This is a genomic window from Mesorhizobium sp. CO1-1-7 (assembly GCF_020164885.1).
GTDB classification, from domain to species: Bacteria; Pseudomonadota; Alphaproteobacteria; order Rhizobiales; family Rhizobiaceae; genus Mesorhizobium; species Mesorhizobium australicum.
In genome coordinates, this window is record NZ_JAIUHA010000012.1 from 1 (window position 1) to 54,939 (window position 54,939).

Here is a 54,939-nt window from a genome sequence, read left to right on the forward strand (position 1 = left end):
GCCGGTCCTCCGGCGGACAAGAAAACTGTCACCCATGCTATCGGTCCATTCTGTTACCTATCTATCCGGTTCGGACAAGTGTCCCCTCTCCCCGTCACTATACGGGGAGAGGATGCCGGCAGGCAGGTGAGGGGCAGCGCCCGCGCCCGGTAGTTCCTCAATACCCCAGCGCCATCCCGTCCTTGCGCGGATCGGATGCCCCCGTCAGCGTTCCCTTTTCCCAGTCGATCAGCACCGCCTGGCCGCCGCCGAGCGGATGGTGCGGCTCGGTGATGGCGTGGCCGCGCCGCCGCAGGCCTTCGACCGCCTCGGCGGGCACGTTGCGCTCCGCCTCCACCATACCGTCATTGTAGAACACGCGCGGCGCGTCGAGCGCTTGCTGCGGGTCCATGCCGAAATCGATCATGTTGGTCAGAAGATGGACATGGCCGAAGGGCTGGTAGCCGCCGCCCATGACGCCGAACGGCATCACCACGCGGCCGTTTTTGGTCGCCATGCCGGGCATGATCGTGTGCATCGGCCGCTTGCTGGGCGCGATGGCGTTGGGGTGGGCCGGATCGAGGCGGAAGCTCGAGCCGCGGTTCTGCAGCACGACGCCGGTCTTGGGGCCGACAACGCCGCTGCCGAAGGAATAATAGGTCGAGTTGATGAAGGAGACCGCGTTGCGGTCGCGGTCGACGACCGAGATATAGACCGTGTCGCTGCCCGGCAGCTGCACGTCGGGCAAATGGGTCATGGCGCGCTCGCGGTCGATCTCGGCGCGCAGCCGGTCGGCATAGGCGGCCGAGAGAAGCTGCCTCACCGGCACCGGGACATGGTCCTGGTCGCCGACGAAACGGTCGCGGTCGCGATAGGCCAGCCGCCCGGCCTCGATCTCCAGGTGCAGGCGCTCGGCGCCGTTAGGGTCGAGCCCACCGAGCTTGAAGCCCGACAGCACGTTCAGCATCAAAAGCGCCGTCAGCCCCTGGTTGTTCGGCGGCATCTGGTGGATCTCGTGGCCGCCATAGCTGACGCTCACCGGCGCCACATAGTCGCCCCTGGTCGCGGCGAAATCGTCCGCCGTGTGCAGCCCGCCCAGCTCCTTGAGCCGGCGCACCATGTCGTCGGCGATCGCGCCTTCGTAGAACCCGGCGCGGCCCTGTTTGGCGATCACCCGGAGAGTGGCGGCCAACGCGGGCTGCTTGTGCACGTCGCCGGCCTTCGGCGCCATGCCGCCCGGCAGGAAGATGCGCGCGGCATGCTCGTCGGCGGAAAGATCGGTTTCGGGTTCGGCCCAGTCGAAGGCGACGCGGTCGTGCACGACATAGCCGTTCTCGGCATAGTGGATCGCCGGCGCCAGCACTTCGGCCAAGCCCTTGCTGCCATGGTCCTCCAGCAGCCGGCACCAGGCGTCGATGGCGCCCGGCACGGTCACCGCATGCGGCCCCTGTTTGGGAAGCTCGCTAAACCCCTTGTCGCGATACCAGTTGACGGTCGCGGCCGCCGGCGCACGCCCCGAGCCGTTGAAAGCCAGCACTTCGCTTTGCCCCTTGGGGCAGTAGAGGACAAAGCAATCGCCGCCTATCCCCGTCGATTGCGGCTCGACCACGCCCTGCACGGCGGCGGCGCAGATGGCGGCATCCATGGCATTGCCGCCGGCGCGCAGCATCTCGATGGCCGCAAGCGTCGAGAGCGGATGCGATGTCGCGGCAATCGCTTCCGTGGCACGAACCGGCGAGCGGCCGGGAAACTGGAAATCACGCATCTGGTCTGGATATCCCCGGTATCTTGAAAAAATGGGTCACTTGAAGCGAATGGGTCCGACGGAATCAATGCCGGCGGCCGAAGATCTGCGCCAGTGACAACAGCGCGACAGATAGCACGATCAGGCAAGTCGAGATGGCGGCGATGGTCGGGTCGATCTGGTCGCGCAGCGCGTTGAACATGCGGCGCGTCAGTGTCGTGGTCTCCCCGCCCGAGATGAACAGCGAGACGACAACTTCGTCGAAGGAGGTGATGAAGGCAAACAGCGCGCCCGAGACGATCGAGAAGCGGATCTGCGGCATCGTCACCTGCCAGAAGGCAGCGACGCGTCCCGCGCCCAGGCTGCGCGCCACCCGCTCCTGGTTCATGTCGTAGGAGCGCAGGCCCGACAGCACCGTCAGCACCACCAGCGGCAGCGCCTGTACCGTATGCGCGATGACCAGGCCGGTCAGCGTGTTGTTGAGGCCGATGCGCGCATAGAGGAAGAAGGTGCCGATGCCGACCAGGATCACCGGGATGATCAGCGACGCCGTGAGCAGCGCGTTGATCGCGCCGTTGAAGCGCAGCGTGCCCCGGTTGATCGCATAGGCGGCGGCAGTGCCGAGCGGCGTCGCCACCAGCGCGGTCATGACCGCGACGTTCACCGACACGATGGTGGCGTCGCGCCATTCCAGCGACTGGAAATAGCTCTGGTACCAACGAAGCGACCATTGCCGCGGCGGAAATTGCAGCAGCGTCGAATCCGAGAACGACATGATGACGATGATGACCGACGGCGCGATCAGGAACAGCAGCACGAGGCCGCCGAAGGCGTAGAGCCACAGCCGTTGCCGATGCGAGATCGGCAATCCGATATCTTCACTCATCGCGAACTCCATACGCCGGTGGCCCGCGCGCCGAGCAGCCACTGGAACAGGCCGAGAAGCGCCAGCGTGACCACCAGCAGCACCACGCCGAGTGCCGCACCGGCGCCCCAGTTGGAATAGAGGCTGGTGGTCTGCTCCATGCGCATCGCCCACATCACCACCTTGCCGCCACCCATCAGCGCCGGCGTCACGAAGAAACCGAGGCACAGCACGAAGACGATGACCACGCCGGAGGCGAGGCCCGGCACCGACAGCGGAAAGAAGATCTGCCGGAAGGTGGCGGCCGGGCCGGCGCCGAGGTTCATGCCGGCGCGCAGGCAGTCGGTGTCGATCGTCTTCATCGAGGCATAGAGCGGCAAAACCAGAAACGGCAGCAATATGTGCGTCATGCCGATGACGACGCCCGAAAAATTGTTGGCCAGCGACAGCGGCTGGCTGATCACGCCGAGATCGATGAGCCAGCTGTTGATCAGGCCCTTGCGCTGCAGGATCACCAGCCAGGCATAGGTGCGCACCAGCACCGACGTCCAGAACGGCAGGATGACGAAGATCAGGCAGATCGATGCGGCCCGGCGCGGCAGCTGCGACAACATGTAGGCCAGGGGATAGCCTGTTAGCACGCAGGCGCCGGTGACGATGAAGGCGACCTCGAAGGTGGTGATGAAGGTCCTGATGTAGGAGGCCTGCTCGAAGAAACGCGCATAGTTGGCGGCGCTCAAGGCGCCGGTCTCGTCGAACAGCGACAGCCAGAACAGCCAGCCGATCGGCACGATGATGATCGCGCAGACAAGGAACAGGCTCGGCGCCAGCAGCGCCAGCAGCCGCAATGACTCGCGCCGCGCATCGGCGCGCAGGGCCTGCGCGTTCAGGTCCTGCCCTGCCGGGCGGGCGGTCTCCGTCACGAAGGCGGACTGCGCGCTCATCCCTCGGCCGCCACCAGGATCGTGTCCTTGGCATCGAGGCCGAGCGTGATCGGCTGGCCCGGCGCCGGCAGCCTTGCCAGCACGTCGCTGCGGCAATAGTCGCGCAGCGTCAGCTGGCGGCCGTCGCGCAGGCTGGCATAGCAGACGAAACTGTCGCCCTGGTAGATGATGTCGCTGACCGTCGCATCGAGCACATTGACGCCGGTCGACGGGTCGGATGCCGTGACCAGCCGCAGCTTCTCCGGCCGCACCACCATCAGATGCGGACCGGCCGGCGGCGTCGGTGCGCCGGTCTGGATCAGCCTGTCCTCATACCAGACCGAGCCATTGCGGCTTTCGACCGGGATGAAGTTCGATTCGCCGATGAAGCCGGCTACGAATTGCGTCTTCGGCGCGGCATAAAGCGTTTCGGGCCTGTCGAGCTGTTCGATGCGGCCACCGTTCATCACCGCGATACGGTCCGACATGGTGATGGCTTCGCGCTGGTCGTGCGTGACATAGACCGTGGTCATGCCGAGACGGCGATGAAGCGCACGCAATTCGATCTGCATATGCTCGCGCAGGCCCTTGTCGAGCGCCGACAGCGGTTCGTCCATCAAGACGATGCGCGGCTCGAAGACGATGGCGCGCGCCAGGGCCACGCGCTGGCGCTGGCCGCCGGAAAGCTGGTCCACCCGGCGCTCGCCCAGGCCATGCAGCTTCACCAGCTCCAGCGCCTTCTCCACCCGCTGCGCTGTCTCTGTCACACCGACGCCGCGCTGCTTCAGCGGAAAGGCGATGTTGTGGAAGACGTTCATATGCGGAAACAGCGCATAGTTCTGGAACACCATGCCGATATTGCGCCGGTGCGGCGGCGTGGTGATGATCTCGTCGCCGCCGACCTTGATCGATCCGCCATTGGCTCGCACGAAACCGGCCAGGATCATCAGCAGCGTCGTCTTCCCCGAGCCCGAAGGCCCAAGCAGCGTCAGGAACTCGCCGGCCTCGACATCGAGGTTCAGGTCGCGCAGCACCGGCACGCTGCCAAATCGTTTCTCGATCGCGCGCATGCCGATCGGCAGCGCGGATGGTGCAATGGACAAGATCGTTATCTCCGAAGCAGAGACTGAAGGAGCGGGGCGGCGCTGATGCCGTCCCGCAAGGTCGGGATTCCGGCCTATTGCTGGATCAGATTGTTGAACTTCTCCGTCGCCTCGACGAGGTTGTCGCGCCAGAATGCGGCATCCTGCAACACCTGCTTCTTGACGTTTTCGGGCGCCGAATTGATGTCCTTGATCCGCTCCGGCGGGATCTTGCCGGTTTCGAAGGCCTTCTCGTTCACCGGTCCATTGTCGACATAGAGCGGCAGATTGGCCTGCAGTTGCGGGCTGACGAACATGGCCAGCGCCTTCATCGCCGCGTCCTTGTTCTTGGCGCCCTTGGGAATGACCATGCAATCGGCGGTGAGCACGCCCTGGTCGAAGGAGAAGCTGACCGGCGCGCCTTCCTTCTTCAAAGTGCCCGCGCGGCCGTTCCAGATGCTCGCCATGTCGACTTCGCCATCCTTCACCAGTTGCATGGCCTGGGCGCCGGAGGTCCACCAGGCGTCGACATGGCCACGGATCTTGTCGACCGATTTCAGCGCGCCGTCGATGTCGACGGGATAGACCTTGTCGATCGGCAGGCCGGAGGCAAGTGCTGCGACGCTCAGCGTCTCCGTCGCCTGGCTGCTGCTCAGCGCACGCCGTCCCGGAAACTTTTCCACGTTCCAGAAGTCGGCCCATGTCTTCGGGCCCTTGTCGCCGAAAACGTCGGTCCGGTAGATCAGCACGACGGACGTGTAGGAAATGCCGACCCAGTCGTCATGCACCAGCTTGGGGTTGATGCCGCTCTTGTCGATGATGCCGTAATCCAGCTTTTCGAACAGCCCTTCCTTCGAGCCGCGCGCGCATTCGTCGGCGCCGAGTTCGGTGATGTCCCATTTCACCGCATTGCCGGTCACCTGCAGGCGTACGTCATCGAGGCCGTTGGTCGTGTCTTCCTTGATGGTGATGCCGAGCGCATCGGCGGTCGGCTTGAAGAAGGCCTTGGTCTGTGCCTCCTGATAGGTGCCGCCCCATGAGGCGACGGTGATCGTGTCGGCGGCGACCGCGGGCACTGCCACGGAGGCAATGAGCCCGGCTATCGCTAGAGTTCTAAAGCTGGTGGTCCTGTTCATTTCGGTTCTCCGACCGGTGTTCCCATTTGTTTTTGATTTGGCATGCGATTTTGTATACAATTTGGAATGTAGCCGAGAGATCGGTGTTGTCAACTGCGACGGGCGCGATCGGTTGGACGGTAGGGACGGCGCCGCGGGGCGTGGCAAATTACGCCGACTGCGACTACAAACGAGGCGATGTCCGGCTAAAGCGGCCGGAGAACTGGAAACGGAACTTGGCCAAGGAACCAAAAAACACGCTGCGCGACTCGGTCTATTCCGCGCTCAAGGCGATGATCGTGACCGGCCAGATTCCGCCGGGTTCACGCGTCACCGAAAGCGACATCGCGGCGAAACTCAATGTCAGCCGCACCCCCGTGCGCGAAGCCTTCAACCGCCTGGAGCGCGACGGGCTGGTCACCGGCCGGCCGCGCCAGGGCTATGCCGTCACCGAGTTCGACATCAACATGTTCCGCGAGGCCTTCGCCATCCGCGAACTGCTCGACGGTCATGCGACGGAATTGGCGGCGGCCGCCGCGGCCGAGAAGGACAAGGCGCGGCTACGCGCCATGCTGGCCGAATGCGAGCGGCTGGCCGCCATTCCCGACCGCACGACGCGGGAAAAATTCCAGGAACTGGAGGTCGGCATCGATCTCCACCGCGTCATTGCCGAGATCAGCGGCAATGTCATGCTGCATGGCATGCTGTGCGGCATCCTCGACAAGTGCCAGCACTATGTCTGGACCGAACTCTTGTGGCTCGATGAATGGAAGATCGCCCGCGACGAACACGCCGAGATCGTCGAGGCGATCTGCGCAAATGATATCAGCCGCGCCGGCGCGCTGGCCCGCGCGCATGTGCGCGGTTCGCGCGAGAACGTGCTGCGCCTGCTGCAGGCGAAATCGGATTATCAGACCTTCCTGGCCAAGGCGTCCTGAGCGGACAGCCATTCGTCCTACTAGGTTAAGCCGCCCTTTCCGAGCGTGGCCACCGCGTCGACGATCCGGGTGAAGCTCGCGCGGGCGCGGCCAACGGTATGCCGAGCCCTGAGATAGCCGTGCACCAGGCCGGGCTCCTCGAACCAGGTGGCGCGCCCGCCTGCCGCGACGATGCGATCGCGATAAGCCTCGCCATCGGATGACAGCGGGTCGCACTGGGCGGTGATCAGCATGGTCGGCGGCAGATTGGCGAAATCGGCATCGGCCAGCGGATACAGCGTGATGTCACCGGTCTGGTCCACGCCGCCGGTACGGACGTATTTGTAGAATTCAAGGTCGCGCACCGTCAGCATCGGCGCTTCGGCATGCGTCACATAGGAGCCGCGCGCGCGATCGCCACCGAGACCGGGATAGATCAGCACCTGGCCGATCGGCTTTTTCGCGTGGCCACGTGTCGCGTGCGCAACGGCGGCGCAAAGATTGCCGCCAGCGCTGTCGCCGCACAGCAAGACCGGGCGGTCGTAGGTCCCGGCGGCCCATTCGAAAGCGCTCATCGCGTCGTCGAAAGCGGCCGGATGCAGATGCTCCGGCGCCAGCCGGTAGTCGACCGAGACCACCTCATAACCGGTGCGGCCGCAAAGCTCGGCGCAGACGTCGTCATGGCTGTCCAGCCCGCCGAGGATGAAGCCCCCGCCATGGAAGTAGAGCACCATGGCGGCATGGTCCGGCTTTGCGTTGCGGTAGATGCGGATCGGTATGTTGTCGACAGGTGTGGTGATGGCGGTCGTCTCGACCGTCACACCCTGCGGGTAGCCGGCAAAGAACTCGCTGCACATGCGATCGTAGATCTCGCGCTGCTGCACGATCGTGTAATCGATCGTGTCGGGCGGATAATAGGAATTCGTCCGCTCGATGAAGGCCCAGGTCTCGGCGTCGATGAGTTTGCTGTAGTCGGTCATGCTGCTTGGACCGACTTCGAAGATCGAGCCCAGGCACCCCCCTCTGGCCTGCCGGCCATCTCCCCCGCAAGGGGGGAGATTGGCAGCTTCGCCTGCGGTGCTTTTGTCGCAGCGCTGGCGATTGGCGAAGGCGGAAACGTCATCCGATCTCCCCCCTTGCGGGGGAGATGGCCGGCAGGCCAGAGGGGGGTGTGACGGAACATCATCGTCGGCGAGCTATCTCCCCTTCCAAACCGGCTCCCGCTTCTCCGCAAAGGCGCGGAAACCCTCCATGCCGTCCTCCGACCCATAGAGCGCATCGACCGTCGGCAACTGCCGGCGCGTCACCTTGTTCATCGCCTCCTGGAAGGTCAGCGATTCCGCCACCCGCGCGGTCTCCTTGATCGCTGCGAACACCAGCGGCGGGCCGCTGGCGAGCAGCCGGGCGATCTCCCAGACGCGGTCCTCGAGCTTTTCCTTGGGCAGCACCTCGTTGACCAGGCCCCAGCGATGCGCCTCGGCGACATCCATCCAGCGGCCGGTGAGCAAAAGGTCCATGGCGACATGATAGGGGATGCGCTTCGGCAGCTTGATCGTCGCCGCGTCGGCCAGCGTGCCGGCGCGGATTTCGGGCAGCGCGAAGGAGGAATGATCGGAGGCGTAGATGAGATCGCAGGACAGCGCCAGCTCGAAGCCGCCGCCCACCGCCATGCCGTTGACGCAGGCGATGACCGGCTTGTTCAGGTCGCGCAGTTCCTGCAGACCGGCGAAACCGCCGACGCCATAGTCGCCGTCGACCGCGTCGCCGCTCGCGGCGGCCTTCAGGTCCCAGCCGGCGCTGAAGAACTTGTCGCCGGCGGTCTTGACGATGGCGACGCGCAGGTCGGGATCGTCGCGGAACGCCTTGAAGGTTTCACCCATCAGCCGCGAGGTTTTCAGGTCGATGGCATTGGCCTTGGGGCGGTCGAGCGTGACCTCGAGGATCAAGCCTTCGCGGCGGGTCGAAATGACGTCAGACATTCTTGTTTTCTCCCAGCACCAGCAATGCATCGGCGATCCAGGCGCCCTTGCCCTCGGAGCAGACGATCAGTGGATTGATGTCGAGTTCCTCGATCTCGCCGGCATTCTCCTGCACGAAACCGGCAATGCCCGCGATGGCGTCGATGGCGGCCGCGAGATCGGCCTTCGGCCGGCCGCGATAGCCCTCGAGCAGCGGGAACAGTTTCAGGCCGCGCAGTGCGGCCTCGATGTCGTCGCGCGTTGCCGGCAGCATCAGCGTGACGCTGTCGCGCAGCAATTCGACCAGCACGCCGCCAGTGCCCAGCGTCATCACGGCGCCGAACATCGGATCGCGGGTGAAGCCGACGATCAGTTCGGCGACGCCGTCGCGCACCATGCGCTCGACATAGAGCCCGGTGCCGAGCGGCAACAGGTCATGCGCCGCGGTGCTGACCGATTCGGCGTCCTTGAGGTTCAGCCTGACGGCGCCCACCTCGGATTTGTGGGTGACGCCAAGCGCCTTCAGGGCGACGGGGAAGCCGAGCGCCATGGACGAGATCACCGCTTCGACCGCATTGCCGGCGCGTTCGCCTTTTGGCACTGGAAGCCCGGCCTTGATCAGCCGCGCCTTGGCTTGCGCCTCGTCGGGCGTAACATGATCGCCACCGGCCGCGCCCGACGCCGATGTATCCACCGGCTGCGCCTGCGGCTCGCGCCAGGCCCAGCCGATGAAGGCCGCCGCCTGGGCGGCGTCCATCGCTTCGGAAATGCCGAAAAGCGGCACCATGCCGCGCGCCATCAGCTCGGCGGTGTATTCCTCCGGCAGGTTCTCCGGCAGCGAGGAGACGATGGCGCCACGCGCCTTGTTGGTCTTCAGCGCCGATTCGAAAGCGCGCAGCGTCGCCCACCAGTCGGTCACCGAGCAGCGATCGGGACGCGGGAAGTCGAGCACCAGCATGTTGAGGTCGAAGCCGCCCGACACCATGGCGGTGAAGGTGGCGGTCATCGCCGGCTCGTTGTTCCAGATGAAGGTGTGATAGTCCAGGGGATTGGCCACCGCGACCAGCGGCCCTAGCGTCGATTTGACATGGGCGCGATGGGTGTCGTTCAGGACCGGGAAGTTGACCCATCGGCCTTCGGCGCTGTCGGCCATGACCGATGCCTCGCCGCCCGAACAGCTCATCGACGACAAGGTATAGCCAGGCAGCGGGCCGGTGATGTGCAGCAGCTTCAGCGCCTCGATGAAGGAGGGGATGGAATCGACGCGAGCGATGCCAAGCCGCTTCAGGAAGGCGCCGGAAGCAGCGTCCGAGCCGGCAAGCGAAGCGGTGTGCGAGACGGTTGCCTGCCGCGCCTGTTCGGAGCGGCCGACCTTCATGGCGATGATCGGCTTCTTGAGCTCACGTGCCCTTGCCGCCAGGCGCTCGAAGCCGGCTACCGAATCGAACGCCTCGATGTGCAGGCCAAGCGCGGTGACGCGCTCGTCCTCGATCAGGCCGAGCGCCATTTCGGACAGGCCGGTCTGCGCCTGGTTGCCGGCGGTCATCAGGAAGGCGATCGGTAGGCCGCGCTTCTGCATCGTCATGTTGATGGCGATGTTGGACGACTGGGTGATGATGGCGACACCCTTGCCGCCGCCTTCCAGCCTGATGCCGCCATGCTGGTCTGGCCACAAAAGCGCGCCGTCCGCATAATTGATCAGGCCGTAGCAGTTCGGTCCGATGATCGGCATCTGGCCGGCGGCGGCCACCAGTTCGGCCTGCAGCCTTTCGCCGTCCTCGTCATAGGCCTCGGTCTCGAGGAAGCCGGCGGCAAAGCAGACGGCGCCGCCGGCGCCGCGTTCGGCCAGCGCCTTGACCACCTCGATGGTGAGGTGCCGGTTGACGCCGACAAAGGCGGCGTCCGGCGCGCCGGGCAAATCGGCGATGGATCGGTAGGCCTTGCGTCCGGCCACTTCGTCCTTGGTTGGGTGCACCGGCCAGATCTCGCCGGCAAAGCCCATCTTGATCGATTGCGCGACGACGGCGGCGGCCTGCACGCCGCCGAACACGGCGATCGATTTGGGGCGCAGGAGGCGTTCAAGTTTATGCATCGATCAAGCCCCGAACGGGCGCAGCAGCGCCCGCGAAATAATATGTCGCTGAATCTCCGACGTGCCTTCCCAGATGCGTTCGACGCGGGCGTCGCGCCAGATGCGCTCCAGCGGCAGATCGTCCATCAGCCCCATGCCACCATGGATCTGGATGGCCTCGTCGGCAACGAAGGCGAGCATTTCGGTGGCCTTCAGCTTGGCCATGGCCATGTCCTGGTCGGTGACGGTTCCCTGATCGTACTTCCAGCCGGCTTCGAACACCATCAGGTCGGCGGCCTTGAGTTCCGTCGCCATGTCGGCGAGCTTGAACGACACGCCCTGGAATTTGCCGATCTGCTGGCCGAACTGCTGGCGCTGCGCGGCATATTCGACCGCATGGCCGAGCGCTCGCTCGGCACGGCCGAGGCAGGTGGCGCCGACCTGCAGCCGCGTGGCGCCGAGCCAGGAATTGGCGACGTCGAAGCCCTTGTGCACCTCGCCCAGAACCTGGGATGCCGGCAGGCGGCAATCGTCGAATTCGAGGATGGCGTTGGTGTAGCCGCGATGCGAGACATTGCGATAGCCGTCGCGCACCGTGAATCCCTTGGTGCCCTTGTCGACGAAGAAGGCGGTGATCTTCTTGCGCTTTCCGCGCGGTGAATCCTCTTCGCCCGAGGCCATGAAGACGATGGCGAAATCGGCGAGATCGGCGTGGGAGATAAAATGCTTGGTGCCGTTCAGCACCCAGTCGTCGCCGTCCTGCACGGCGGTCGCCTTCATGCCGCGCAGGTCGGAGCCGGCGCCCGGCTCGGTCATCGCCAGGCAGTCCCATTTCTCGCCGCGGATGCAGGGGAAAAGATATTTTTCGCGCTGCTCCGGCGTGCCGGCGAGCAGGATGTTGGAGGGGCGCGCCACGCAGGTCCAATGCAGTGCGTAATTGGCGCGGCCCAGTTCCTTCTCGTAGAGCAGCCAGGTCACCGTATCGAGCCCCGCGCCGCCGACATCGGCAGGCATGTTAGCGGCATAGAGGCCCGCCTCGATCGCCTTCGCCTTGATCTCCTCGATCAGCTCGCGGCGCAGCACGCCAGTGCGCTCGACCTCGCGCTCGTGCGGATAAAGCTCATTCTCGACGAAGGCGCGCGTCGTCTCGACAATGAGTTTCTGCTCTTCCGAAAGACCGAAATCCATGGTCTCAGCCCTTCTTCTTTTTCTTCGGCTTTTCGGCTTTCTTCACTGGCTTGGCGGCCCTGGCCCTTTCCGCTGCCTTTGAGGCCACGGGCTTCTTCGCCGCCAGCTTGGCGAGCTGTCTTGTGTAATCCTTGTGCAGCGCGCCGGCGCCCCAGCCCTTGCCCTTGTTCTGCTTCGACAGCGCATCCATGATCGCGACCAGATTGTCGTCGCGGATCTTTTCCAGTTCGCGGATCGACAGGCCGTGCGCCTGGTCGTCAGACTGGGTGGCGATCAGGTCGACCAGTTCGTCGTTGAACTCCGGCACGTCCATCAGTTTGGTCCACGGCCATTTCAGGCAGGGCCCGAACTGCGCCATGAAGTGGCGCATGCCGGCCTCGCCGCCGGCAACGCGATAGACCTGGAACATGCCCATCTGCGCCCAGCGCAGGCCGAAGCCGTAGCGCATGATGTCGTCGAGTTCCTCGACCGTGCAGATCCCGTCCTTGATCAGCCACAGTGCCTCGCGCCAGGCGGCTTCGAGCAGGCGGTCGCCGACGAAAGCCTCGATCTCCTTGCGGATGACGACCGGCTTCATGCCGATCGAGGCATAGATCTCCTTGGCGACTTCGATGGCTTCGGGGAAGGTCTGGTCGCCGCCGACGATCTCGACCAGCGGCAGCAGATAGACCGGGTTGAACGGATGGCCGACGACCAGCCGTTCCGGGTGCCTCTTCATCGCCACCTGCATGTCGGTCGGCTTGATGCCCGAGGTCGAGGAGCCGACGATGGCGTTGGCCGGCGCGTGGGTGTCGATCTCGGCCAGCACCTTGTGCTTTAGGTCGAGCCGTTCCGGCACGCTTTCCTGGACGAAGTCGGCATCCGCGACCGCCTCGGCGATCGTCTTGGCGAAGGTCAGCTTGCCCTCTTTGGGCAGGCCGCCCGGCACCATCTGCCTATAGGCGCGGCGCGCGCCCTTCATCACTTCCGAGACCTTGCGCGAAGCTTCGGGATCGGGATCGAAGATCGACACGTCGATGCCGTTGAGCAGGAGCCGCGCCACCCAGCCGGCGCCGATGACCCCGCCGCCGATGGCGGCCGCCTTGTTGATGATGCTCATTGAGAGGCTCCGGTTCTTGTCCTGGCGGTTTCGGGATCGGCGAGAGGCACGCGCTCGCCGGCGCGGATGACCGAGGGGTCGTAGGCTTTGCGGGCGAAGACTTCGAGCACGAACGGCCGGAAGAAGTCGATCGGCAGTGTCTCATAGTCAGGGTCGAAGCTCGACTGGTCCCAGCGTTCGCAAAACTGGTCGCAATCGTCGAAATAGGCATGACCGGCGAAGCGGTCGCGCGCATGGCGATTGCCGCCGAGATGGTGGGCGTAATAGAGGCGCTGGAAGTCGCCATGCTTCTCCACCACCCAGGTGCATTGCTCGCGCACGAAAGGTTTCAGGATCGAAGCGGCGTATTCGTCGTGATTGTAGGGCGCGTAGATGTCGCCGATGTCGTGCAGAAGCGCACAGGCTATCCAGTCGGTGTCGGCGCCGTCGCGCCAGGCCCGCGTCGCCGCCTGCAGCGAATGACCCAGCCGCGTGATCTTGTAGCCGGACAGGCCTTCGTCGAGCTGCACCAGCGCGTCGAGCAGCCGCTCGCCGGTCCTGGCCGCGTAGTCGATCTCGTGCGCGGTCAGGAACTCGTAGTCTTGCCTGTCGCCATCCTTCATGGCGGTGAATTTTACAGTAGCCATATCGACCCTCCCTGCGAATAATTTATGCCGCGATCGGCGCTCGCTTGGTCAGGTTGAGCTTCTTGCGCACTTCTTCCGGCCCCAGGATCCGGGCGCCGAGATTGGTGACGATCGAGGCGGCACGCTCGACCAATTGCGCATTGGTCGCCAGCACGCCCTTGTCGAGCCACAGATTGTCCTCGAGGCCGACGCGGACATTGCCGCCGGCGAGCACGGCGGCAGCGGCGTAGGCCATCTGGTTGCGGCCGATGGCGAAAGCCGACCAGTTCCATGTCGACGGCACGTTGTTGACCATCGCCATGAAGGTATTGAGATCGTCGGGCGCCCCCCACGGCACGCCCATGCAGAGCTGCACCAGCGCGTCCGGATCGAGCACCTTTTCCTCGACCAGTTGCTTGGCGAACCAGAGATGTCCGGTGTCGAAGGCCTCGATTTCCGGCTTGACGCCGAGCGCCGTCATCATGCCGCCCATGGCGCGCAGCATGCCGGGCGTGTTGGTCATGACATAGTCGGCCTCGGCGAAATTCATGGTGCCGCAGTCGAGCGTGCAGATTTCCGGCAGGCACTGGCGCACATGTTCCATGCGGTTGGTGGCGCCGCCCATGTCGGTGCCTTTTTCGTTGAGCGGCAGCGGCGCTTCGGGCGAGCCGAACACCATGTCTCCGCCCATACCGGCGGTGAGGTTCAGGATGACGTCGACATCCGCCGCGCGGATGCGCTCGGTCACCTCGCGGTAGAGATGCACGTCGCGCCTGGGCTTGCCGGTTTCGGGGTCGCGCACATGGCAATGGACGATGGCAGCGCCGGCCTTGGCCGCGTCGATCGCCGAATCGGCGATCTGCTTGGGCGAGCGCGGTACGTGGGGTGAGCGATCCTGCGAGCCGCCGGACCCGGTCACGGCACAGGTAATGAAAACCTCACGGTTCATCGCGAGCGGCATCGAAACTCTCCTCCCATTCGAAACAGCCACTACCATCGCTCGACTTGATCAAAGCTGCTTTGCGTTTTACGAAGGCCACATGATCAAAAGCGAAAAATCTGTCTTTCGCGCCGAACGTGAGACCCTCAAGGTAACGTTCCTGGTGTTTTCCGGCTCCTCGATCATGTGCGTCGCCTCCGCCGTCGACCCGCTGCGGGCCGCCAATCGCATTTCCGGCGAAACCCTGTTCGATTTCAAGCTGGTCTCGGTGACAGGCGAGGCGCCGGTTACCACCTGCGGCCTGCCGGTGGCGGTCAGCGGCCGTTTCGACGCCAAGGAGACGACCGACGTTCTCGTCGTCGTCGCCGGTTTTGGCACCCAGAATTACGCGACGTCGGCTCTGCTTTCAGGCTTGCGGAGGGCGGCGCGGGCGGCCCGCGCGTGCGGCGGCGTCGAGGCCGGCACCTGGCTGGTGGCGCGCGCCGGCCTGCTGGAGGGCCGCAGCGCCACCACCCATTGGGAAGACATGGAGGATTTTTCGTCGGCTTTTCCCGGCGTCGATGTCCGGCCGGACCGCTATGTCATCGACGGGCCGGTGTTCACCTCGGGCGGCGCCTCGCCGACCTTCGACCTGATGCTGCACTTGATTCGCACGCGGCTCGGCATGGCGGTGGCGCTCGATGTCGCCAGCGTCTTCATCTACGACCAGGCGCGTGCCGCGACTGATGCCCAGCCGCTGGTCTCGCTCGGCCGGCTCGACGGCTACGATCCGCGGCTGGCGCAAGCGATCCGCTTGATGGAAGCGCATGTCGACCAGCCGCTGACCATCGACGCGGTGGCCAAGCGCGCCGGGGTGACGGCGCGCACCCTGGAAAGCATCTTTCGCAAGTCGATCGGCGAGACGCCGGGCGCCTACTATCTCAGGCTGCGCCTGGGCGCCGCGCGCCGGCTCGTTGTCGACACGCGGATCGCCATGGCGGATATCGCCGGGCGGACGGGGTTCTCGTCTGCTGCGGCCTTTTCGAGAGCATTTTCAAGGGCTTTTGGCGAAGCCCCTGTCAGGCTTCGCCGAGGTTGAATCCAGGCGGCTCAGGCGGCGTTTTGCCGGTCGCTGCCGCCATCGATCTGCGAGCGCATCTGTCTGGCCAGATGGGTCTCGAAACGGCTGGCAACAGCACGATCCCATTCGTTGGACCGGCGCGCGCCATCCCTGGGATGCGGCATTGCCATCAGCCGGTCGATGATCGATCCGGCCTCGCCAGGTGAGAGCAGGGCGTCGATTTCACGTTCGTTCTGCATATCGGTTCGCCTCCTTCTTCCTCTCCCGCCACGAGCCATACCTATACGAGATTCGTGACGGCAGTTTGAAGGCAAGAGCGAGGTCATTGAGAGGCGGCAAGGGGCAAAACCTTGTCGTCGATTTCAGCATGGCGCGCAGAAAGTTTCCGCGCGCCAAGCTTTCGAATCGCATAGTGCGCCGGCTTGGATTGCCGACGGTCAGGCAGCGTCAGACGTAGCGGTTGACGATGTTTTCGAGCAGTTCCTGGCGGCCGGAGCGCGGTTGCGGCTCGATCTTCTTCTTCACCACGCGCTCGGCGATCTCTTCCAGCGTCCGCTTGCCTGACAGCATCGCCTTGGCCTCGGCGCTGTTCCAGCCGGCATAGCGCTCGGCGAGCGGACCCGACAGCGCCTTGTCCTCTACCATCTTCGCTGCCGCCTTGAGGCCGCGCGCGCAGGAATCCATGCCGCCGATATGGCCGATCAGCAGGTCCTGCGGGTCGAGCGACTGGCGGCGCAGCTTGGCGTCGAAATTGGTGCCGCCGGTCTTGAAACCGCCGGCCTGGAGCACCTGGTAATATGCCAGCGCCATTTCCGGCACGTTGTTGGGGAACTGGTCGGTGTCCCAGCCCGACTGGTAGTCGTTGCGGTTCATGTCGATCGAGCCGAAGACGCCGAGTGCATTGGCCAGCGCCAGTTCGTGCTCGAAGGAGTGGCCTGCCAGGATGGCGTGGCCCTGCTCGATGTTGAGCTTGACCTCCTTCTCCAGGCCGAAGCGCTTGAGGAAGCCGTAGACGGTCGCGACGTCGTAGTCATACTGGTGTTTTGTCGGCTCCTGCGGCTTCGGCTCGATCAGGATCGTGCCCTTGAAGCCGATCTTGTGCTTGTAGTCGACGACGAGGTTCAGGAAACGGCCAGCCTGTTCCTGCTCGCGGGCAAGGTCGGTGTTGAGCAGCGTCTCATAACCCTCGCGCCCGCCCCACAGCACGTAATTCTCGCCCTTCAGCCGCTTGGTGACGTCGATGCACCTCTTTACCGTCGCCGCCGCGTAGGCGAACACATCCGGATCGGGATTGGTCGCCGCGCCCGACATGAAGCGGCGGTTGGAGAACAGGTTCGCCGTGCCCCACAAAAGCTTGACGCCGGTCTGCTTCATCTTGCCGGCGAAATAATCGGCGATCTCATCGAGGCGGGCCGCACTTTCGGAAAAATCCTTGCCCTCGGGCCGTACATCGGCGTCGTGAAAGCAGAAATAGGGAGCGCCGAGCAGCGAGAACATCTCGAAGGCGACATCCGCCTTCAGCTTCGCCAATTCCATCGTGTCGACGCCGCCAGCCTTGGGGAACCAGGGACGGTCGAAGGTCTGGCCGCCGAACGGGTCGCCGCCCGGCCAGGCGAAGGAATGCCAGTAGGCGACGGCAAAGCGCAGATGGTCTTCCAGCCGCTTGCCGGCCACCACTTCGTCGGGATTGTAGAAACGGTAGGCCAGCGGATTGGTCGAATCCGGTCCTTCATATTTGATTGTCTGGATATCGCCGAAAAAGCCGCTGCTCATGGTTCTCTTCCTCTCCAAGATAGGTTTGCCCGATTACCTCAGGCGTAATTGGTTTCACGCCGGCGCTGGTCGAAAACGGTCCTGTCAAAACCGTCAAACGAAGGAGACAGACCATGACCGACCTCAACGCGATCGCCCTGAACTACATCACCGCCTGGAACGAAAGCGATGCCGACCGCCGGGCGGCCTTGCTCAAGGCTGTCTTCACCGAGGACGTCAGCTATCGTGATCCGCTCATGCAGGGCGACGGCCATGAAGGCGTCGCGGCGCTGATCGGCGGCGTCCAGCAGCGCTTTGCCGGCTTCCGCTTCTCGCTGAAGGGCACGCCGGACGGCTTTGCCGACAAGATCCGCTTCTCCTGGAATCTCGGGCCCGAGGGCACTGCTTCCGTCATCGAAGGCACCGACATCGGCATCATCGAGAACGGCCGCCTGAAGAGCGTCACCGGCTTCCTCGACAAGGTGCCGGCGCAGTGAGGTCTTGCTGGCAAGTTGAGTGGCTCCCACGCTTACAGTAGTTGCTTGTCCAATCTGTAGAGGGGACCGATTGGCGAAGTCGGCGCCGCCCCTCATCGCCCTGCCGGGCACTTCTCCCCGTATAGTGACGGGGAGAAGGGGGCCGGCGGCAATCTCGACGCCTTTCCTGCGACGTTGGTGATTGGCGAAACCAGCAATGACAGCGCCCCTCTCCCCGTCTCTATACGGGGAGAGGATGCCGGCAGGCAGGTGAGGGGCAGCGCCAGCGCCCGGACGAAAGGAATGGGACAAGCGCCAACTCACGCGGTTACGGCCTTGATCGCCGGATAGAGCGCGCGGTAGCGGTGATAGGCATCGGCGAAGGCGCCGCCAAGAGCTGCATCCGGCTCGATCGTGGCATCTGTCCTCGGCGCGGAGCACACGGCCAGCGGATCGGCGCCGGTCGCGGCGATCAGGCCAAGTCTGGCCGCTCCAAACGCAGCGCCGAAATCGCCATCAGCCGGAATATCCACCGGCAATTGCAGCGCGGTGGCGATCGCCTTCAGCCAGTAGCGCGAGCGCGAGCCGCCGCCGATCGCGGTCACGCGCGTCAAGGTCGTGCCGGCGGTTTTCAATGCCTCCAGGCTGTCGCGGAAGGCAAAGGCGACGCCTTCGAGCACGGCCTGTGTCAGCACTGCGCGGCCCGATTCATGCGCCAGGCCTGTGAACGAACCGCGAATGGCGGAATCATTGTGTGGCGTCCGCTCGCCCGAGAGATAGGGCAGGAAGGATACGCCGGTCGGCGCCTTCAGCGTCTCGCCGAGTTCCGATGTCAGTTCGCCCGCGCCCTTGCCCGTGATCTCCGACAGCCAGTTGAGCGAATCGGTTGCCGACAGGATGACGCCCATCTGGTGCCAGGTGTTGGGCAGCGCATGGCAGAAGGTGTGCACCGCGCTGGCCGGGTTGGGCAGATAGGCGGCGTTGGCGGCAAACAGCACACCCGATGTGCCGAGCGAGACAAAAGCGTGGCCGGCGCCGACCGTGCCCATGCCGCAGGCGGAAGCCGCATTGTCGCCGGCCCCGCCAGCCACCGGAGTGCCGGCCGCGATGCCCCACCGCGACGCGAGTTCGGCGCGCAGGGCGCCGGCCTTTTCCGTGCCCTCGACCAGCGACGGCATCTGCTTTTCCTCAAGCGAGGTCGCAGCGAGCAACTCGGAAGACCAGCGCCGCTTGCCGACATCGAGCCAGGATGTGCCGGCCGAATCCGACATTTCCGACATGTAGTCGCCGGTCAGCCAGAGCCGCAGGAAATCCTTGGGCAAAAGCACCCTTGCCACCTTGGCGAAGACAGCGGGTTCGTTGTTCTTCACCCAGGCGAGCTTGGGCGCGGTGAAGCCGGGAAAGACGATGTTGCCGGTGAGCGCGCGGAAGCGCGGATCGGCGTCCAGTGCCGCCGCCTCGACATGGCTGCGCGTATCGTTCCACAGGATGCAGGGGCGCAACACCTGATCGGCCGCATCGAGCAAGGTCGCGCCATGCATCTGGCCCGACAGGCCGATGCCCTTGACTGCCGCGAACTGCCCGGGATGTGCCGCCTTCAGGTCGGCGATCGCATCTTCGCAGGCGCGTATCCAGTGCAGGGGATCCTGCTCGGACCAGCCCGGATGAGGGCGAGAAACATCAAGCGTGCCATGGCCGGAGCCGATGACGCCCTGTCCGGCATCGATCAGCAGCGCCTTGACGCCCGATGTGCCCAGGTCGAGGCCGAGATACATGGTTTCCTCCCACGTTCTTATTTTTTTCGGAACCCGAAAAATATGTTTGAGCCAGTTTTTAAGGCAAGATCCGCTCCGGGTCAATTCTCTGACAAATCGGCGGCACGTCTCGAAAACAGCGCCGACAGCGGACTGTCCGGGCGTACGGCCGAACGCTCCGTCGTCAGCGCCCTGGCCAGTGCACCGTCGCCGGCACGCAGGGCGGCTTCTATCAGCGTCAGATCGATGACGTTGCGCTGCGCGTGGCTGCCGCCAAATCGATGGGCGATGGCCCGGATCGGCCGGATCAGTCGGATGGTTTCGGCGTAGTTGCCCTCTCCGAACGCCTTGATCGCAAGCGTCAGGGGATGGCCGACATCCCGCGTGAAAGCGGCATTGTCGTCACCGCCCCGCATCGCTTCGCGCTGTGCCTCCAGCAAGGTCCGGGCCGGAGCATCGAGCCCGGCGCCGACAAAGGCCATCATCGCGTGGGCGTCGTTGAAGGCGTAGATGGAGGCAGCGGCCTTGGGCACCCAATTGGCGGCCAGCGCCGTCCAGCGGTCGCCGACATCGACGCCGCCGAGATGAAGCCGCCACAGGATCGCCGATGCATCGACCATGTTGAGCGCCAGCGTCGATCTGCTGCCATAGATCGGCCCGTCATAGAGCGCCAGCACCTCGCCGGTCTCGCCGAGATCGTAGTGGAACAGCGCCAGGTGCCACCAATTGTGGACCTGGAGGAAGCTCTCCTTCGTCCAGGCTTCGGGATCGGTACGCATCCAGGCGATGCCGTCCCTTTGCCGGCTTTGCATCTCCATCACATGCGCGACCGCATGTTGCGCCCAGCCATCGCGCGGTTCGATCTCGACCGCCGTACGGCCGAGCCTTTCGGCCTGCGCATACTCAGCCATCTCTTCGAGCCCGAAGGCCTGCATGCCGAGAATGGCGTGATACCCCGGCATGTCCGCCTGCCATGACGGCAGGGCGCGGGCGATGCGGTCGCGCAGCATGCGGGCGTTGCCGGTGAAGAAATCGACCTGGTGTCCGACCTGGAGCGCCACGGCGTCGAGCGGAAAATCGATCGCTATGTCCCGCAGAATGCCGGAGGCCTGATGCCAGCGCCCGTTGGCGAGGTGGCCGAGGGCCGAGACATGCGCCCGCTCACGCGTTGTCGCGGCAAGCGGCAGCGCCGCCTCGTGGCAGATCCTGGCCACGGCCGTCGCCTCCGGTTCGGTGGCAAGGCCGAAAAGGTAGCCCTTGAAGACATGCGCCATGACAAAACCGGGGTCCTGCGCGATGGCGCGATCGACGGATTTCACGGGATCGCCAATGAAACACTGCAATTCGCGCACGGCCTGGCCGTAGGGCGCGAATCCAGCTTCCGTCGCGCCCGAAAATGCCAGGCCAAATGCGTCCCTGATGGCCATGCGAGAGTCCCCGGTCGAGGCCCGATGGGCATGATGCCCACGGTCCAGCGTGATCTTAAAGCATAGGCCACGGCTACGCCATTTCACGAGTCGCGCCGCGGCATGTCAGACATTTTTGCAGTTCATCAACCATGGGAGACAGAATAGGCTTTGTAAAACTGGACGAATTGTGGCTTGATTGCGGCGCGGGTAAGGGGCTTGAAATCGCGATCTGAGAGGGGACGCGATGCGGCATTTTGAAATACAGGTTCCGAACAGCGGTTCGGAGCACATTGGCAGGGCTGTTTCTTTGCTGCAGCGAAAGCCCAGGCGGATCAATGCTGGGTTTATTAGCTTACTTGCAACTACGACCCTTATGTTGCTGCCGAACTCCGCGGCCCTGGCGGCATGCCTGCTGGTTCCGTCTCCGGGCAATGACGTCTTCACTTGCGATAGTGGCGATTCGGGCGGCAGCCTCAACGACACCATCGGCAACAACACGCTGAACTTTCCCGCCGGCGGCACCGGCCAGGTGAGCGGTAACGTCACCTTCGGCCCGGGCACGGACCGCATCAACATGCAGTCAGGCACCATCACCGGCACGGTCGATCAGGGCGACGGCACGGATTTCTTCACCATCGGCGGCGGCACCGTCGCCGGCAATGTCCAGCAGGGCGCCGGCATCGACGACTTCAACATGAGCGGCGGCCAGGTCGGTTCGCTGAACCAGGGCGACGGGCTGGACACCTTCACCATGACCGGCGGGCGCATCGTCGATTTCTTCGACGACGGCGACCGTGCCGTGATCACCGACGGCCGCATCGGCCGCGTCAACATGAAGCTCGACAAGAACTATTTCAACATGTCGGGCGGCATCATCGACCGCAACCTGGTCACCGGCTTCGACCAGGACACCATCATTCTCTCCGGCGGCACGATCGGCGGCAACATCAGCGTCAGCGGCGGCAACGACAGCGTGACGATCACGGGCGGCACCGTCGGCGGCGATGTGCTGATGAGCTTCGGCGCGGACAATTTCGTGTGGAATGGCGGCGGCATCATCTATGGCGCCGTCGACCTCGGCGGCGACAACGATACGGCAAAGCTGAGCAACCTGACCAAAGCCAATCTGGGCGGCGCCGACGCGCTGAATGGCGGTCTCGGCACCGATACGCTGACCTTCGATAACGTCAAGCTCGACGGCATCAGCCGGATCCAGAACTGGGAGACCGTCGACGCCACCAACGACACCCAGCTCACGCTGGACGGCAATCTCGTGCTTGGAGACAGCGGCACCGGCACGGGATCGCTCAATGTCGATGCCGCGAGCACGCTCTATGGCGGCGGCTTCAACGCATCGATCCAGGCCTTTACGTCGGGCCAGCTTGCGGACGTCGTCAATGCAGGCCGCATCGACCTGACCAATGGCAGTACCGGCGCGACGGACCGGCTGATGATTTCGGGCAATTACACCGGGCTCGGCGGCCTGCTGCTCATCCAGACCGAGCTCGGCGATGATTCGTCGGCGTCGGACAGGCTGGTGCTTTCGGGCGGCACGGCTTCCGGCTCGACCGGCATCGCGGTGGTCAATGTCGGCGGCGCGGGGGCCGAAACGATGCAGGACGGCATCATGGTCGTCCAGGCGGTCAACGGCGCCACCTCCACCTCAAGCGCCTTCGCGCTCGACGTGCCGGTCGCGGCAGGCGCCTTCGAATATTATCTGTTCAAGGGTGGCGTCACCGCAGGCAGCGCGGAGAACTGGTATCTGCGCTCGTCGCTGATAACGCCGACATCGCCGGCCGCGGCGCCGCCGGCGGCAGAACCAACACCCGCGCCGGAACCGGTGCCGCCCGAGACCGAACCTCCGCCGCCGCCATCCGCGCTGCCGCCGGTGCCGGCGCCGACCGAGGGCGATATCAACACTCCGCCGGCCGACCCGACGCCGCCCGTGCAGGCTAGCGATCCGGTGCCCGTGCCGCCGCCACTGCCGCCGCCGGCGCCGGCGGCTGATCCACCGCCACCGCCCCCGCCGGTCCCGACCGCCGTGCCCGATCTTCCGATGCCCGCGGCAGGGGAGGAAATCCTGCTCTATCGCGTCGAGGTGCCGGTCTATTCCGCGGTGCCGCCTGTGGCCGAGCATCTGGCGATGACGACACTTGGCACCTTCCATGAGCGGCGCGGCGAACAGAGCCTGTTGTCGAACACGGAGCTGTCGCCGGTCTGGGGCCGCATCTACGGCCAGGACGCGAAGATGGGCTGGTCGGGAACGGTGTCGCCGTCCTTCGACGGCACCTTGTTCGGCCTGCAGGCGGGCTTCGACGTCTTCGGACGCGAAACCGCGTCGGGCGGGATCGATCGCGCCGGCCTGTTCGTCGCCTATGCCAGCATGAAGGGCGATGTGCGCGGCCAGGCGCTGGGGCAGAATGATCTGTCCGTCGGCGGCATCGATCTCAGCGGCACCAGCGTCGGCGGTTACTGGACCCGCATCGGCCAAGGCGGCTGGTACCTCGACGGCGTCCTCATGGCCACCTTCTTCGGCGGCGACGCGACGTCGTCGCGCGATGTCGGCATCGACATTGGCGGAACAGGTGTCACCGCCTCGCTGGAGGGCGGCTATCGCATTGCGCTGGCGCAGGGCTGGACGCTCGAACCGCAGGCGCAACTGATCTGGCAGCATCTGTCGCTCGACGATGCCAAGGATCGTTTCTCGTCGGTTTCCTTCGATAGCGAGGGCAGCGTCACCGGCCGGATCGGGGCTCGGCTGCAGGGCGAGTCCGCTGTCAATGGCATAGCGCTGCAGCCCTACCTCAAGGCCAATATCTGGCATGATTTTGGCGGCACCGATCGTGTCAGCTTCGACACCACCGACATCTCGACGGAGGGCAGGTCAACCTCGTTCGAGTTCGGCGGCGGTATTGTCGCCAAGGTGACCGACAAGGTCAGCATCTTCGCCACCGGCGACTACACCACCAATCTCGGCGGCGACAAACGCCGCATCCTCGAGGGCAATCTGGGCTTCAGCGTTAAATGGTGAGGCCCTCCGGGCCTCACCCGCGTCAGGACATCAATTGCCGGGAACGCATCGCCACCGTGGCGATGCCGGCGCCGACCAGGAGCGTGCCGCCGGTGCGGTTGAAGATGCGGATCGCCTTGGGATTGCGCACCACGTTGCGGGCGCGTGCCGCGATCACCGCGTAACCGAAGGCGTTGGCGAAGGCGAGCGCCAGGAAGGTCGTCTCGAAGATCAGCATCTGCGTCCGGAAGTCGGCGTGCCGGTCGAGGAACTGCGGCAGGAAGGCGACGAAGAAGGTGATGCTTTTCGGGTTGAGCGCGGTGACCAGCCAGGCATGCGCCATCATCTTGGCCGACGACACCGCGTCGGTGCGTGGTTCAGCCTTCAGCGTGCCGCCGGCGCGGAACAGTTTCACGCCGAGATAAATCAGATAGCCGGCGCCGATCAGTTTCAGGATGGTGAAAACACCAGCCGAAGCGGCAAGCAGCGCGCCGATGCCCAGCATCGACAAGGTCATGGCGGTGAAGTCGCCGAGCGCCACGCCGACGGCCATCGGCAAAGCGGTGCGCCAGCCCTGGCCCAGCGCATAGGAGACGACCAGAAGGATTGTCGGGCCCGGGATGATGAGGAGGATGGTCGACGCGGCAGTGAAGGCGGCCCAGTTTTCGAAGGACATGCTCGTCTCCCTTGAGCTCAAAGAAGAGGATAAATCCTTGGCTCCCGAAGAATGTAAAGGGGCCGAATCCTTGTTTTTGCGTATTCCGGCCGGGCAACCGGCACGACTCTTACGGCACCGCGACGTCAATTGCGCCAGCGGCAAAAAGCTTGATGACGGTTTCAACGTCTTGCAGATGTTTAATGGCGACCGCGCGGGAGGGCGGAGCGGCGCCTCGGCAAGGCGCAAACGCAAGCAGCGCAAGGCATTCACGCTTTATCAACCATGAATGATGAAAATGCCCACTATCCGGCCGGACCGTGCTTCCCGCCGACAGCGTAGGGTTTGGTATATGCGTGAGTTGCCGCAAGGTCCGACGCCGCCACGAAACGGCGACGCAGTCGAAACCGATCTTCTTCTTTCCCGCCGCGCCGTCCTGTCCGGGGCGGGCGCTTTGGCATTGCTCGGCGTCGCCGGCTGCTCGACCTCGGGTGGTGGCGATCTGCCGGCGCTGCAGCTCGACGATACGGTCACCGGTTCGGTGCCGATCCGGCCCTCGATCAGCGTCGACAAGAACATCACCAGCCCCGACGTCATGTATGCCTCCTTGACGGATAACGGCTTCAACGTGCCCGAGGTGCCCTATCTCAAGGTCAAGCCGGAGTTCCGTCGCCAGATCGTCGTCGATACGACCGGCGAGGCGCCCGGCACCATCGTCGTGCATCTCAAGGAACGCATGCTCTATCTCGTCCAGCCGGGTGGCGACGCCATCCGCTACGGCGTCGGCATCGGCAAGGACGGTTTCCGCTGGTCCGGCCGCGCCAACATCCAGTACGGCAGGGAGTGGCCGACCTGGACGCCGCCGCCCGAAATGATCCAGCGCAAGCCGGAACTGGTGAAGTGGCAGGGCGGCCAGCCCGGCGGCCTGACCAATCCCCTCGGGGCGCGTGCGCTCTACATCTACCAGGACGGCAAGGACACCGGCTACCGCATCCATGGCTCGCCGGAATGGTGGAGCATCGGCCAGGCGATGTCGTCGGGCTGCGTGCGCTTGATCAACCAGGACATTATCGACCTCTACAGCCGGGTTTCGAAGAAAAACCCCGTCGTCGTCATGTGATCGTCCAGCCCTCCGTTTCTCCCGTTGCGCGATGCGGCAAGACAGGCCAAGGTGACCTGAAAACCATCGCCTAGAGCCGGATGATTTCAGGTCCGTTCGATCTGAAATCCGAATCCGCCTCTTTCGGCGTCATGCTCCAGGGAGACATCAAGCATGGCCGGAACTTTCGTTATCGCGCAGGGCGGCGGCCCGACCGCCGTCATCAACCAGACAGTCGTGGGCGCCACGCTGGAGATCCGCAGGCGCCATCCCGGCGCCAAGGTGCTGGGCTCCCTGCACGGCGTGCGCGGCATCCGTGACGGCAACTATGTCGACCTCTCCGCGATCCCGGAGGACCGGCTGCGGCTGATCGCCGGAACGCCGAGCGCCGCCCTCGGGTCGACGCGCGACAAGCCGGATGCCGCCTATTGCGAGGTCATCCTGAAGGGCCTGCAGAAGGCGGGCGCCGACGCTTTCATCTATATCGGCGGCAACGACACCTCGGGCACGCAGCAGATCCTGACCGATGCCGCCGGCGGCAAGATCGCTTTCGTCCATGCGCCGAAGACCATCGACAACGATCTCGAGGAAAACGACCATACGCCGGGCTTCATGTCCGCGGCCGAATTCGTCGCTGGCGCCTTCCTGTCCGTCGATCTCGATTTCCGCGCACTTCCCGGCATCTATGTCGGCATCGTCATGGGCCGCCATGCCGGCTTCCTGACCGCGGCGTCGGCGGCCTGGCAGCTCGATTCCGACAGCGGCCCGCATCTGGTCTACGTCCCGGAGCGGCCGTTCTCCGCCGCCGGTTTCATCGACGACGTGCGCGCCACCCTCGACCGCCACAAGCGCTGCATCGTCGCCGTGTCGGAAGGCGTCAGCACCGCCGACGGCAAGGCACTGGTCGAAAGCCTGGTGCCGGCGGACAAGCTCGAGCGCGACCAGCACGGCAACGTGAAACTCTCGGGCAGCGACCTGCCGGCGGCGCTCGAACGGGCATTGGCCGAGGGGCTGCCGGGCAAGCGTGCCCGCGTCGACGCACTCGGCTACATGCCGCGCGGTTATGTCGGCTCCATCAGCCCGGTCGATGCGCAGGAGGCCTTCGATGCCGGCGCCTTTGCCGTCGGCGTCGCCGAACAGGGCGGCGGCTCGGTGGCGTTGCAATATGATGGCAGCAAGATAGTGCTGAAGAAGGTGCCGCTGAAGAACGTCGCCGGCAAGACCCGTCACATGCCCGACGATTTCATGAAGCCCGACGCCAACCAGCTGTCCGAGGCCGGCATGGCCTATCTCAAGCGGCTGGTGCCGGAAAAATACAAGGTCGGAAAGCCGTTCGTCTGATGCCGGGTTCGCTTGATGCCCGGCTCACACTTGATGCCCAGGCTCATCCTGATGGATAACTGGTTCTCCAGGCGCATCGTCGACGGCAGGACGACGATGCTGACCGAGCCGTTCGTGCACGACTATGTGCGCGCCAATATCTGGCATTTCACCGGCCGCGACGCCGACCTTCTGGTCGACACCGGGATGGGCATCTGTCCGCTGGCGCCGGAGATAAAGACGGCCGAAGGCAAGCCGCTTCTGGTCGTCGCCACCCATATTCACCTCGACCATGTCGGCTCGCTGCACGAATTTCCGCTGCGGGCCGGGCCAAGGATGAGCGCAGCGCAATTCGAGAGCATGGATGAGGCCGCGACTTACGCCTACATGTTCCACGATCTCGAGGGCGCCGTTTCGAAATTGCCGGCGCCTGGCTGGAAGTCGGCCGACTATGCGATAGCGCCGGCACCGTTGACGCGTATGCTCGACGAAGGCGACGTGGTCGATCTAGGCGACCGCCGGTTTCGGGTGCTGCATCTCCCCGGACATTCGCCGGATTCGATCGCGCTTTTCGATGAGACCGACGGCCTGTTTTTCAGCGGCGACGCCATCTATGACGACACGCTGATCGACGATTTGCCGGATTCCGACCGGGAGGCCTATCGCAACACGATGCGCCGGCTGCTCGACCTGCCGATCAGGATCGGCCATGGCGGCCACGGCCCGAGCTTCGACGGCGGGCGCATGCGCGAAATCGCGTCGGCCTATCTGCGATCCGTAAGCGCACTCTGAATTAAATCTTCGTAAGGTCGGGCTAAAACCCTAAATCGCGCAGATCGGCGCCCTAGATAGTTGTTGTCGATCCGGCCGGCTGCCATGCGTGGCGAGGCAGGCAACCCGGGCCGTCGGCACGCTGACGGGCACTTCTCCCAGGAAGACCCACGGCGCGGATCAACCCCTCGCCCGGACAGAACGACCATGTCAAACCTGAGCATTCTTCGTAGGCATCGCATCGCCGCCCTGCTGGGCGCCGCGCTGCTGGTTTCTCCCTTTGTCGTCTCATTCGCCGACAGCGCGAACGGCGTCGGCACGGGCAACACGGTTGCAACGACGCAGACCCCCGTTGCCGGGACCACGGCCCCGAGCGGTTCGTTGGCGCCGATCGTGGCCACGACCAAGCCGGCCGTCGTGACCGTGACCACGGTCATGAAAGGACAGCCGGAAGCCATGAACGAAGCGTCGCCCTTCGATGGCGCCTCGCCCTTCGACGATTATTTCCGCCAGTTCTTCGGCGATCAGGGCATGCCCGCTCCCAAGACGCCTCCGCAACAGCGGTTGCCGCGGGCCGAAGCGCTCGGTTCGGGCTTCATCGTCGGTGCCGACGGCACCATCGTCACCAACAACCATGTCGTCGACGGCGCTTCCTCGATAAAGGTCACGCTCGACGACGGCACGGAGCTCCCGGCCAAGCTGGTCGGTCACGATGCCAAGAACGACCTCGCCGTGCTGAAGATCAACGCCGGCAAGTCGTTGCCAACCGTGAAGTGGGGCGACTCCGACAAGCTCATGACAGGCGACCAGGTGCTGGCGATCGGCAATCCGTTCGGCATCGGCACCACGGTAACAGCCGGTATCGTCTCGGCGCGTGGCCGCGACCTGCATAGCGGGCCGTTCGACGATTTCATCCAGATCGACGCGCCGATCAATCACGGCAATTCCGGCGGCCCGCTGGTGGACGTCAATGGCAATGTCGTCGGCATCAACACGGCGATCTATTCGCCCAATGGCGGCAGCGTCGGTGTCGGTTTCGCCATTCCGTCGGACCAGGCCGAGAAGGTGGTCGCCAAGCTGATGAAGGGCGGCAACATCGAATACGGCTATCTCGGCGTCGAGATCCAGCCCGTCACCCCGGATGTGGCAAGCGCCATCGGGCTGGACCGTCCCAGCGGTGCCTTGGTCTCGCAGGTCAATGACGGCTCGCCCGCGGCCAAGGCCGGCGTAGAGACCGGCGACGTCATCACCGGCTTCGCTGGCCAGGACGTCAAGGATCCCAAGGACCTGTCACGAGCCGTCGCCGACGTCGCGCCGGGTGCCAAGGAGAGACTGGATGTCTGGCGCAAGGGCAAGGCCATGCAGATCTCGGTGGAGGTCGGGCGCAACAGCGACGATGTGAAAACGGCATCGACGGATGACTCGAGCGCGCCGGGCACCGGGCAGGGTTCCCGCGTGCCGGCCGTCGGCCTCGGCTTGATGGATATCACGCCGGACATCCGCCAGCAGATGAACCTCCCCGAGAACGAGCACGGCGCGGTGGTTGCGAGCGTCAATCCCGACAAGCCGGCAGCGACTGCCGGCATCCAGCCGGGAGATGTCATCGTCGCCGTCAACCAGGCTCCGGTGAAGAGCGCCAGGCAGGTGACCCAAGCGATTGCCCAAGCCGGCAAATCCGGACGCAAATCGGTGCTGCTTCTGGTGGAGCGCGGCGACACCCAGATCTATGTCGCCGTGCCGTTCGCCAATGGCTGACACATAAACAGCGGCGGGGCGGGCTTGTGGAGCGCCCGCCACGCCCAGTCTATCGGCTACAACTTGCGCAGCGCCACCTCCTCGATCAGGTGGTCGGCGCCCTTGCGCAGGATCAAGTCGGCGCGGGCACGCGTCGGCAGGATGTTTTCGCGCAGGTTCTTCAGGTTGATGTTGGTCCACAGGCCCTCGGCGATCGCCTTGGCCGCATCCTCCGACAGCTGCGAATAGCGGTGGAAGAAGGAGTCCGGATCGCGGAAGGCGGTTTCGCGCAGCCGCATGAAGCGGGAAATATACCAATTGTGGATCAGCTTCTCGTCGGCATCGATGTAGATGGCGAAGTCGAAGAAGTCCGACAGGAAGGGCACGATCTTGCCGTCCTGCGGCAGCTTGCCCGGCTGCAGCACGTTGATGCCTTCGAAGATCAGGATGTCGGGCCGGTCGATGGTCACGAACTCGCCGGGGATGACGTCATAGGTAAGGTGCGAATAGACCGGCGCGCGGACATCGGGCAACGCCGACTTGATGCCTGAGAGGAAACGCAGCAGCGCGCCGACATCGTAGCTGTCGGGGAAACCCTTGCGCTCCATCAGGTTTTCGCGGCGCAGCACCTCGTTGGGCAGCAGGAAGCCGTCCGTGGTGATGAGGTCGACCTTGGGGCTCGACGGCCATCGCGCCAGCAATTCCTTCAGCACGCGCGCCGTGGTCGATTTGCCGACCGCGACAGAACCGGCAATGCCGATGATGAACGGCGTCTTGGCCACGTCGGCGGCGTTGAAGAAGGCCTGGCGCTGCCGGAACAGAAGCTGGCTCGCCTCGACATGCGCCGACAAAAGCCGCGACAAGGACAGATAGATGCGCTTGACCTCTTCGAGGTCGACCGGGTCGTTGAGCGAACGCAGGCGGCGGAACTCGTCCTCGCTCAGCGTCAGCGGCGTATCGGCTCGGAACCGCGACCATTGCTCGGCTGAGAAGAAGCGAAACGGAGAATATTTCTCGGTTGGCGCGAGCTGATCCATCGAGATACCTGCCCTTCCTCCCGATCAGCCCTTGGGCCGCGACGCCTTCTCGGCGATGCCCGAACGCCCGGTACGGGCTTCGAGCTCCTTGAGCACGTCGTTCAACGGGACACCCGAGATGCCGAGAACGACAAGCCAATGATATATAAGATCGGCGCTTTCGGAAACGAGGCCCTGTTTGTCGCCCTTGACGGCGGCGATCACGGTCTCGACCGCCTCCTCGCCGAGTTTCTGCGCCGCCTTGTCGATGCCCCGGGCGTAAAGCTTGGCCGTCCACGAATCCGGATCGCCGGAATGGGCGCGGTCGCTGACGATTTTTTCCAGGTAGGAGAGCGAAAACTCGGCCATGTCGATCTATCTTCTTGTTTAAACCGGGTTTTTCCCGAAAGCCGGCTTCGGGAGCATGCTCTAGGACCTGTTGCCCAGCGAGTCCAGCCGCATCGGCAGGCCGGCCTTGGCCATATGCGCCTTGGCTTCGGCGATGGTGTAGGTGCCGAAATGGAAGATGGACGCCGCCAGCACAGCACCCGCATGGCCGTCGCGAATGCCTTCGACCATGTGGTCGAGCGTGCCGACGCCACCCGAAGCGATGACCGGCGCGCGCACCGCGTCCGACACCGCGCGGGTCAGCGCGATGTCGTAGCCGGCCTTGGTGCCGTCGCGGTCCATCGAGGTCAACAGGATCTCGCCGGCGCCGCGATCGACCATTTTCCGCGCGAATTCCACGGCGTCGATGCCGGTCTTCTCGCGCCCGCCATGGGTGAAGATCTCCCAGCGGTCGGCCTCGCCGGGGCCGGAGATTTTCTTGGCGTCGATGGCGACGACGACGCATTGGTTGCCGAACTTGTCGGCGGCTTCGGCGACGAAATCCGGGTTCTTCACCGCCGCCGTGTTGATCGAGACCTTGTCGGCCCCCGCCAGCAGCAATCTTCGGATGTCGGCCACCTGGCGCACGCCGCCGCCGACGGTCAGCGGCATAAAGCATTGTTCCGCGGTGCGGGCGATGACGTCGAAGATGGTCTCGCGATTGTCCGACGAAGCGGTGATGTCGAGAAAGCAAAGCTCGTCGGCGCCGGCGGCATCATAGGCCTTGGCGGCCTCCACCGGATCGCCGGCGTCGATGAGGTCGACGAAATTGACGCCCTTGACGACACGGCCGTCCTTGACGTCGAGGCAAGGGATGACGCGGGCCTTCAGCATCAGCGGCCCTCTATCGTGGCAAGCAGATCGTTGAGCAGCTGGCCGACCAGCGGCGGCACATCGGCCTGGGCATCGAAGGCCGGATCGTAAGCGGAAACGGTGATGCCGACGACCGGTACCGCAAGCGCCATGGCGCAGGCCGCGTCGCGCAGCTGCTCCGGGTTCGGTCCGCCTGATGTGACGTAACGGTTGGCCTGCAGCGCCTTGGGATCGTGCACGTCGAGATCGAGATGCATGTGCACGCTGTTGGCGCCGGCGGCCTTCAGTTTTTCCGTCGCTTGCGCCACGCCTGGACATTCCGTCCGGATGACAGGCAATGTTTCGAGTAGTTCTTCCTCCGCCGGATCGAGATCGCGGGCGTTGACGAGCACGCAGCGCGCGGGATCGATCGGCCTGAAGCCGGGAATGGCGGCCGCCATCGGACGCCAGCACAGGCCGAGCACCGTCGACAGCGCCATGCCGTCGAGAAAGCCGTAGACGGACGTCTCGGGCGTGTTGAGGTCGCCATGCTGGTCTGCCCAGATGATCGCGTCGGCGCCTTCGCCGGCGACCGCGCCGGCTGAAGTCAGGCAGTTTCCGGCCAGCACGATGGGAAACCGGCCCCTGTCGCGGGCCATGCGGACCTCGCCCGAGACGGCGTTGCAGACGGCAAAACCCGTGGCGATCTCGCGCTCCTGGCCGTCGCCGACCCTGCCGATATCCTCGACCGTGACGTCGTGGCCGGCAAGGGTCAGGGCATCGACAAGCCCGCCCGATATCAGCGCGTCGGGCCCCTGGCCCATGCCGCCATGATAGTGGCCGCTGTCATAGGAGGCCAGGATGAGCGAAACTTTCACGACCGCGCCTCCATCGCCGGCCGGCCCCGCAGGATCGCCAGCGCCTCTGTGGGATCGATGCGGCCGTCATAGAGGGCACGGCCCGAGATCGCGCCTTCGAGTTTTCTCGCATCGGGCATGGTCATGCGCACGATGTCGGCGATCGAGGCCAGTCCGCCCGAGGCGATGACCGGGATCGACACGGCGTCGGCAAGGTCGATGGTGGCGTCCCAGTTGATGCCGGTCAGCACGCCGTCGCGGTCGATGTCGGTATAGATGATGGCGGCGACGCCGGCGCCCTCGAATTTCCTGGCCAGTTCGATGACGCCGAGGCTCGAGGCTTCGGCCCAGCCTTCGACCGCTACCTTGCCGCCCTTGGCATCGATGCCGACCGCGACCTTGCCCGGAAATGCCTTGCAGGCCTGCCTGACCAGATCGGGATCGCGCACCGCCACCGTGCCGAGGATGACGCGGGCCAGCCCACGGTCGAGCCAGTCCTCGATCTGCTCCAGCGTGCGAATGCCGCCGCCGAGCTGCACCGGGTTCTTCGTCGCCTTCAGGATGGCCCCTACCGCGGCGCTGTTGACGCTCTGGCCCTGGAAGGCGCCGTTGAGGTCGACGACATGCAGCCACTCGAAGCCCTGCCCTTCAAAGGCTTTTGCCTGCGCGGCGGGGTCGTCATTGTAGATCGTCGCGGTCGCCATATCGCCGTGCTTCAGCCGCACGCATTGGCCGTCCTTGAGGTCGATGGCTGGAAACAGGATCACTCAGGCACCCTCGACGATCGCGAAATGTCCGGTCGAAGCCGCCAGCCTGTTCTGCAACGCTGTCTGGTAGGCTGGCGATCGATAGCAGCTGAGCGCGGTTTCATAAGAGTCGAACTCGACCACCACCTGCCTGCCAAATTCCGACCCTTCGGGATTGGTCACTTGTCCGCCGCGCACGAGATAGCGGCCTCCGAAAGACGAAACCGCGTCGCCGATGGCGTCGCGGTAACGCTGATATCCTTCCGGGTCTGTCACCGTCAGCATTACCAGCCAATAGCCCTTCTTGCCCATGGTTCAGGGCCTCCAGCGCAGGAAATTGGTGATCAGCGCCAGGCCCAGCGCCTGGCTCTTCTCAGGATGGAACTGCGTGCCAGCGAGATTGTCACGGGCGACCGTGGCCGTCACCGGGCCCCCATAGTCGGCGACCGCGAGGATCTCGTCCGGTTTTTTTGCGTCGAGATGGTAGGAGTGGACGAAATAGGCATGCAGTCCCGCCGCGCCGGTCGGAATGCCGGAGAACAATGGGTGCTTATGCCTCAATTCGATCGTGTTCCAGCCGATCTGCGGGATCTTCAGCGCCGGATCGGAAGGCGTGATCTCCTTGACGTCGCCCGATATCCAGCCGAACCCGTTGGTGACGGTCTTTTCGAGGCCGCGCTCGGACATCAGCTGCATGCCGACGCAAATTCCCAGGAAAGGCCGGCCCTTGGCGATGGCGACGTCCTCGACCGCCTCCCACATGCCGTCCACGGCACGCAGGCCGGCCGCGCAATCGGCGTAAGCGCCGACGCCGGGCAGGACGATGCGGTCCGCGGTGCGCACCCGGTCGGCATCGGCCGTCAGGTCGATCTCGGCCGCGATGCCGGCCTCGCGCGCGGCGCGCTCGAAGGCCTTGGTGGCCGAGCGCAGATTGCCCGAACCGTAATCGATGATCGCAACCCGCATCTCAGCGCCGTCCCGGAATGTGGGTCAGCCCCAGCGCCATGCCTGGCTGTGCCGGGCGCGCCAAAGCGGCATCTGGGACGATGCGCGGCGCGGGTGCCGCTTCATCCGAAAGCCCTTCGACCTCAAGGGCATAGCGCATGTCGGCGTCGGCGAGCCAGCCGGCCTCGACGACGCCCCACTCATGCCAACCGCGGCGGCGCAGTGCCGCGATGCGCAAGCCCTGTCCTTCCAGTCCGACATAGAGCGAGACGAGCAGCGACAAAAGCGAGCCGGCCACACCGAGCCCAAGTCTCTCGCCAAGCATCGACAGCACGCCCATGACGACAAAGGCGAGCGCCGCTTCGACCCACATCCGGTGCCAGGCAAGCCACAGCGGCGGCACAAGCAGGCCGAGCCAGGTGAAGCCGTCGCGGACTAAGGTTGTCGTGTCGACTTTCTCGCTGCGGCCAGGCGGCTCCATCACGACATAGGCGGTCATGAGGCTATCCCTTCAAAGAACCCTTGGTGGAGGGAACCGCGTCAGGCTGGCGCGGATCGCGCTCGAGCGCGGCGCGCAGCGCGCGCGCCACCGCCTTGAAGCAGGTCTCGGCGATATGATGGTTGTTGGCGCCATAATGGTTGGTGACATGCAGCGTGATGCCGGCGTTCTGCGCCAGCGCCTGGAAGAATTCGCGCACCAGTTCGGTGTCGAAGGTGCCGATCTTGGGCGACGAGAACGACACGTTCCAGACCAGGAAGGGGCGGCCCGACACGTCGATCGCCGCGCGCGTCAGCGTCTCGTCCATGGCAAGGTCGATCGAGGCGTAGCGCATGATGCCGCGCCGCTCGCCCAGCGCCTTGCTCAGGGCCTGCCCGAGCGCGATGCCGGTGTCCTCGACCGTGTGGTGGTCGTCTATATGCAGGTCGCCCGTCGCCCTGACGGTCATGTCGATCAAGGAATGGCGGGAAAGCTGGTCCAGCATATGGTCGAAGAAGCCGACGCCGGTGGCGATGTCCGATTTGCCGGAGCCGTCGACATGGATCGACACGGAGATGTCGGTTTCCCCAGTCTTGCGGCTTGCATCGGCGGAACGAGGCGCCATCACTCTATCCTTGTGCCAGTGGTTCAGATCGTGACCGGTTCACGGGTCTCAAGCGCTCGCTGGCTTGAAAACGAGAGCCTTCTAGCAGCATGATCCGGCGATTGCCAGTTGCGATCCCGGCCGCTATCGAGCGGTTTGCAATCATTGGCCCCGTGCATACATATGGCCGATCAAGTCACTCGTACCGCGCCAAATCGCCTTTTGAAGGGATGGTGCGAATCGGAGCCAAGAAATGTCCAATGAATTGACCATGCACGCCACGACCATCGTGACCGTGCGCAAGGGCAACAAGGTGGTGATCGCCGGCGACGGCCAGGTCAGCCTGGGCCAGACCATCATGAAGGGCAATGCCCGCAAGGTCCGCCGCATCGGCAAGGGCGGCAATGTGATTGCCGGTTTCGCGGGCGCCACCGCCGACGCCTTCACGCTGCTGGAACGCCTCGAAGCCAAGCTCGAACAATATCCCGACCAACTGACGCGCGCCTGCGTCGAGCTCGCCAAGGACTGGCGCACCGACCGCTATCTGCGCCGGCTGGAGGCGATGATGCTGGTCGCCGACAAGTCGGTCTCGCTGGCGCTGACCGGCAATGGCGATGTGCTGGAACCCGAACATGGCGTCATGGCCATCGGTTCGGGCGGCAATTACGCGCTGGCCGCGGCGCGCGCGCTGATGGACACCGACAAGGATGCCGAGGAGATCGCCCGCAGGGCGATGCAGATCGCGTCCGACATCTGCGTCTACACCAACAACAATTTCGTCGTCGAAACGCTCGATGCGGCCTGAAGCAGACCATGACCCCGCACGGTGGGAACCGGTTTTCGGAAAAGATCATGGTCAAACGAGAAAGTAGCTACGATTTTCGGCCGGTGACCAAAAAGGATCTCCCGATGATCGCCGGCTGGCTCGCCGAGCCGCATGTCGCAGAGTGGTGGGACGACCCCGTGACGGAAATCGCGGAGATTGCCGATCACATAGACTCGATTTCCGTCGAGCCGCTGATCGTTGAGCTCGACGGAAAGCCGATCGCCTATCTGCAGAGCTATGACCCGCATATGGAAGACGGCCATCCCTATGCCGATCAGCCGTTCGGCACGCTGGGCATCGATGTCTCGATCGGCCGGCCGGAACTGATCGGCATCGGCCATGGCTCTGCCATCGTGCGTCAGTTCGTCGAAGACCTGTTCGAGGAAGGCGTGCCGCGTGTCATCATCGATCCCGACCCCGCCAATCTCAGGGCCATCCGCGCCTATGAAAAGGCGGGTTTCCGGGCCATTGATCGCAGGCAGTCGATCTATGGCGACGTCGTGCTGATGGCGATCGATGCCGAAGACGCGCAAGAGGGGTAATCCAGGGCATGGTCATATCCAGCGAGGACAAGGGCCTTTCGGCCTACGAGGACAGCTGGCGGATGGGGCTGCTGCTCGTCGCCGGCCTGCTCGTCGCCCAGGCTCTCACGCTCTATCTGATGGGCCATCCGCCGATCTGCACCTGCGGCTATGTCAAGCTGTGGCATGGCGTGGTGAACAGTTCGGAGAATTCCCAGCACATTTCGGACTGGTACACCTTCTCGCACATCATCCACGGCTTCCTGTTCTATGCGCTGGCCCGGTTCCTGTTCCCGCGCTCGCCGATCGGCTTGCGGCTGGCATTCGCCGTCCTCGTCGAGGGCGGCTGGGAAATCCTCGAAAACAGCCCGTTCATCATCGAGCGCTACCGCGCCGGCACCATTTCGCTCGATTATTACGGCGACTCGATCATCAATTCGGTGTCCGACACACTGGCCATGGTGCTGGGATTTGTGATGGCGCGAAGGCTACCTATATGGGTGATCGTCAGCCTCGCCATCCTCTTCGAACTGGGTACCGGCTACCTTATCCGGGACAATCTTACACTCAACGTGATCATGCTGCTGCATCCGTTCGAGGCCATCAAGCAGTGGCAAAGTGGAATTTAGTGATATGAGCACATTTTCTCCCCGCGAAATCGTTTCGGAACTCGACCGCTTCATCATCGGCCAGAAGGACGCCAAGCGCGCCGTGGCCATTGCCTTGCGCAACCGCTGGCGCCGCCAGCAGCTCGAAGGCCAGATGCGCGAAGAGGTGATGCCGAAGAACATCCTGATGATCGGCCCGACCGGCGTCGGCAAGACCGAGATCTCGCGCCGCCTGGCCCGGCTGGCCGGCGCGCCGTTCGTCAAGGTCGAGGCGACCAAGTTCACCGAAGTCGGCTATGTCGGCCGCGACGTCGAGCAGATCATCCGTGACCTGGTCGAAATCGCCATCGGGCTGGTGCGCGAAAAGATGCGCGAGGACGTGAAGGCACGCGCCCATGTCAACGCCGAGGAACGGGTGCTGGAAGCGCTGGTCGGCAAGACGGCGAGCCCGGCGACGCGCGATAGTTTCCGCAAGAAGCTGCGCGACGGCGAACTCGACGACAAGGAAATCGAAATCGAGGTGGCCGACACCGGCAATGGCGGCATGCCCGGCTTCGAAATTCCCGGCATGCCGGGCGCCAATATCGGCGTGCTCAACATCAACGACATGCTGTCGAAGGCAATGGGCGGCAAGAAGACCAAGCTGCGCAAGACGACGGTGAAGGAATCCTACGACCTGCTGGTCAGCGACGAGTCCGACAAGTTGCTCGACCAGGACGAGGTGGTGCGCCGGGCTCTGGACGCAGCGGAAAATGACGGCATCGTCTTCCTCGACGAGATCGACAAGATTGCCGCCAGGTCGGACATTTCGGGCGGCCCGTCGCGCGAAGGCGTGCAGCGCGACCTGCTGCCGCTGGTCGAGGGCACCACGGTGGCGACCAAATACGGGCCGTTGAAGACGGACCATATCCTGTTCATCGCCTCGGGCGCGTTTCACGTCTCGAAGCCGTCGGACCTGTTGCCGGAATTGCAGGGCCGCCTGCCGATCCGCGTCGAACTGCGTGCACTGGAGAAGGACGATTTCGTCCGCATCCTGACCGAGACGGAGGCCAGCCTGATCAAGCAGTACATCGCGCTGATGAAAACCGAAGGCGTCGAGCTGACCTTCACCGACGACGCCATCGATTCGCTGGCCGGCGTCGCCGTCGACCTCAACGCCAGCATCGAGAATATCGGCGCGCGGCGGCTGCAGACGGTGATGGAGCGGGTGCTGGACGAGATCTCCTATGATGCGCCCGACCGCAACGGCACGGCCGTCACCATCGACGCCGCCTATGTCCAGAAGCATGTCGGAGACCTCTCCAGAAACACCGATCTGTCGCGGTTCATCCTCTGAACGAAGATGCCGGAGCGGTCCGGCGCGGCATCGAGTAACAACTCCGGCAGGAGCCATGTGTGGCCAGATGGTATCATCTGGCCACCTTTCGTCTCGCCGGATGAAGAGGCGCTCTCGACTCGACCAGGTGCTTTACCTAATTTGCGCGGCAATTCTCTAGGCGGCGGCGCATGAAAAAACTCATCCTGGTCATTCTCGGCTTGACGCTGGCGGCGACGCTGTTCGCCGCCGACGCGGCGACATTGGTGCCGCCGGGAAACCGCAATGCCGAGCAGCCTGACATTCCCGGCGCCTCCAGTCGCCGCACCCAGGCGACCAACACCAGCTTCCAGGCGAAGTATCGCAAGGTCTATGCCTTGCTGCAGAACGACGCCGACCTGCGCGGCAAGATCAAGAAGGCGGCAAGCGCCTATGGCATCGACCCGACGCACATCGTCGGCGCCATCGTCGGCGAGCACACCTACAATGTCGACGCCTATGACCGGCTGCAGACCTATTATGTCAAGGCGATCTCCTACCTCTCGAGCAAGCTCTCCTTCGCCTATGATGGCGAGGACATCAGCGATTTCGTGCAGCGGCCGGAATTCAGGAAGTGCGCCGCGATTTCGGACAGCTACGATCTGTGGGAATGCCGCGAACAGGTTTGGAACCGCTCGTTTCGCGGCAAGACCGTCGGCGGCGAGGATTTCCCCGACAACCGGTTCGGCGCCACCTTCTTCCAGCCCTATTATGCCGGCCAGACCTTCGGCCTCGGCCAGCTCAACCCGCTGACCGCCCTGCAGATGAGCGATCTCGTGCACAAGGTGTCGGGCTTGCCGAAGCTCGACGTCTCCGATCCCAATTCGGTCTACAAGACCATCATGGATCCGGACCTGACGCTTCCTTACGTCGCCGCGACGATCAGGAAGTCGATCGACGCCTATAAGAGCATCGCCGGCTTCGACATTTCGGGCAATCCGGGCCTGACCGCCACGCTCTACAATGTCGGCAATCCGGAACAGCGCGCCTATGCGCTGAAGGCGGAAAACGAAAAACGCCGCGCCACCGGCGAGCCGGAGAAGCTGCCGGAAGAGAATTATTACGGCTGGCTGGTCAACGACAAATTGCCGGAGCTGAAGGCGCTGTTTTAGGGCGGACCCGGCGCGCTGACGTTGATTTGCCAAAGCCGCGCCGCCCCTCATTGTCCTGCCGGACATTTCTCCCCGTGTAGTGACGGGGAGAAAGACGCTGTCATCAATGATTTCGCCAATCGGTGCATGAATTGCGGCGAGGTTGCCATAGCCCCCTTCTCCCCGTTCTACGGGGAGAAGATGCCGGCAGGCAGATGAGGGGCGGCGCCGACATCCACAAGGTGCACGACCCCTATGCCGCCAGCAACGCCTTCAGCTTGACTTCAGGCGATCCCAGCGCGTCCGCCGACGGTTTTGCCCGCTTCGCGATCAGCATCTCGGCCAGCCTGATGTCGCGCGCCACCGCATTGCCCGGGCCGATGCCGCTGGCCGCCACCAGCCTGCCGTCTTCGGCCAGATGAAAGAGGATGAAGGCGCCGTCACCGAGATCGCGGCGCACGGTGCTACGGCCTTCGTCGGACAATCCCGCGATCTGCAGGGACAGGCCATACTGATCCGACCAGAACCACGGCACAGCGGCATGCGGCTCGCCGGCGCCCAGCATGTTCTTCGCCGCCAGTGCGCCCTGTTCCTGCGCGTTGCGCCAGGCTTCCAGCCGCACGCGGCGGCCGCCATAGATGGCAAGCGGGAACGAGCAGCAGTCGCCGGCGGCGAAGATGTCGGGATCGCTGCCGCGCAGTTCTGCGTCGACCGCGATGCCGTTTTCGATGGCCAGGCCGGCCTCCGCCGCCAGCCCGGTCACCGGCACGGCGCCGATGCCGATCACGGCGAGGTCGGCAATGATCTCGCGCCCGCCGGCAAGCGTCACCCGCACCTCCTTGCCGTCGTCGGCGATGGCGGAGATGCCTTCCCCGCAGATCACGTCGACACCCTCGGCGACATGCGCGTCATGGATGATTTCGGCGATCTCGGCCGGAACGCCGCGCATCAGGATGCGCGACTGCGCCTCGATGACGGTGACATCTGCGCCGAGCTTGCGCGCCGCCGCGGCAAGCTCGAGGCCGATGAAGCCGCCGCCGATGACGGCGATGCGATTGCCGGCGCTGAGATGAGCGCGGATGGCCAGCGCATCGGCGAAGGTCCTGAGATAGACGCAGCGCCCGCCAAGGCCAGGCATCGGCAGCTTGCGTGGGGTCGAGCCAGTGGCCAGCAGCAGCTTGTCGTAGGGCAGCACCGAGCCGTCGGACAGGCGCACCGTGTGCGCCGCGCGATCGATCGCGATCGCCTGAACGGAATGGATATGCCGGATCGCTTTTCCCGCCAGGATTTCGTCGCTGGCGATCGCCTTGATTGCAGGCGCGTCGCTGGCCATCGCCTCCTTGGACAGAGGTGGCCTCTCATAGGGCAGATGCGGCTCGTCGCCGACCAGCGTCACCGGCCCGTCATAGCCGAGATCGCGCAGCGTCAGTGCTGCCCGTCCGCCGCATTCGCCGGCCCCGATGATCACCATTCCCGGCGCCATGCCCTTTACCCGATCTGAACCAGCACTTTGCCGGCGTCGACCTTGACCGGATAGGTCCTGAGGTTGACGCAGACCGGCGCGCCCCTGGCCGCGCCCGTCTTGTAGTTGAAGCGGCCATTGTGCTTGGGGCATTCGATGATGTCGTCCATCACCAGCCCGTCGGCGAGATGCACCTTCTCATGCGTGCAAAGTCCGTCGGTGGCGAAATAGTCGTCGTCCGGGCTGCGATAGATGGCGAAGGTGCGCCCGCCATGATCGAAACGCATCACATCTTCTTCGTCGATGTCACCGGCGGCACAGGCCTCGACCCAATCGCTCATTCAGTCCTCCCCTGGAGTTGTCGGATGTCATTCCGCCGCCGCGGCGACGATGTCGTTGTGGAATTCCTCGCGGTACGGCCTGGCGGTCGGCGGCAGCTCGCGCTTGAGGAAATAATCCTCGTTGCGCAGCTGGCGGCGGAAGGCCGGGATCATCTCGCGGTAACCGGCCAGGATCGAGGGCGTCGGCGCCGGCAAATCGTGCTTGATCAGCGCGTGCAGCCTGGGCAGCGCATGGTAGGGCACCATCGGGAACATGTGATGCTCGACATGGTAATTCATGTTCCAGTAGATGAAGCGGCTGATCGGGTTCATGTAGACGGTACGGCTGTTCAGCCGATGATCGGTGACGTTGTCGGCAAGGCCGCCATGCTGCAGCAGGCCGACCATCACATGATGCCAGGCGCCGTAGAGCCGGGGCAGGCCGACCAGCATCAAGGGCAGGAACGACCCGGTATAGAGTGCCAGCGCGATAGTCGCTGCATAGATCGCCGTCCAGATGCGGGCAATATGGATCGCCTTGGGCTGCTCCTGTTCGGGAATGAAGGTTTTTTCCGCAGCGCTGATGTTGCCTGCGGCGTTGCGCAGCATGTCCGACATCGCGTGCCAGGCGTCGAGCACGCCGACAAAACCGAGGACGAGGCGCGCCAGGTCCGGCGGCCGCATCACCGAGATCTCGGGATCGCGGCCGACGATGATGGTGTCGGTGTGATGGCGCGTGTGGCTCCAGCGCCAGGTCACCGGGTTGCGCATGATCATGAAGCAGGCGATCTGATAGACCGCGTCATTCATCCACTGCGTGCGAAACGCGGTTCCATGGCCGCATTCGTGCCAGCGTGAATCGGTCGACGAGCCGTAGAGCACGCCATAGACGAAGAAGAACGGCACGCACCACCAGCTGCCCCAGAACCAGGCACCGCCGGCGCCGCTGACGATGAGGGCGGTCAGCCAGATCGCGGTGTCGCGGATCGCCGGGCCATCGGAGCGCTGCATCAGCTCCTTCATCTGCTTGCGGGGAATGTCGGTGTGATACCACTCGGCGGCCGACAGGCCGTTCTCGACGGCAAGCCGGGCGTCGCGGCCGATCAGGCTGTAGTCACGCCGGGACGGCGCTGCGGTCATGATTGCCTCCCAAGGCAACGGGCTCGATACCCAGAAATAACGCCGCGCCATGATAGACTCAACATCACAAAGATAGTTTCTATCATTTCCTATCAAAGTAAGGTATCGATATCAGGCAATCGAGCGAGGACGATCATGGCGAAACGGCCGACCATCACTGATCTGGCGCGCGTCTCCGGCGTCAGTGTCGCCACGGTGGACCGCGTGCTCAACAATCGCTTGCCGGTGCGCGAGGAAACGGCGCGCCGCGTCTACGAGACCGCGACCGAGATCGGCTATCATGCCGCCGGCCTGATCAAGCAGAGGATGCGCCACGAGCTGCCGGAATACCGGCTGGGCTTCCTGCTTTTGAGAGGCAACGACGTCTTCTACACCGAGTTCGCGCGGCAGCTCGAACTCGCGGTGTCGCAATCGCAGCGCTTCCGCGGCGTCGCCATCATCGACTTCGCCAGTTCGCTGACGCCGGATGAAATCGTCGAGCGCACGCGCAAGCTGGCGGCCAAATGCAGGGCGGTCGCCCTGGTCGGGCCCGATCATCCGGCGCTGACGGTCACCGTCGAGGAGATGAAGGCCAAGGGATTGCCGGTCTTTTCCCTGCTGTCCGACTTCGCGGCCGGCATTCGCGAGGGCTATGTCGGCCTTGACAACCGCAAGGTCGGCCGCACCGCGGCCTGGATGATCTCCAAGGCGGGGAAGCGGCCGGGCAAGGTCGCGCTCTTCGTCGGCAGCCACCGCTTCCACGGCCATGAACTGCGCGAGATCGGCTTCCGCTCCTTCTTCCGCGAGCAGGCGCCGGACTTCACCTTGCTGGAAACGCTGGTCAATCTCGAGGCCAACCAGATCACGCAGGACACGCTGCTCGACCTGCTCGGCCGCCACCCGGACCTCGTCGGCTGCTATGTCGCGGGCGGCGGCATGGAAGGCGCGGTCGCGGCGCTGCGGCAGGCCAGGCCCGCCGAGATGCCGGCGGTCGTCTGCAACGAGATATCGGCGGTCTCGCGGTCCGCCCTGGCGGACGGGGTGCTGACCATGGTGATCTCCACGCCGCTGGCTGCCTTGTGCCGCGAACTGCTCGGCCTCATGGCGCATGCCATCGAGACGGGCGCGGCCAACGCACCCGGCCAGACCTTCCTGCCGTTCGACATCTACCTGCCCGAGAACATCTAGCGAGCTTTGGTCTAAAGCATAGCGCCCGACCTGCATCCAAATTGACGCATTACCGATCGCTAATATATACATACCCAATGGACGGGGATGGGTTTGGGTACATCGCTTTTGGGAGCGACGAGCTCTATGCGCGTGGCGCGCTCTTCAGCGCGCTTCGCTTGCTTCACTATTGCCCGGGTGCCAGGATCACGGTGCTGACCGACCGACCCTCCATTTTCGACGGCTATCCCATCGAAGTGATCGAGCTCACGGCCCAGAGACAGACCGAGATGTCCTTCGGCAATCGATACAGATTTGGCATCAAGGCCGCCGGCATCATCGATCTGCTTCAACGTTGCGAGCGCCTGTTCTTCATGGATGCGGACATGTATCCGACCGGCGACATATCGCGCTGTTTCAACCGAATTTCAGCCTTGTCCTCGATAATGTGGCGGTGCGAAGGGCGCCCAAAGGCTCCCTATCGCTCGCTCGAAGGCGAGGGGCTCTCCATTGGAGGCCGCATCCTGATCGGAGATGAAACGATGTGGGCGAGCGGCGTCCTTGGCGTTCATCATCACAACATTCCGGCGCTGGAGCGAGCATACGCGGCCAGCGAGAAAGTCAGTGAAATCGTGCATTTGCACACCCCGGAACAATTCTGTACCGGCGTCGCGCTATCCCAGGATGGGCGAACGATCAGCCGCCACTGGCTGCCGATCCGCAACTACAGTACCAGGGGAAAGAAGCTCCATGCCCGAAGGCGAATTGGAGCTTTCTTCGATCTCAACGGCAAGCTCAGTGTCGAACGGCAGGTGAAGCAGGCGGCGTCGTGCAGGGTCTGGAGAGCGCCGCTCGACCTCTTGTTGCAGAGAGACATCTGGCATTTCTGAACGCCATGCCATCGCCCGCCGACGGCATCCAAGGAATGGACCCGGCGCGCAGACGCCGTCGGCTCCGCACCGCATTCCCGTGTCCGCCAAAATCGCACATCCGGTTCTGGAATCTCCCTTGACGCCTCCCGAGCAAATGGAATAAATATTTCACCAGTCACGTATTTTGGTTCTTTCGTTCCGGAACATCTGTTTCATCAAGAGGCCTTGGCGTTCCAGCAAACGGCAGGCGCAACCCGGGGAGAGAGACGGTAATCGGGAGAGATTCCCCAGGCAGAACGGGGATTCCGGAGTGATCGGTGCAACCGGACACCAAAAGTGGAGGAGAAATACAATGAAGAAACTGCTTTTGGGCGTCGCCTTCGCGGCGCTGATGAGTTCATCGGCCATGGCCGCCAAGATCGGCGTGTCGATGGCCAAGTTCGACGACAATTTCCTCACCGTGCTGCGCAACGGCATGATCGAGCAGGCCAAGGGCATGAGCGGCGTCGAGTTGCAGGTCGAGGACGCGCAGAACGACGTCGCCAAGCAACTCGACCAGATCAAGAACTTCGCCGCTTCGGGCGTCGACGCCATCATCGTCAACCCGGTCGACACCTCGGCCACGCAGGCGATGTCGGATGCGGCGGCCGCGGCCAAGATCCCGCTGGTCTATGTCAACCGCCAGCCGGTCAATGTCGACACGCTGCCAGACAACCAGGCCTTCGTCGCCTCGAACGAGGCCAATTCCGGCACGCTCGAAACCAAGGAAGTCTGCCGCCTGTTCAAGGAAGCCGGCAAGAAGGAAGCCAATGTCTATGTGATCATGGGCGAGCTTTCCAACCAGGCCGCCGTGCAGCGCACCAAAGACATCGACGATGTCATCGCCACACCGGACTGCAGCTTCATCAAGATCATCGACAAGCAGACCTCGAACTGGGATCGCGACCAGGCGCAGAACCTGATGACCAACTGGCTGTCGACCGGCAAGAAGTTCGACGGCGTCATCGCCAACAATGACGAAAGCGCCATCGGCGCCATCCAGGCGATGAAGGCCGCCAACATCGACATGAAGTCGGTTGTCGTCGGCGGCGTCGACGCCACCCAGGACGCGCTTGCCGCCATGCAGGCGGGCGACCTTGATGCCACCGTCTTCCAGGACGCCGCCGGCCAGGGCGCGGGGGCGCTGGATGCCGCGCTGAAGCTCGCCAAGGGCGAGAAGGTCGAGCACAAGGTCTATGTCCCGTTCCAGCTGGTCACGCCGGCCAACATCGACAAGTTCCTGAAGAAGAACTGAGCCGCGGACATACGGAGCGGCGCTCTCGCGCAGCGACAGCGCCGCTCCGCTTCCCTCGGCGCCCGAAGGTGCTCGGGGAACGACCGCGGCTGACGGAGGATAGAAGAATTGGCACAGACATCTCACGGCGTCGGCGGGGTCAGCTATGACGCCAGGAAGCGCACATGGCCGGCCGAATTCAACGTCTTCCTGGCGCTCGTCATCCTCGTCGTCATCTTCGAACTGATCGGCCGGGTCTTTCTCGGCGACAGCTTCCTGTTCAACACCCGCAGCGACGTCTCCGGCCTCTTCAACGAGGCGCGCCTGCAGATCATCATTCTGCAGGTGTCGATCGTCGGCATCATCGCCATCGGCGTCACGCAGGTGATCATTACGGGTGGCATCGACCTGTCCTCCGGCTCGATCGTCGGCGCGACGGCCATGATCGCCATGAGCTTTGCCCAGGTCGCGACCGTCAACGGCAATCCCAACCCTAAGGCGATGTTTCTGGCCCAAGGCTGGACCGACCTGCCCGTGATCGTCCCGGTGCTGGTGGCGATCGGCTGCGGCCTGCTCGCCGGCCTCGTCAACGGCGCGCTGATCGCCTACACGCGCATCCCGCCCTTCATCGCCACGCTCGGCATGATGGTGACCGCGCGCGGCATCGCCAAATGGTGGTCCAAGGGCCAGCCGATCTCGTTCCCGACGGACAGCTTCGCCGCTATCGGCAAGGGCTTGATGCCCGTCATCATCTTCCTGTCGCTGGCCGTGCTGTTCCAGCTGATCATGACCTACACCAGGTATGGCAAGCACTGCTACGCGATCGGCTCCAACGAGGACGCAGCGCGCATGTCTGGCATCAAGATCGCCAACCACAAGATCCTCGTCTATGTCATCGCCGGCATTCTCGCCGCGCTCGCCGCCGTCGTGCTCTCCTCCAAGAACCTCACCGCCCAGGCCGGCATGGGCGTCATGTACGAACTCGATGCCATCGCCATGGCGGTCATCGGCGGCGTCTCGCTGTCGGGCGGCCGCGGCTCCATCATCGGCACGGTGATCGGCGCGCTGATCTTCGGCGTCATCATCTCCGGCTTCACCTTCCTGCGCCTCGACGCCTACTACCAGGAGATGGTCAAGGGCGTGATCATCGTCGGCGCGGTCGTTCTCGACCAGTGGCGCCAACGCATGCGGGCATTGAGGGCTTGACCATGCCAGATATCGTCCTGAAGACCGAAAACCTGACCAAGCGCTATGGCGGCGTGCATGCGCTTGAAGGCGCCAATTTCGAGCTGCGCAAGGGCGAGCATGTCGCCATCATGGGTGACAACGGCGCCGGCAAGTCGACCTTCGTGCGCCAGATCACCGCCGTCGAGCAGCGGACCAGCGGCCAGGTCTGGTTCGATGGCAAGGAAGTGAATTTCGCCGGACCGATCGAGGCCCGCGAGGCAGGCATCGAGACGGTGTTCCAGAACCTGGCGCTGGCCGACGACCTCGACGTGCCGTCGAACCTGTTCCTCGGCCGTGAAAAGGTGCTGTTCAATCTCGGGCCATTTTCGATCCTCGACCGCAAATACATGCGCAAGGCAACCGAGGCGGCGCTGGTCCGCACCGCGGTCAAGATCCCCAATCTCTCCAACACCATCCGCCATATGTCGGGCGGCCAGCGGCAGTGCGTGGCGATTGCCAGAACGGCGACCTTTGCCTCCAAGCTGATCATCATGGACGAGCCCACGGCGGCCCTCGGCGTGCAGGAGACGGCGCAGGTCGAAAACATCATCCGCACGCTGAAGGACAATGGCGAGCCGCTGATCCTGATCAGCCACAACATGCGCCAGGTGTTCGACCTTTGCGACCGCATCGTCGTCTTCCGGCGCGGCCGCATCGTCGCCAATCTGCGCAAGGAAAATACCGACGGGCAGGACGTCGTATCCTATATCACCGGCGCCAAGACCGGCGAGGCGGAACTCGCGGCCTAAGGGCCGGGCTCGGAGGCGATGGTCATCGCCTTCCCGTCGATTTGTCTTGACCGGAAAATCATTCAGCGCCCATGACCGGCGCCCCGCTTCGAACCATCCCCAGAGGAAAATACCCATGACTGTTCGCTTCGCCCTCCTTGGTGCCGGCCGCATCGGCAAGGTCCACGCCCGCGCCGTGGGTTCCAACCCCCAGGCAAAACTGGTCGCCGTGGCCGATGCCTTCGAGAAGGCGGCGAGCGAATTGGCTGTTGCCTATGGCGCCGAGGTGCGCAGCATCGACGAAATCGAGAAGTCCAAGGACATCGACGCGGTCGTCATCTGCACGCCGACCGACACCCATGCCGATTTGATCGAGCGCTTCGCCAAAGCCGGCAAGGCGATCTTCTGCGAGAAGCCGATCGACCTCGACGTCAAGCGGGTCGAGCAGTGCCTGGCCGTTGTCGACAAGGCCAATGCGACCCTGATGGTCGGCTTCAACAGGCGTTTCGACCCGCATTTCGCCGCCGTGCGCAAGGCGATCGACGACGGAGCCATCGGCACCGTCGAGATGGTCACCATCACCTCGCGCGATCCCGGCGCGCCACCCATCGACTACATCAAGCGCTCGGGCGGCATTTTCCGCGACATGACCATCCATGATTTCGACATGGCGCGCTTCCTGCTCGGCGAGGAGCCTGTCGCGGTCAGCGCGCATGCCTCGGTGCTGGTCGACAAGAAAATCGGTGAAGCCGGCGATTTCGACTCGGTCAGCGTCATCCTCGAAACGGCTTCGGGCAAGCAGGCAGTCATCTCCAATTCGCGCCGCGCCACCTATGGCTACGACCAGCGCATCGAGGTGCACGGCTCGAAGGGCATGGTTGCGGCCGAGAACCAGCGGCCGGTGTCGATCGAGCTCGCCAACGAGAAGGGCTATACGCGCCCGCCGCTGCACGACTTCTTCATGACCCGCTACCTCGACGCCTATGCCCTCGAGATCGCCGCCTTCATCGCGGCGGCAACGTCCGGCAAGAAGGCGGCGCCGAGCGGCGCTGATGGCCTCGTGGCGCTGAAGCTGGCAGATGCCGCGCTGAAGTCGGCGACCACGGGCAAGACCATTCGTCTCGACAAGTAAGAACCGGACCCCCAAGGCACAGGAGCAGAGCGATGAGCGCATCCGCCGATCGCAATTCAAACACACGCGCCATCGTCACCGGCGGTGCGCAAGGCATAGGATTCGCGGTCGCCGAAGCGCTGGCCGACGAAGGCTGCCGGGCGCTGGCGCTCATCGGCCGCTCGCAGGAGAAGGGCGACAAGGCTGTTGCTCATTTCAGGAAATCAGGCGTCGACGCGATCTTCATCAGCGCCGACGTCTCGAAGGTGGCCGACTGCAAGCGCGCGGTCGCCACCGCGCTCTCGCATTTCGGTACGATCAACGCGCTGGTCAACGCCGCCGCCACCTCGGCGCGCGGCTCGCTGGTCGAGACCTCAGAAGAGCTGTTCGACCAGATCTTCGACACCAATGTGCGCGGCCCGTTTTTTCTGATGCAGGGCGTGGTGGCGCATCTCTTGGAGAAAAAGGCGCCCGGATCGATCGTCAACGTGCTGTCGATGTCGGCGCATACCGGGCAGTCCTTCCTGACGCCCTATTCGACCAGCAAGGGCGCGCTGATGACGCTGACCAAGAACGTCGCCAACGCTTATCGCTTCAACCGCATCCGCTGCAACGCCGTGCTGCCCGGCTGGATGGACACCGAGGGCGAGGACGTCGTGCAGAAGAAATGGCACGATGCGCCCGACGACTGGCTGGCGAAGGCCGAAGCCGCGCAGCCGATGGGCCAGTTGGTCAAGCCGGACCAGCTCGCGCGGCTGATCAGCTACATGGTCAGCCCGCAATCGGGCGTCATGACCGGATCGCTGGTCGACTACGATCAGAGTGTCGCCGGGTCGTCGCCGGAGTAGGTTCATGCGAGCGATCTGCGTGGCGCACCTTGAACCTATCCTATGTCTGTCTTTGTGAAATCCTGACCGGTGTAGAGCAAAGCCAAATTATATGCCTTGCAACAGGCGTAGGAAAAGCAATCGCCCATATTGAGCTGCGCCGGCGAATCGACACCCTTGCCGTAACTGCGTGCGGCTTCGATGGCGAGCCGCCCGACTTCGGCCGAAATGAGGACCTCGCTGATTCCCAAATCCTGCACGAAACGGTCCACGGCCGCATTCGCCTTTGCGACTGCCGCCGGTTGGATGGGTGAAGGCAGGGGGGTCTTTGAACGCGCCAAGGCCATCGCGGTCTCGAAACGAACGATCGCCGAAATGAAGAAAGGCCCGCCATGGGCGTCCATCCGGGCGGCGAGTTCTCCTGCCGTGGGCTCCGGACGCAACAGAGCGACGACCGCCGAAGCGTCAATGAACAAGCTCATAGTCCCCCTGAAAGCTCGTCCGAATAGGCTCTCATATCGAAGTCAGGATTATCCGCTCCGATTTCGCCAGCCATTCTGACTGCCTCCGCCAAGCGTTCCGATACAGTTTGGACACTGCGGGCGCGCTCAATTTCATGCGTCAGGGCCCGGCGAACCGCCTCGGCTTTGCTCGGCGCCTTCGTGAGGCGCTGCACCTCAAGTACCAGCCGGTCGACTTCCCGGTCCTTCACATAAAGCGGCATTGGCGCATATCCTTTTTGGAATATCCAACATATACCTTCGTACATATTCAAACAAGGTCGCTATCAGGTGCGTGACATTCAACGCGAGTTCAGCTATAGCCCACGCATGATCAACCTGACCGCCACGTATTGGTACTTTAGGAGCTCGCTGGCGGCGGGAGGATTGCGCTCGATCTGAAGATTGCAGCAACAAGATCCGAACAGCCGCCAGACCTGGCGGCTTTTTTGTTTCAGCCGGCAGGTTCCCAAACAGGAGCAGAAAGCCGTGTTGACCACCACAGACGACCTCCGAGTCAAGGAACTGAGACTGCTGAGCACGCCGGACGAGGTGATGCGCGAGATACCGCGCTCACTCACGGCGACACGCACCGTTGCCGCCTCGCGCAACGCCATTCACTCCATCCTCACCGGGACCGACGATCGGCTTGTTGTCATCGTTGGCCCTTGCTCCATCCACGATCCGGTCGCGGCCGTTGATTATGCCAGCCGTCTGGCGGCGCTGCGCGACGCCTTGTCCGACCGGCTCGAGATCGTCATGCGCGTCTATTTCGAGAAGCCGCGCACCACGGTCGGCTGGAAAGGCCTGATCAACGATCCCGACCTGGATGGCAGCTTCAACATCGACAAGGGGTTGCGGATGGCACGCAACGTGCTTTCCGCCGTCAACAATCTCGGCCTGCCGGCGGCGACCGAATTCCTCGATATGACGACGCCGCAATACATTGCCGACCTCGTCGCCTGGGGCGCCATTGGCGCGCGCACGACCGAGAGCCAGATCCATCGCGAGCTGGCCTCGGGTCTCTCCTGCCCGGTCGGCTTCAAGAACGGCACCGACGGCAATCTCAGGATCGCCGGCGAGGCGGTGAAGTCGGCCGCCCAGCCGCATCATTTCATGGCGGTGACCAAAGGCGGACGCAGCGCCATCGCGGCGACCACCGGCAATGAGGATTGCCATGTCATCCTGCGTGGTGGCGTTCAGCCCAACTACGATGCGGCAAGCGTCGAAGCCGCATCGGTCGAACTCGTCCGCATCGGTATCGCTCCCCGTCTGATGATCGACGTCAGCCATGCCAACTCAGCCAAGAAGCCGGAGAACCAGCCCAAGGTCGCGGCCGATGTCGCGGGCCAAGTGGCGGCTGGCGACGAGCGCATCATTGGCGTCATGATCGAGAGCAATCTCGTCGCCGGCCGGCAGGATGTCGTGCCCGGCAAGCCACTGGTCTACGGCCAGAGCATCACCGATGGCTGCATCGACTGGGCGACCACGGAGACGGTGCTGCACGGCCTTGCCGGCGCCGTGGAATGGCGCCGGTCGGCGCGCCGCAACTTGCTGGACAGCCGGCAAGGCGCCGCCTGATCTGGGGGAGCATAAGGGCGGCGCTTCCAGTTTCAGTCTAGGACCATGCCGCTCCTTGGCCCCGCAGCGCTCACCTCCTTGCATGTCACCGATCCGCGTGTTACATACTGAACCAAATGGTTCAGTATTCTCCTGCCCGCCTGGATGCCTCGTTCGCCGCGCTTTCGGACGCCACCCGACGCGGCGTTTTGGAGCAGCTCGGCCGTGCGGATGCCTCGATCACGGACTTGGCCCAGAAATTCCATATGACCCTCACGGGCATGAAGAAGCATGTCGGCGTTCTGGAGCAGGCAGGCCTCGTCACGACGCGGAAGGTCGGGCGCGTGCGGACCTGCAAGCTCGGCCTGCGCCGCCTGGAGGAGGAGACGGGATGGATCGAGAGATACCGCCAGCTCTGGGCCGCACGCTTCGACGAGCTGGACAAGGTTGTCGAGGAAATGAAACGGAAGGACGAAGCCGATGGACGAAACAAGAGCGAATGAGCCCACCCCCATGCAGAACCGCACGACGGTGGAACGGAAGTCCGACCGCGAGCTGGTCGTCACGCGAAGCTTCGACGCGCCGGCCCGCATCGTGTTCGAGGCCTGGACAAAGCCCGAGCTGTTCAAGCAGTGGTGGACGCCGAAATCGATGGGCATGTTCCTGCGTTCCTGTGAGATGGATGTTCGTGTCGGAGGCGGGTACCGTTTGGTGTTCGGGCATGATGACTCGCACCCTGCCGAGTTCTTCGGCAGGTATCTCGAAGTGACACCGCCCACGCGCCTCGTCTGGACCAATGACGAAGGTGGTGACGGTGGACCCGTGACCACAGTGACCTTCGAGGAAAAAGGCGGCAAGACGCTGCTGGTCATGCACGAGGTCTATCCCTCGAAGGAGGCCCTCGACGCCGCCGGCACCGGGGCGGCGGATGCGATGGCCGAGACGTTCGGGCAGTTGGACGAGCTTCTCGCCACGCTGCGGCACGGCGCCGCCTGATCCGGCAGGCGCCAGAAGGCGGCGGTTCGGTTCAGCCCGAGACTACGCCGCCCTCAGCCCTTCCCATGCGGTGAACACGGAGACCGCGAAGAGCAGCAGCCCGGCCGCCCGGCCGGCAAGGATGGTCACCCGTGGATTGGCGATCAGAAGCTTGCGGCTGCGGCCGGCCGATATTGCGAGCCCGCCATAGACCGCGGCCTGCGTCAGCATGGTCAGCAGGCCCATGATCGTCGCCTGCATCCAGATCGGGCCGTAGTCCGGTTTCAGGAACTGCGGATAGACGGCGAGCACGAAGAGGTAGGCCTTCGGGTTGATCAGGCAGGTCACCAAGCCCTGGCGAAACGCCTTCCATGCCGAGCGGCTGCCGGCGGGGCTCTCGTTGCCGACGGTGATGGAGCTGCGCATCAGCGTGATGCCGATGAAGGCCATGTAGGCGGCGCCCGCAAGCAGCAGCGGCTTGAACAGGATCGGCAAGAAATGCACCAGCAGGCCGACGCCGATAGCGCCGTTCAGCGTGTGCACCATGCCGCCGACCATGATGCCGCCGGTCGCGGCAAGACCCCTGTCGCGGCCGCCGGTCAACGCATTGGCAAGCACGAACAGCATGTCCATGCCTGGAACGGCGATGATGCCGAACAGGAGGATAAAGAACAGCCAGAGATTTTCAGCATAGCCCATGTCAGTTGCCTTTTGTTCCGCTCGGCCCAGCCTCGGCGGAACCTGTTGATTTTCAAATCGATAGGCAGTCCTATAGGCAGGCCCAACTGACGATGGTGTGTCAGTTGTGATCGGTACCGGGTTAGAAAAATGCGCAAGGCGTCACGCCTGTTCGAGATCATCCAGATCCTGCGGCTGGCGCGGCAGCCGGTGACGGCGGCAATGATCGCCGGGCAACTGGAAGTGACGATCCGCTCGATCTATCGCGACATCGCGGCGCTGCAGGCGATGCGCGTGCCGATCGAGGGTGGCCGTGGCATCGGCTACATCCTGCGCCCCGGCTTCGACTTGCCGCCACTGATGTTTTCGATCGAGGAAATGGAGGCGATCGTCCTGTCGCTGGCGCTGCTGGAGCGCACGGGCGACGACGAGCTCAAGCAGGCGGCCAAGCGCGTCGGCGCCAAGATCGCCGGCGCGGTGCCGCCGCCCTTGCGCCAGACGCTCGACGCCAATGCGCTGCACGCCTGGGGCTTCGCCGCGCCCTCCGCAGGTGCGATCGACCTGGCGCTGGTGCGCCGCGCCATACGCGACGAGGAGAAGCTCGAGCTCTCCTACCGCGACGAGCTCGGCCGCGCTTCCGAGCGCCTCATCCGCCCGATCGCTCTGATCTATTACGCCGAGACCGCCAACATCGTCGCCTGGTGCGAGCTGCGCCAGGCGATCCGCAATTTCCGCAGCGACCGCATCGAGGATTGCCAGCCGACCGGCCTAGGCTTCAAGGGCGAAGGCGATTGTTTGCGGCAGGTCTGGGTCAATGGGTGGGAAGTCGATGCAGCGGCCGCCGGCTAAAGCGACCAGCGCAGCGAATCCTACCTTACATCCACCCAGCGCTTCTCCTCGAAGGAGCGCGCCATGGCGTGCACGGTGCGCTCGATCTCCAGTCCTTCGGCGAACTCGATGAGCCGGGCCGGCTTGCCGGCAAGCCGGGTCAGCAATTCGTGGCATTCGATGATCTTGAGATCGTTGAAGCCGAGGCTGTGGCCGGGCGCCGGCACGAAGAGGTCATAGGGCCTGTGCTGCGGCGCCACCAGAATGGTGCGATAGCCCTGTTCGGTGGGTCGGTCGGACGTCAGGTAGAGCTGGAATTCGTTCATCCGCTCCTGGTCGAACAGGATCGATCCCTTGGACCCGAAGATCTGGATGGCGATGCGGCCCTTGCGGCCCCAGGCCGAGCGGTTGACCTGCAGCGTGCCGGCAATGCCGTTCTCCAGATGCATGAGCACGCTGGCAATGTCGTAGGTCTCCACCGCGCGCCGGCCGCCTGAAGCCAGCTTGCGGTCGGCATAGGGCTTGGCCATGTCGCAGATGA

General features: G+C 64.1%; 58 protein-coding genes (1 of these 58 only partly in view). 25 read left to right on the forward strand and 33 right to left on the reverse strand.

Annotated features, from left to right (window positions below; translation table 11 throughout):
* Nucleotides 1-157: 157 nt before the first annotated feature.
* From ggt to LB516_RS24390, 5 genes are all read right to left on the reverse strand, one after another.
* Nucleotides 158-1,744 (reverse strand): gamma-glutamyltransferase, encoded by a 1,587-nt coding sequence (ggt, locus tag LB516_RS24370; RefSeq protein WP_224720493.1) that lies wholly within the window; start codon nt 1,742-1,744, stop codon nt 158-160.
* Nucleotides 1,745-1,808: 64 nt separating this feature from the next.
* Nucleotides 1,809-2,609 (reverse strand): ABC transporter permease, encoded by an 801-nt coding sequence (locus tag LB516_RS24375; RefSeq protein ID WP_224720494.1) that lies wholly within the window; start codon nt 2,607-2,609, stop codon nt 1,809-1,811.
* Nucleotides 2,606-3,532: an ABC transporter permease gene (locus LB516_RS24380; protein WP_140620554.1), complete on the reverse strand. Its 927-nt coding sequence runs from the start codon at nt 3,530-3,532 to the stop codon at nt 2,606-2,608. Before LB516_RS24380 ends, LB516_RS24375 begins: the two co-directional genes overlap by 4 nt.
* Entirely contained in the window at nt 3,529-4,614 is a 1,086-nt protein-coding gene (locus LB516_RS24385; RefSeq protein ID WP_140620556.1) for an ABC transporter ATP-binding protein, read from the reverse strand. Before LB516_RS24385 ends, LB516_RS24380 begins: the two co-directional genes overlap by 4 nt.
* A gap of 74 nt (nt 4,615-4,688) precedes the next feature.
* Nucleotides 4,689-5,729 carry an ABC transporter substrate-binding protein gene (locus tag LB516_RS24390; protein ID WP_015314610.1) on the reverse strand — a complete coding sequence of 347 codons (1,041 nt, stop codon included), beginning with the start codon at nt 5,727-5,729 and terminating at the stop codon, nt 4,689-4,691.
* 215 nt (nt 5,730-5,944) lie between these two features.
* On the opposite strand from LB516_RS24390, the gene LB516_RS24395 reads away from it, so the two are divergent.
* Nucleotides 5,945-6,646 (forward strand): GntR family transcriptional regulator, encoded by a 702-nt coding sequence (locus LB516_RS24395; RefSeq protein WP_224720495.1) that lies wholly within the window; start codon nt 5,945-5,947, stop codon nt 6,644-6,646.
* A 20-nt stretch (nt 6,647-6,666) separates the two neighbouring features.
* Here LB516_RS24395 and LB516_RS24400 read toward each other — a convergent pair whose 3' ends face one another.
* The 7 genes from LB516_RS24400 to LB516_RS24430 all read right to left on the reverse strand — a co-directional run bounded on the left by LB516_RS24400 (nt 6,667) and on the right by LB516_RS24430 (nt 14,507).
* Nucleotides 6,667-7,605: an alpha/beta hydrolase gene (locus tag LB516_RS24400; RefSeq protein WP_224720496.1), complete on the reverse strand. Its 939-nt coding sequence runs from the start codon at nt 7,603-7,605 to the stop codon at nt 6,667-6,669.
* 216 nt (nt 7,606-7,821) lie between these two features.
* A complete protein-coding gene (locus LB516_RS24405) occupies nt 7,822-8,604 on the reverse strand; it encodes a carnitinyl-CoA dehydratase (protein ID WP_140620564.1) in 783 nt (260 codons plus the stop codon).
* Nucleotides 8,597-10,675 (reverse strand): acetate--CoA ligase family protein, encoded by a 2,079-nt coding sequence (locus LB516_RS24410; RefSeq protein WP_141907452.1) that lies wholly within the window; start codon nt 10,673-10,675, stop codon nt 8,597-8,599. The genes LB516_RS24405 and LB516_RS24410 overlap by 8 nt, the downstream gene beginning before the upstream one ends.
* Nucleotides 10,676-10,678: 3 nt before the next feature.
* The gene (locus LB516_RS24415; protein ID WP_023772121.1) at nt 10,679-11,842 is read right to left on the reverse strand and encodes an acyl-CoA dehydrogenase family protein; all 1,164 of its coding nucleotides are present in this window, start codon (nt 11,840-11,842) and stop codon (nt 10,679-10,681) included.
* Nucleotides 11,843-11,846: 4 nt separating this feature from the next.
* Complete coding sequence (locus tag LB516_RS24420) at nt 11,847-12,941, reverse strand: carnitine 3-dehydrogenase (protein ID WP_224584213.1); 1,095 nt, start codon at nt 12,939-12,941, stop codon at nt 11,847-11,849.
* The gene (locus LB516_RS24425) at nt 12,938-13,567 is read right to left on the reverse strand and encodes an HD domain-containing protein (protein WP_140719360.1); all 630 of its coding nucleotides are present in this window, start codon (nt 13,565-13,567) and stop codon (nt 12,938-12,940) included. Before LB516_RS24425 ends, LB516_RS24420 begins: the two co-directional genes overlap by 4 nt.
* A 22-nt stretch (nt 13,568-13,589) precedes the next feature.
* Nucleotides 13,590-14,507: a 3-keto-5-aminohexanoate cleavage protein gene (locus LB516_RS24430; RefSeq protein ID WP_023772124.1), complete on the reverse strand. Its 918-nt coding sequence runs from the start codon at nt 14,505-14,507 to the stop codon at nt 13,590-13,592.
* Between the two features lie 79 nt (nt 14,508-14,586).
* Here LB516_RS24430 and LB516_RS24435 point away from each other — a divergent pair, with 79 nt between their 5' ends.
* Nucleotides 14,587-15,564, forward strand: coding sequence for a GlxA family transcriptional regulator (locus tag LB516_RS24435; protein WP_140875927.1), 978 nt, complete (start codon nt 14,587-14,589; stop codon nt 15,562-15,564).
* Between the two features lie 11 nt (nt 15,565-15,575).
* On the opposite strand, the gene LB516_RS24440 is transcribed toward LB516_RS24435, so the two are convergent.
* Nucleotides 15,576-15,785, reverse strand: a complete 210-nt coding sequence (locus LB516_RS24440; protein WP_015314600.1) for a hypothetical protein — start codon at nt 15,783-15,785, stop codon at nt 15,576-15,578.
* Nucleotides 15,786-15,993: 208 nt separating this feature from the next.
* Nucleotides 15,994-17,319 carry a xylose isomerase gene (gene xylA / locus LB516_RS24445; protein WP_140620573.1) on the reverse strand — a complete coding sequence of 442 codons (1,326 nt, stop codon included), beginning with the start codon at nt 17,317-17,319 and terminating at the stop codon, nt 15,994-15,996.
* Between the two features lie 113 nt (nt 17,320-17,432).
* Here xylA and LB516_RS24450 point away from each other — a divergent pair, with 113 nt between their 5' ends.
* The gene (locus LB516_RS24450) at nt 17,433-17,795 is read left to right on the forward strand and encodes a nuclear transport factor 2 family protein (protein ID WP_224683088.1); all 363 of its coding nucleotides are present in this window, start codon (nt 17,433-17,435) and stop codon (nt 17,793-17,795) included.
* Nucleotides 17,796-18,094: 299 nt separating this feature from the next.
* On the opposite strand, the gene xylB is transcribed toward LB516_RS24450, so the two are convergent.
* Together xylB and LB516_RS24460 are read right to left on the reverse strand one after the other, a co-directional pair.
* Nucleotides 18,095-19,549, reverse strand: coding sequence for a xylulokinase (gene xylB / locus LB516_RS24455; protein WP_224683087.1), 1,455 nt, complete (start codon nt 19,547-19,549; stop codon nt 18,095-18,097).
* Nucleotides 19,550-19,629: 80 nt separating this feature from the next.
* Nucleotides 19,630-20,955: a tetratricopeptide repeat protein gene (locus LB516_RS24460; protein WP_224720497.1), complete on the reverse strand. Its 1,326-nt coding sequence runs from the start codon at nt 20,953-20,955 to the stop codon at nt 19,630-19,632.
* Between the two features lie 355 nt (nt 20,956-21,310).
* On the opposite strand from LB516_RS24460, the gene LB516_RS24465 reads away from it, so the two are divergent.
* Nucleotides 21,311-23,968: an autotransporter outer membrane beta-barrel domain-containing protein gene (locus tag LB516_RS24465; protein ID WP_411969430.1), complete on the forward strand. Its 2,658-nt coding sequence runs from the start codon at nt 21,311-21,313 to the stop codon at nt 23,966-23,968.
* Between the two features lie 22 nt (nt 23,969-23,990).
* On the opposite strand, the gene LB516_RS24470 is transcribed toward LB516_RS24465, so the two are convergent.
* Entirely contained in the window at nt 23,991-24,623 is a 633-nt protein-coding gene (locus LB516_RS24470; RefSeq protein ID WP_224720499.1) for a LysE family translocator, read from the reverse strand.
* On the opposite strand from LB516_RS24470, the gene LB516_RS24475 reads away from it, so the two are divergent.
* The 5 genes from LB516_RS24475 (at nt 24,622) to LB516_RS24495 (ending at nt 29,547) form a co-directional block, all read left to right on the forward strand.
* On the forward strand, nt 24,622-24,891 hold the full coding sequence (locus tag LB516_RS24475) for a hypothetical protein (RefSeq protein WP_140719350.1): 270 nt from the start codon (nt 24,622-24,624) through the stop codon (nt 24,889-24,891). The two genes, LB516_RS24470 and LB516_RS24475, sit on opposite strands and share 2 nt — an antisense overlap.
* A gap of 63 nt (nt 24,892-24,954) precedes the next feature.
* Complete coding sequence (locus LB516_RS24480) at nt 24,955-25,722, forward strand: L,D-transpeptidase (protein ID WP_140620583.1); 768 nt, start codon at nt 24,955-24,957, stop codon at nt 25,720-25,722.
* A gap of 153 nt (nt 25,723-25,875) precedes the next feature.
* The gene (locus LB516_RS24485; RefSeq protein WP_140620585.1) at nt 25,876-27,042 is read left to right on the forward strand and encodes a diphosphate--fructose-6-phosphate 1-phosphotransferase; all 1,167 of its coding nucleotides are present in this window, start codon (nt 25,876-25,878) and stop codon (nt 27,040-27,042) included.
* 51 nt (nt 27,043-27,093) lie between these two features.
* Nucleotides 27,094-27,813: an MBL fold metallo-hydrolase gene (locus LB516_RS24490; protein WP_140620608.1), complete on the forward strand. Its 720-nt coding sequence runs from the start codon at nt 27,094-27,096 to the stop codon at nt 27,811-27,813.
* Nucleotides 27,814-27,999: 186 nt separating this feature from the next.
* A complete protein-coding gene (locus tag LB516_RS24495; RefSeq protein ID WP_224597766.1) occupies nt 28,000-29,547 on the forward strand; it encodes a DegQ family serine endoprotease in 1,548 nt (515 codons plus the stop codon).
* Between the two features lie 56 nt (nt 29,548-29,603).
* Here LB516_RS24495 and coaA read toward each other — a convergent pair whose 3' ends face one another.
* From coaA to hisB, 9 genes are read right to left on the reverse strand one after another with little or no spacing between them, the layout of a single operon-like run.
* Nucleotides 29,604-30,563: a type I pantothenate kinase gene (coaA, locus tag LB516_RS24500; RefSeq protein ID WP_140660227.1), complete on the reverse strand. Its 960-nt coding sequence runs from the start codon at nt 30,561-30,563 to the stop codon at nt 29,604-29,606.
* A 24-nt stretch (nt 30,564-30,587) separates the two neighbouring features.
* Nucleotides 30,588-30,911, reverse strand: a complete 324-nt coding sequence (locus tag LB516_RS24505) for a phosphoribosyl-ATP diphosphatase (RefSeq protein ID WP_224683084.1) — start codon at nt 30,909-30,911, stop codon at nt 30,588-30,590.
* 60 nt (nt 30,912-30,971) lie between these two features.
* Nucleotides 30,972-31,766: an imidazole glycerol phosphate synthase subunit HisF gene (gene hisF, locus LB516_RS24510; RefSeq protein ID WP_181177739.1), complete on the reverse strand. Its 795-nt coding sequence runs from the start codon at nt 31,764-31,766 to the stop codon at nt 30,972-30,974.
* A complete protein-coding gene (locus tag LB516_RS24515; RefSeq protein ID WP_224642947.1) occupies nt 31,763-32,599 on the reverse strand; it encodes an arginase family protein in 837 nt (278 codons plus the stop codon). Before LB516_RS24515 ends, hisF begins: the two co-directional genes overlap by 4 nt.
* Nucleotides 32,596-33,345: a 1-(5-phosphoribosyl)-5-[(5-phosphoribosylamino)methylideneamino]imidazole-4-carboxamide isomerase gene (gene hisA / locus LB516_RS24520; protein ID WP_224720500.1), complete on the reverse strand. Its 750-nt coding sequence runs from the start codon at nt 33,343-33,345 to the stop codon at nt 32,596-32,598. The genes LB516_RS24515 and hisA overlap by 4 nt, the downstream gene beginning before the upstream one ends.
* Nucleotides 33,346-33,636 (reverse strand): DUF1330 domain-containing protein, encoded by a 291-nt coding sequence (locus tag LB516_RS24525; RefSeq protein ID WP_140711852.1) that lies wholly within the window; start codon nt 33,634-33,636, stop codon nt 33,346-33,348.
* A 3-nt stretch (nt 33,637-33,639) separates the two neighbouring features.
* Nucleotides 33,640-34,290 (reverse strand): imidazole glycerol phosphate synthase subunit HisH, encoded by a 651-nt coding sequence (gene hisH, locus LB516_RS24530; protein ID WP_015314583.1) that lies wholly within the window; start codon nt 34,288-34,290, stop codon nt 33,640-33,642.
* Nucleotide 34,291: 1 nt separating this feature from the next.
* Nucleotides 34,292-34,768 carry a DUF2628 domain-containing protein gene (locus tag LB516_RS24535; RefSeq protein WP_015314582.1) on the reverse strand — a complete coding sequence of 159 codons (477 nt, stop codon included), beginning with the start codon at nt 34,766-34,768 and terminating at the stop codon, nt 34,292-34,294.
* A 4-nt stretch (nt 34,769-34,772) separates the two neighbouring features.
* Nucleotides 34,773-35,372 carry an imidazoleglycerol-phosphate dehydratase HisB gene (gene hisB, locus LB516_RS24540; RefSeq protein WP_224720501.1) on the reverse strand — a complete coding sequence of 200 codons (600 nt, stop codon included), beginning with the start codon at nt 35,370-35,372 and terminating at the stop codon, nt 34,773-34,775.
* Nucleotides 35,373-35,604: 232 nt separating this feature from the next.
* Between hisB and hslV the strand changes: the two genes are divergently transcribed.
* The 5 genes from hslV (at nt 35,605) to LB516_RS24565 (ending at nt 39,772) form a co-directional block, all read left to right on the forward strand.
* The gene (gene hslV / locus LB516_RS24545) at nt 35,605-36,156 is read left to right on the forward strand and encodes an ATP-dependent protease subunit HslV (protein WP_015314580.1); all 552 of its coding nucleotides are present in this window, start codon (nt 35,605-35,607) and stop codon (nt 36,154-36,156) included.
* A 47-nt stretch (nt 36,157-36,203) separates the two neighbouring features.
* Nucleotides 36,204-36,719, forward strand: coding sequence for a GNAT family N-acetyltransferase (locus LB516_RS24550; protein WP_140875915.1), 516 nt, complete (start codon nt 36,204-36,206; stop codon nt 36,717-36,719).
* A gap of 8 nt (nt 36,720-36,727) precedes the next feature.
* The gene (locus tag LB516_RS24555) at nt 36,728-37,327 is read left to right on the forward strand and encodes a DUF2585 domain-containing protein (protein ID WP_224720502.1); all 600 of its coding nucleotides are present in this window, start codon (nt 36,728-36,730) and stop codon (nt 37,325-37,327) included.
* Between the two features lie 4 nt (nt 37,328-37,331).
* Nucleotides 37,332-38,642, forward strand: a complete 1,311-nt coding sequence (gene hslU / locus LB516_RS24560; protein WP_015314577.1) for an ATP-dependent protease ATPase subunit HslU — start codon at nt 37,332-37,334, stop codon at nt 38,640-38,642.
* A gap of 170 nt (nt 38,643-38,812) precedes the next feature.
* Nucleotides 38,813-39,772 (forward strand): DUF1402 family protein, encoded by a 960-nt coding sequence (locus LB516_RS24565; RefSeq protein WP_015314576.1) that lies wholly within the window; start codon nt 38,813-38,815, stop codon nt 39,770-39,772.
* 232 nt (nt 39,773-40,004) lie between these two features.
* Here the strand turns inward: LB516_RS24565 and LB516_RS24570 are convergent, their stop codons facing one another.
* The 3 genes from LB516_RS24570 to LB516_RS24580 are packed head-to-tail and all read right to left on the reverse strand — an operon-like array spanning nt 40,005 to nt 42,673.
* A complete protein-coding gene (locus LB516_RS24570; protein WP_224720503.1) occupies nt 40,005-41,222 on the reverse strand; it encodes an NAD(P)/FAD-dependent oxidoreductase in 1,218 nt (405 codons plus the stop codon).
* Between the two features lie 17 nt (nt 41,223-41,239).
* The gene (locus tag LB516_RS24575) at nt 41,240-41,554 is read right to left on the reverse strand and encodes a MocE family 2Fe-2S type ferredoxin (RefSeq protein WP_015314574.1); all 315 of its coding nucleotides are present in this window, start codon (nt 41,552-41,554) and stop codon (nt 41,240-41,242) included.
* 27 nt (nt 41,555-41,581) lie between these two features.
* Nucleotides 41,582-42,673, reverse strand: coding sequence for a fatty acid desaturase family protein (locus tag LB516_RS24580; RefSeq protein ID WP_140620604.1), 1,092 nt, complete (start codon nt 42,671-42,673; stop codon nt 41,582-41,584).
* A 135-nt stretch (nt 42,674-42,808) separates the two neighbouring features.
* Here LB516_RS24580 and LB516_RS24585 point away from each other — a divergent pair, with 135 nt between their 5' ends.
* The 7 genes from LB516_RS24585 (at nt 42,809) to LB516_RS24615 (ending at nt 49,878) form a co-directional block, all read left to right on the forward strand.
* Nucleotides 42,809-43,840, forward strand: coding sequence for a LacI family DNA-binding transcriptional regulator (locus tag LB516_RS24585; protein ID WP_224720504.1), 1,032 nt, complete (start codon nt 42,809-42,811; stop codon nt 43,838-43,840).
* A 77-nt stretch (nt 43,841-43,917) separates the two neighbouring features.
* The gene (locus LB516_RS24590) at nt 43,918-44,709 is read left to right on the forward strand and encodes a hypothetical protein (protein WP_224720505.1); all 792 of its coding nucleotides are present in this window, start codon (nt 43,918-43,920) and stop codon (nt 44,707-44,709) included.
* 334 nt (nt 44,710-45,043) lie between these two features.
* Complete coding sequence (locus tag LB516_RS24595; protein ID WP_224720506.1) at nt 45,044-45,985, forward strand: sugar ABC transporter substrate-binding protein; 942 nt, start codon at nt 45,044-45,046, stop codon at nt 45,983-45,985.
* A 108-nt stretch (nt 45,986-46,093) separates the two neighbouring features.
* Nucleotides 46,094-47,170 (forward strand): ABC transporter permease, encoded by a 1,077-nt coding sequence (locus LB516_RS24600; RefSeq protein ID WP_140660215.1) that lies wholly within the window; start codon nt 46,094-46,096, stop codon nt 47,168-47,170.
* 2 nt (nt 47,171-47,172) lie between these two features.
* Nucleotides 47,173-47,940 carry an ATP-binding cassette domain-containing protein gene (locus LB516_RS24605; RefSeq protein ID WP_224720507.1) on the forward strand — a complete coding sequence of 256 codons (768 nt, stop codon included), beginning with the start codon at nt 47,173-47,175 and terminating at the stop codon, nt 47,938-47,940.
* A gap of 115 nt (nt 47,941-48,055) precedes the next feature.
* Complete coding sequence (gene iolG / locus LB516_RS24610; protein ID WP_140711834.1) at nt 48,056-49,051, forward strand: inositol 2-dehydrogenase; 996 nt, start codon at nt 48,056-48,058, stop codon at nt 49,049-49,051.
* Nucleotides 49,052-49,083: 32 nt separating this feature from the next.
* A complete protein-coding gene (locus LB516_RS24615; protein ID WP_140875909.1) occupies nt 49,084-49,878 on the forward strand; it encodes an SDR family oxidoreductase in 795 nt (264 codons plus the stop codon).
* A gap of 35 nt (nt 49,879-49,913) precedes the next feature.
* On the opposite strand, the gene LB516_RS24620 is transcribed toward LB516_RS24615, so the two are convergent.
* Both LB516_RS24620 and LB516_RS24625 read right to left on the reverse strand, forming a co-directional pair.
* A complete protein-coding gene (locus LB516_RS24620) occupies nt 49,914-50,339 on the reverse strand; it encodes a type II toxin-antitoxin system VapC family toxin (RefSeq protein ID WP_224720508.1) in 426 nt (141 codons plus the stop codon).
* Nucleotides 50,336-50,581, reverse strand: a complete 246-nt coding sequence (locus LB516_RS24625) for a type II toxin-antitoxin system VapB family antitoxin (RefSeq protein ID WP_140615375.1) — start codon at nt 50,579-50,581, stop codon at nt 50,336-50,338. The genes LB516_RS24620 and LB516_RS24625 overlap by 4 nt, the downstream gene beginning before the upstream one ends.
* Before the next feature lie 265 nt (nt 50,582-50,846).
* On the opposite strand from LB516_RS24625, the gene LB516_RS24630 reads away from it, so the two are divergent.
* The 3 genes from LB516_RS24630 (at nt 50,847) to LB516_RS24640 (ending at nt 52,913) form a co-directional block, all read left to right on the forward strand.
* Nucleotides 50,847-51,938 (forward strand): 3-deoxy-7-phosphoheptulonate synthase, encoded by a 1,092-nt coding sequence (locus LB516_RS24630; protein ID WP_224720509.1) that lies wholly within the window; start codon nt 50,847-50,849, stop codon nt 51,936-51,938.
* A 116-nt stretch (nt 51,939-52,054) separates the two neighbouring features.
* Nucleotides 52,055-52,420 (forward strand): ArsR/SmtB family transcription factor, encoded by a 366-nt coding sequence (locus LB516_RS24635; protein WP_224720510.1) that lies wholly within the window; start codon nt 52,055-52,057, stop codon nt 52,418-52,420.
* A 10-nt stretch (nt 52,421-52,430) separates the two neighbouring features.
* Nucleotides 52,431-52,913, forward strand: coding sequence for an SRPBCC family protein (locus LB516_RS24640; protein WP_224525077.1), 483 nt, complete (start codon nt 52,431-52,433; stop codon nt 52,911-52,913).
* Between the two features lie 42 nt (nt 52,914-52,955).
* Here the strand turns inward: LB516_RS24640 and LB516_RS24645 are convergent, their stop codons facing one another.
* Nucleotides 52,956-53,591 carry a LysE family translocator gene (locus tag LB516_RS24645; RefSeq protein ID WP_224720511.1) on the reverse strand — a complete coding sequence of 212 codons (636 nt, stop codon included), beginning with the start codon at nt 53,589-53,591 and terminating at the stop codon, nt 52,956-52,958.
* 129 nt (nt 53,592-53,720) lie between these two features.
* On the opposite strand from LB516_RS24645, the gene LB516_RS24650 reads away from it, so the two are divergent.
* Nucleotides 53,721-54,419, forward strand: a complete 699-nt coding sequence (locus tag LB516_RS24650) for a helix-turn-helix transcriptional regulator (RefSeq protein WP_224720512.1) — start codon at nt 53,721-53,723, stop codon at nt 54,417-54,419.
* 20 nt (nt 54,420-54,439) lie between these two features.
* On the opposite strand, the gene LB516_RS24655 is transcribed toward LB516_RS24650, so the two are convergent.
* Nucleotides 54,440-54,939, reverse strand: the end of a protein-coding gene (locus tag LB516_RS24655; RefSeq protein ID WP_224720513.1) for a Gfo/Idh/MocA family protein. It continues 610 nt past the right edge of the window; 500 of the gene's 1,110 nt are visible here — the last part of the coding sequence; its start codon lies off the right edge, out of view; its stop codon occupies nt 54,440-54,442.

What these genes read in the sequence shown, in the direction of transcription:
- ggt (WP_224720493.1), bottom strand. Translation starts at nt 1,744, where the DNA reads ATGCGTGATTTCCAGTTTCCCGGCCGCTCGCCGGTTCGTGCCACGGAA.
- LB516_RS24375 (WP_224720494.1), bottom strand. Translation starts at nt 2,609, where the DNA reads ATGAGTGAAGATATCGGATTGCCGATCTCGCATCGGCAACGGCTGTGG.
- LB516_RS24380 (WP_140620554.1), bottom strand. Translation starts at nt 3,532, where the DNA reads ATGAGCGCGCAGTCCGCCTTCGTGACGGAGACCGCCCGCCCGGCAGGG.
- LB516_RS24390 (WP_015314610.1), bottom strand. Translation starts at nt 5,729, where the DNA reads ATGAACAGGACCACCAGCTTTAGAACTCTAGCGATAGCCGGGCTCATT.
- LB516_RS24400 (WP_224720496.1), bottom strand. Translation starts at nt 7,605, where the DNA reads ATGACCGACTACAGCAAACTCATCGACGCCGAGACCTGGGCCTTCATC.
- LB516_RS24405 (WP_140620564.1), bottom strand. Translation starts at nt 8,604, where the DNA reads ATGTCTGACGTCATTTCGACCCGCCGCGAAGGCTTGATCCTCGAGGTC.
- LB516_RS24410 (WP_141907452.1), bottom strand. Translation starts at nt 10,675, where the DNA reads ATGCATAAACTTGAACGCCTCCTGCGCCCCAAATCGATCGCCGTGTTC.
- LB516_RS24415 (WP_023772121.1), bottom strand. Translation starts at nt 11,842, where the DNA reads ATGGATTTCGGTCTTTCGGAAGAGCAGAAACTCATTGTCGAGACGACG.
- LB516_RS24420 (WP_224584213.1), bottom strand. Translation starts at nt 12,941, where the DNA reads ATGAGCATCATCAACAAGGCGGCCGCCATCGGCGGCGGGGTCATCGGC.
- LB516_RS24425 (WP_140719360.1), bottom strand. Translation starts at nt 13,567, where the DNA reads ATGGCTACTGTAAAATTCACCGCCATGAAGGATGGCGACAGGCAAGAC.
- LB516_RS24430 (WP_023772124.1), bottom strand. Translation starts at nt 14,507, where the DNA reads ATGCCGCTCGCGATGAACCGTGAGGTTTTCATTACCTGTGCCGTGACC.
- LB516_RS24435 (WP_140875927.1), top strand. Translation starts at nt 14,587, where the DNA reads ATGATCAAAAGCGAAAAATCTGTCTTTCGCGCCGAACGTGAGACCCTC.
- LB516_RS24440 (WP_015314600.1), bottom strand. Translation starts at nt 15,785, where the DNA reads ATGCAGAACGAACGTGAAATCGACGCCCTGCTCTCACCTGGCGAGGCC.
- xylA (WP_140620573.1), bottom strand. Translation starts at nt 17,319, where the DNA reads ATGAGCAGCGGCTTTTTCGGCGATATCCAGACAATCAAATATGAAGGA.
- LB516_RS24450 (WP_224683088.1), top strand. Translation starts at nt 17,433, where the DNA reads ATGACCGACCTCAACGCGATCGCCCTGAACTACATCACCGCCTGGAAC.
- xylB (WP_224683087.1), bottom strand. Translation starts at nt 19,549, where the DNA reads ATGTATCTCGGCCTCGACCTGGGCACATCGGGCGTCAAGGCGCTGCTG.
- LB516_RS24460 (WP_224720497.1), bottom strand. Translation starts at nt 20,955, where the DNA reads ATGGCCATCAGGGACGCATTTGGCCTGGCATTTTCGGGCGCGACGGAA.
- LB516_RS24465 (WP_411969430.1), top strand. Translation starts at nt 21,311, where the DNA reads ATGTTGCTGCCGAACTCCGCGGCCCTGGCGGCATGCCTGCTGGTTCCG.
- LB516_RS24475 (WP_140719350.1), top strand. Translation starts at nt 24,622, where the DNA reads ATGCTCGTCTCCCTTGAGCTCAAAGAAGAGGATAAATCCTTGGCTCCC.
- LB516_RS24470 (WP_224720499.1), bottom strand. Translation starts at nt 24,623, where the DNA reads ATGTCCTTCGAAAACTGGGCCGCCTTCACTGCCGCGTCGACCATCCTC.
- LB516_RS24480 (WP_140620583.1), top strand. Translation starts at nt 24,955, where the DNA reads ATGCGTGAGTTGCCGCAAGGTCCGACGCCGCCACGAAACGGCGACGCA.
- LB516_RS24485 (WP_140620585.1), top strand. Translation starts at nt 25,876, where the DNA reads ATGGCCGGAACTTTCGTTATCGCGCAGGGCGGCGGCCCGACCGCCGTC.
- LB516_RS24490 (WP_140620608.1), top strand. Translation starts at nt 27,094, where the DNA reads ATGGATAACTGGTTCTCCAGGCGCATCGTCGACGGCAGGACGACGATG.
- LB516_RS24495 (WP_224597766.1), top strand. Translation starts at nt 28,000, where the DNA reads ATGTCAAACCTGAGCATTCTTCGTAGGCATCGCATCGCCGCCCTGCTG.
- coaA (WP_140660227.1), bottom strand. Translation starts at nt 30,563, where the DNA reads ATGGATCAGCTCGCGCCAACCGAGAAATATTCTCCGTTTCGCTTCTTC.
- LB516_RS24505 (WP_224683084.1), bottom strand. Translation starts at nt 30,911, where the DNA reads ATGGCCGAGTTTTCGCTCTCCTACCTGGAAAAAATCGTCAGCGACCGC.
- LB516_RS24525 (WP_140711852.1), bottom strand. Translation starts at nt 33,636, where the DNA reads ATGGGCAAGAAGGGCTATTGGCTGGTAATGCTGACGGTGACAGACCCG.
- hisH (WP_015314583.1), bottom strand. Translation starts at nt 34,290, where the DNA reads ATGCGGGTTGCGATCATCGATTACGGTTCGGGCAATCTGCGCTCGGCC.
- LB516_RS24535 (WP_015314582.1), bottom strand. Translation starts at nt 34,768, where the DNA reads ATGACCGCCTATGTCGTGATGGAGCCGCCTGGCCGCAGCGAGAAAGTC.
- hisB (WP_224720501.1), bottom strand. Translation starts at nt 35,372, where the DNA reads ATGGCGCCTCGTTCCGCCGATGCAAGCCGCAAGACTGGGGAAACCGAC.
- hslV (WP_015314580.1), top strand. Translation starts at nt 35,605, where the DNA reads ATGTCCAATGAATTGACCATGCACGCCACGACCATCGTGACCGTGCGC.
- LB516_RS24550 (WP_140875915.1), top strand. Translation starts at nt 36,204, where the DNA reads ATGGTCAAACGAGAAAGTAGCTACGATTTTCGGCCGGTGACCAAAAAG.
- LB516_RS24555 (WP_224720502.1), top strand. Translation starts at nt 36,728, where the DNA reads ATGGTCATATCCAGCGAGGACAAGGGCCTTTCGGCCTACGAGGACAGC.
- hslU (WP_015314577.1), top strand. Translation starts at nt 37,332, where the DNA reads ATGAGCACATTTTCTCCCCGCGAAATCGTTTCGGAACTCGACCGCTTC.
- LB516_RS24565 (WP_015314576.1), top strand. Translation starts at nt 38,813, where the DNA reads ATGAAAAAACTCATCCTGGTCATTCTCGGCTTGACGCTGGCGGCGACG.
- LB516_RS24570 (WP_224720503.1), bottom strand. Translation starts at nt 41,222, where the DNA reads ATGGTGATCATCGGGGCCGGCGAATGCGGCGGACGGGCAGCACTGACG.
- LB516_RS24575 (WP_015314574.1), bottom strand. Translation starts at nt 41,554, where the DNA reads ATGAGCGATTGGGTCGAGGCCTGTGCCGCCGGTGACATCGACGAAGAA.
- LB516_RS24580 (WP_140620604.1), bottom strand. Translation starts at nt 42,673, where the DNA reads ATGACCGCAGCGCCGTCCCGGCGTGACTACAGCCTGATCGGCCGCGAC.
- LB516_RS24585 (WP_224720504.1), top strand. Translation starts at nt 42,809, where the DNA reads ATGGCGAAACGGCCGACCATCACTGATCTGGCGCGCGTCTCCGGCGTC.
- LB516_RS24590 (WP_224720505.1), top strand. Translation starts at nt 43,918, where the DNA reads ATGGACGGGGATGGGTTTGGGTACATCGCTTTTGGGAGCGACGAGCTC.
- LB516_RS24595 (WP_224720506.1), top strand. Translation starts at nt 45,044, where the DNA reads ATGAAGAAACTGCTTTTGGGCGTCGCCTTCGCGGCGCTGATGAGTTCA.
- LB516_RS24605 (WP_224720507.1), top strand. Translation starts at nt 47,173, where the DNA reads ATGCCAGATATCGTCCTGAAGACCGAAAACCTGACCAAGCGCTATGGC.
- iolG (WP_140711834.1), top strand. Translation starts at nt 48,056, where the DNA reads ATGACTGTTCGCTTCGCCCTCCTTGGTGCCGGCCGCATCGGCAAGGTC.
- LB516_RS24615 (WP_140875909.1), top strand. Translation starts at nt 49,084, where the DNA reads ATGAGCGCATCCGCCGATCGCAATTCAAACACACGCGCCATCGTCACC.
- LB516_RS24620 (WP_224720508.1), bottom strand. Translation starts at nt 50,339, where the DNA reads ATGAGCTTGTTCATTGACGCTTCGGCGGTCGTCGCTCTGTTGCGTCCG.
- LB516_RS24625 (WP_140615375.1), bottom strand. Translation starts at nt 50,581, where the DNA reads ATGCCGCTTTATGTGAAGGACCGGGAAGTCGACCGGCTGGTACTTGAG.
- LB516_RS24635 (WP_224720510.1), top strand. Translation starts at nt 52,055, where the DNA reads ATGGTTCAGTATTCTCCTGCCCGCCTGGATGCCTCGTTCGCCGCGCTT.
- LB516_RS24640 (WP_224525077.1), top strand. Translation starts at nt 52,431, where the DNA reads ATGCAGAACCGCACGACGGTGGAACGGAAGTCCGACCGCGAGCTGGTC.
- LB516_RS24645 (WP_224720511.1), bottom strand. Translation starts at nt 53,591, where the DNA reads ATGGGCTATGCTGAAAATCTCTGGCTGTTCTTTATCCTCCTGTTCGGC.
- LB516_RS24650 (WP_224720512.1), top strand. Translation starts at nt 53,721, where the DNA reads ATGCGCAAGGCGTCACGCCTGTTCGAGATCATCCAGATCCTGCGGCTG.